This is a genomic window from Nonomuraea typhae, assembly GCF_009760925.1.
GTDB classification, from domain to species: Bacteria; Actinomycetota; Actinomycetes; order Streptosporangiales; family Streptosporangiaceae; genus Nonomuraea; species Nonomuraea typhae.
The window spans coordinates 622,428-678,405 of the sequence record NZ_VRLV01000001.1 but is presented as its reverse complement, the minus strand read 5'-3'; the positions used below and the strand labels follow the sequence as shown (position 1 = coordinate 678,405).

Genomic DNA, 55,978 nt, shown 5'->3' with positions numbered 1-55,978 from the left:
GTGCACCGCCGGGATCTCGGCCGGCACCTCCGGCAGCAGGTCGCGGGCCCGCGGGACGCGCCGCCGTACGGACTCGACCATGCCCGCCAGGGCCTCTCGCAGGACGGCCATCACGTCGCGGTGGTCGGTGACGAAGCCGAGCTCGGCGTCGAGGCTGGTGTACTGGGCGAGGTGGCGGGCGGTGTCGTGCGGCTCGGCGCGGAAGACGGGGCCGACCTCGTAGACCCGCTCGAAGACGCCGACCATCATCTGCTTGTAGAACTGCGGCGACTGGGCCAGGTAGGCGCGGCGGCCGAAGTAGTCGACGGCGAAGACGTCGGCGCCCGACTCGGTTGCCGACTCGACCAGTTTGGGCGTGTGGATCTCGGTGAACGCCAGCCGGTCGAGGGCCTCCCGGAATCCGGCGACGCTGGCGGCGGAGATCTCCTGCGCCAGCCGGAGCGCGGGGTGGCGCAGGGCGAGCGGGGCGTGGTCGAGCAGGGCCGGCAGGGACGCGCCGAGCTCGGGCCGGAACAGCTCGAACGGCGGCCGGGCGGCCTCGCCGAGCACGGTGATCTCCGGGTCGGTGAGTTCGGCGCCGCCGGGGGCCTGCGCGTTGGGGGTGACGGTCCCGGTGATCTCGACCACGCACTCCTCGCCCGGCAGGTCCGGAAAGGTCGTGACCACCTGGGCGAGGCCGGCGCGGTCGCGCACGACCAGGAAGGATACAGACTTCAGCTGCCGGCGGCGATGCACCCAACCGGCGATCGTGACTCGTTGCCCGGCGTGCCCGGAAAGCTCCGCCGACAGGATACGAGAGATCATCACAGCTCCTCGTGGAGGTTGCATGATCCCTTGGGAGTGCGGGGGAGAAGGGAGCTCCCGGTGCCACCGCACTTTCGCCGCCCTCCGCGGAGAGCGGCCTCGGCGACCCGATGACGGGGGTCAGGCCGGCGGGGCATTGCCTCCCCGCACTCGGGAGTGTCTTCGCCCGCAGGCGCGTGGCCGCCTTCCCAGCTACCGGCGGCTCTCTGGACCCGCGCGGGTCTCCGGGCTACTCGTCTCCGTCAACGTGTTGCCGGTCAACCTACCATCTCGGCCCGGGCACCCGCGGACGCCCGAGCCGAGCCGGCCTCACTTCTTGGGCGCGGCGCCGCCCTTGCGCTTCTCCCGGATCTTCATGGTCACCTCGATGGGCGAGCCCGCGAAGCCGAACTCCTCACGCAGCCGGCGCTCGATGAAGCGCCGGTAGGTTTCCTCCAGCCAGCCCGAAGTGAACAGCACGAACTTCGGCGGCTCCGTGGACGCCTGCGTGGCGAACAGGATCTTCGGCTGCTTGCCGCCCCGCACCGGCGGCGGCGTGGCCTGCACCAGCTCGGTGAGGAAGGCGTTGAGCCGCGCCGTCGGCACCCGGGTGGACCAGGAGTCCAGCGCCTTCTCCAGCGCCGGCACCAGCCGGTCGACGTGCCGGCCGGTCTTGGCGGAGATGTTGACCCGCAGCGCCCACGGCGTGCGCACGAGCTGCCGGTCGATCTCCCTCTCCAGGTAGTAGCGGCGGTCCTCGTCCACGAGGTCCCACTTGTTGAAGGCCACGACCATCGCCCGGCCGGACTCGATGACCAGGCCGATGATGCGCAGGTCCTGCTCGGTGAGGGGCTCGGAGGCGTCGATGAGCACGATCGCCACCTCGGCCTTCTCCAGCGCGGCGCGGGTGCGCATGGCGGCGTAGAAGTCGGCGCCCTGCAGCTCGCGGTCGCGGCGGCGGATGCCCGCGGTGTCGACGAAGCGCCACGGCTTCCCGCCCAGCTCGATCAGCTCGTCCACCGGGTCGCGCGTGGTGCCCGCCATCGGGTCGACCAGCACCCGCTCCTCGCCGGCGAGCTTGTTGAGCAGGGAGGACTTGCCGACGTTGGGCTTGCCGAGCAGCGCGACCCGGTGGGGGCCGCCCTCCTCGCCGAACTTCAGCTCGGGCGTCTCCGGCAGCGCGTCGAGCACCACGTCGAGCAGGTCGCCACTGGAGCGGCCGTGCAGCGCCGAGACCGGGTACGGCTCGCCGAGACCGAGCGACCACAACCCGGCGGCCTCCAGCTCCATTTGCTGGTTGTCGACCTTGTTGGCGGTCAGGATGACCGGCTTGCCGGACTGGCGCAGCACGGAGCCGACGATCTCGTCGGCGTCGGTGGCCCCGACGGTGGCGTCGACCACGAACACGATCACGTCGGCGAGCTCCACGGCCACCTGGGCCTGCTCGGCGATGCGCAGGTTCATGCCGGTGGCGTCGGGATCCCAGCCGCCGGTGTCCACGACGGTGAAGCGGCGCCCGCGCCAGTTGGCGTCGTAGGTGACGCGGTCGCGGGTGACGCCCGGCACGTCCTCGACGACCGCCTCGCGGCGGCCGATGATGCGGTTGACCAGCGTGGACTTGCCGACGTTCGGGCGGCCCACGATGGCCACGACGGGCAGCGGGCCGCTGTCGGCGTCGTGTTCGGTGATCTCCAGGTCGTCGAACTCAGCCTCGACCCAATCCCCCGTAGTCACGTTATTTCATCCTTCGTATGAGTACCGCGCCCGAAGGTTCAGGCGCGCTCTTTGACCACACCCAGCACCGCGTCGATGACCTCCTCCAAGGTCAACGGCGTGGTGTCGAGCTCGACGGCGCCATCCGCCATCGAGAGTGGATCCGTCTTCCGTGTCGAGTCCAGGGTGTCACGCCTGGCCATGGCGGCCTGCTGCGCCTCAACCGTGGTGCCCGACAACTCCGCGCTGCGCCGCAGCGCACGGGCCTCGGCGCTGGCGGTGAGGTAGATCTTGACCGCGGCCTGCGGCCAGACGACCGTGCCGATGTCGCGCCCCTCGACCACGATGCCGCCGGTGCCGATGATCTCACGCTGCAGGGCGACCAGCCGGACGCGGACCTCGGGCACCGCGGCCACCGCCGAGACGGCGCCGGTGACCTGGGCCTCGCGGATCGGGCCGCCCACATCGGTGCCGTCGACGTGGATCGCCGGCGCGTCAGGGTCGGTGCCGCTGACGATCACGGGCTCACCCGAGCGTGCCGCGACGGCCGCCGCGTCGGCGACGTCGACACCCTGCTCGAGCATCCACCAGGTCATCGCGCGGTACATCGCCCCGGTGTCCAGGTAACGCAGGCCCAGCGCACGGGCCACCCCGCGCGAGACGCTCGACTTGCCCGACCCCGAAGGGCCGTCCATCGCGACGACCAGACCGGTCACGGCCTCTCCCTTTTCCCGGCTTTACCTCAACCTGAAGAGGCTACCGCCTCCGTGCCGGTCGCCGATCCAGCTCTCGCCGAATCCCCGTGGCGCGGCCGTACCCGGTCATGGGGTTTCGGGGACCTGCCAGCCGCGCTCGTGCAGCGCCCCTGCCAGGACGGGCGCCGCGTCCGGCTGCACCGACAGCTCCGCCAGGCCCAGCGGCAGGCCGGGAGCGTGCTCCAGCCGGACGTCCTCGACGTTGACCCCGACCTCCTCGCAGACCTGGAACAACCGGGCCAGCTGGCCGGGACGGTCGCCGATGACCACCTGCACGACGCCGTACCGCGCCGCCGGGCCGCCGTGCTTGCCCGGAATGCGCCCGTGCCCGGCGACCCCGCGCTTGAGCAGCTGCGTCACCTCGGGCCCCGCGCTCTCGTCGCCGCCGGCCAGCGCGCGCAGCGCCGTCGCGGCCTCGGCCAGATCGCGGCTCACCGCCTCCAGCACCGCCGCCACCGGCACCGCGTTCCCCGACAGGATGCCCAGCCACAGGCCGGGATCGCCGCCCGCGACCCGGGTCACGTCCCGCACACCCTGACCGGCCAGGCCCAGCGCCACGTCCGGCGCTTCCGCCAGGCGTGCCGCCACCGCCGAGGCGGCCACGTGCGGCGCGTGGGACACCACCGCCACCGCCTGGTCGTGCTCCTCCGCGCTCACCTCGACCGGGTTCGCGCCACACAGCTCGATCAGCTCCAGCACCGCCGCCCGCGTCTCGGGCAGCGTCTCCTCCGTCGGGCAGAGCGCCCACGGCCGCCCCAGGAACAGATCCGCCCTGGCGGCGCCCGGCCCCGCCTTCTCCCGGCCCGCCATCGGATGCGAGGCCAGGTAGGAGCCCAGGTCACAGCCCAGCTCCGCCGCCCGGGCCAGCGGCTTGGCCTTCACGCTGGCCACGTCCGTGTAGAAGCGGGCCGTGTCCCGCTGCTGGAGGCCACGCAGCTCGGTCGCCACGTGCGCGGGCGGCACCGCCACCACCGCCAGGTCCACCGGGTCGCCCGAATGCCACTCCTGGCCGGCGCCCATCTCCCTGGCCAGCCGTACCGCACCGAGATCGCGGTCGGCCAGCAGCACCGTCACGCCGCGCTGCCGCAACGCCAGCCCGATCGACGTGCCGACCAGGCCGGTGCCGAGAACGAGAACAGTCCCGAGCTTCATTGCGCGATGTCCTGCCTGAGCGCGACCGCCCCGCGAAGGTAGACGTGGTTGATCTCGGCGCGCGGCCGATCCGTCTCCACGTGCGCCATCAGCCGCACCACCCGCGGCAGCGCGCCCGGCACGTCGATCTCCGTGGCGCAGATCAGCGGCACGTCGTCGAAGCCCAGCTTGCGCGCCGCCAGCGCGGGAAACTCCGCCGTCAGGTCCGGCGTCGCGGTGAACAACACGCTGATCACCTCGGCGGTCGTCAGCCGGTTGCGCTCCATGAGCGTGCTCACCAGCTCCGCCGTCGCCTCGATGATCGCGTCGCGGTCGTTGGCGTCAACCTGGATCGCCCCGCGGATCGCCCGGACCATGGTGCTCGTTCCCCTTACAGATGGCGGAGAGCCCGTACGTTCGGGTACGGGCTCTTTGTCGTGGGCTGCCAGGCTACAACTTGACGGCCGCGTACAGCTCGCCGACTTCCTTCAGCGACAGCGCCCTGATGGTGCCCGGCTTGGTCCGGCCCAGCTTGACCGGCCCGAACTCGATCCTCGCCAGATCGATGACCCGGTGCCCCGCCTCTTCGAGCATGCGCCGCACCACGTGCTTACGACCCTCGTGCAGCACCACCTCGACCAGCGCCTGCTGGCCGTGCTCCTGCACGATGGAGAAGCTGTCGGCCCGCGCGATGCCGTCCTCGAGCTCGACGCCCTCCCGCAGCCGCCGGCCCAGATCCCGCGGGATCGGCCCCGGCACCTTCGCCCAGTACTTCTTCTGCACCCCATAACTCGGGTGCGTCAGGCGGTTGGCCAGCTCACCGTCGTTGGTGAGCAGCAGCAGCCCCTCGGTCTCGGTGTCCAGCCGGCCCACGTGGAACAGCCGCGGCGCCAGCTCCTGCACGTAGTCCGCCAGGCACGGCCGCCCCTGCGGGTCCTCCATGGTGGACACGACGCCGATCGGCTTGTTCAGCGCGTAGTAGACCAGGTCGGGCGCGGTCGGAATCCGCTTCCCGTCGACGTGGATGACCTGCGTGGCCGGGTCCACCTTGGCGCCGAAGCGCCGCACCACCTGGCCGTTGACCGTGACCCGGCCGTCGCCGATCATCTCCTCGCACGCGCGCCGGCTCGCCACACCCGCCTGCGCCAGCACCTTCTGCAGCCGCACACCCCCGGGAACCTCGGTGGTGTCCCGCTCGTCGGTGTAGCCCGGCTCGTAGAAGTCGGCGTCCCTCAGGGGCTGACGGGCGGTCTTGAAGCGGTTCTCCGGCTTCTCCTCACGCCGCGGTCCCTGCGACCGGCTCGGGGCCCGTCCTCCGGTACGGCTGCCGCCGATCGTCTGGACCTCGTCCCGCTTGCCGTACCGCGCCCTGCTGCCGCCGGGGCGGGGGGTCGCGTCACGACGGCCACCACGCGCGGCCCGGAACCCGTCCCGCTGCCCCTCATCGCCGCCACGCTCATCGCGGCGGCCGTACCCGGCACGGTCATCGCGCCGCTCGAACCCGGAACGGTCGTTGTCGCGCCCGTAACCGGAGCGATCGTCACGGCTGTAGCCGGGGCGGTCATCACGGCTGTAGCCGGGGCGGTCATCACGGCTGTAGCCGGGGCGGCTGTCACGGTTGTAGCCCGGGCGGCTGTCGCGGTCGCCGCCGCGCCGGTCGTCACGGCGTTCGTAGGCACCGCGGTCCCGGCCGGAGCCGCCGCGGTCATCACGACGCCCGAAGCCGCCGCGCTGGTCCCCGCGGGCCGACCCAGAGCGGTCGTCGCGCCGGCCGTAACCACCGCGCTCCTCCCGGCGGCCGGAGCCGCCGCGGTCATCACGCCGCTCGAACCCGGAACGGTCATTGTCGCGGCCGTAACCGGAACGACCGTAACCGGAGGTGTCGTCACGACGGCCGTAGCCGCCACGGCCGTCGCGGCGCTCGGCGCCGGAGCGGTCGTCACGGCGGCCGTAGCCACCGCGGTCGTCACGGGCGTAGCCGGAACGGTCATCACGGCCGTAGCCGGAGCGGTCGTCACGACGCTCAGCGCCGCGCCGTTCACTGCCGCGTCGTTCACCACCGCGGTCCGAGCCGGCGCGGTCCGAGCCGGCGCGGTCCGAGCCGGGACGGTCCGAGCCGGGACGGTCGGAGCCGCCGCGGTCGGCTGGCTTGCCATAGCGGGCGCGGGAACCGCCCCGGTCGGCGCGCAGGGAATCACGGTCCCCGCCGCGCCGGTCGTCGGAGCGGAAGGCGGGACGCCCGCCGCGGCCCGCGTGGCCGCCCGAACGTCCTCGACCGCGTCCATCACCGGACGGGGTGCTTCGCCTGTTGATCACTTCGTTGTCTCCTCGAGGTTCTCCACGTCGTCCGGGAGGAAGGGCGCGAGCTCGGGAAGCTCGCCGATGTCCGTCAACCCCAGACGCTCCAGGAAGTATGAGCTTGTCCGGTAGAGCACTGCCTGGCTCTCCGGGTCGGTGCCGGCCTCCTCGACCAGCCCCCTGGCGACGAGTGTCCGCATGACACCGTCGCTGTTCACGCCGCGAACCGCGGCCACGCGGGCACGGCTCACCGGTTGCCGGTAAGCCACGACCGCGAGAGTCTCCAGGGCAGCCTGCGTCAACCGCGTCTGCTGCCCATCACGCACGAAGCGCTCCACGAGAGGCGCACACTCGGCCCGCGTATAGTAACGCCAGCCTCCGGCCACCTCTCTCAACTCAAACCCCCGCCCCTGCCCGGAATATTCCGCAGCCAGCTCCCGCAGAGCCCGCGCGACCTCCTGGGTGGGCACCTCCAGCACCTGCGCCAGCGTAATCTCCGCCACCGGCTCGTCCACCACCATGAGGATCGCCTCCAGCGAAGCCCGCAACCCCAGCCCCGCCTCCCCACTCCGGACGTCCCCGGCCGTCTCCCCCCAGGCTCCCGCGCCCCCCGCAGCCTCATCCTCGGTACCGCCGTCTCCGGCACCCTCACCGCGAGCAGCCGACCCCATGGCGTCCTCAGCCGCCACCCGGGTGGCACCGGCCTCCGCCTCAGCCCGCACGACCTCCCCGGCCGCCGCACGCGTGGCGCCGGGCTCCGCCGTACCCCCACCCGCCGCACCGGCGCTGGAAGGCGCCTCCTGCGGGCCCGCGTCCGAGCTCTTGGCCCGCTGCTCCGCATCGGACACGCCCGGCTCCGCCGCGCCATCGCCCGGCGCAAGACCCCGGACAGGCGATGCCGGAGCGTCCGCGTCGTGGATACCCGGGTCCGAGCCCTGGCCGTCGGGTGCCGAGCCTTGCGAGTCGGGGACGGCGGGCGACGGGGCCGGGTCGGTGGCGTGGTCGGGCCCGGGGGTGGGCCGGGGGTCGGAGGGCGGGGTGGTGGCGAGGGCTCCGGGGAGGGTCATCCAGGCGGGCAGGTCCGCGTCCGGGGAGCGGCGAGGGGCCGGTGGGGTGGGGTCCTGGCGTTCAGGCATCGGGTTTCTTCTCCGCGGGTTCTTCGTAGTCGTCGCCGACCGAGATGTCCCCGTCGTCGGCCCCGGTCCAGGTCACGTGCAGGTCACCCAGGGGTTCCACCTGGTCGAAGGTGACGGCCGACTCCCGGAACAGCTCCAGCACGGCCAGGAAGCGGGCGATGACCTCGAAGGTGCCCTCGCAGTCGGCGACCAGGGTGCGGAAGGTGGCCTTGCGCAGCCGGCGCAGGCGCAGGACGAGGATGTTGGCCTGTTCGCGGACGCTGGCCAGGGGCTGGTAGATGTGGCCGACGCTGACCGTGGGCGGGAGCCTCGGGGTGAAGGCCCTGGCCGCGATCTTGGCGAGCTGCTCGGGTCCGATGCCCAGGATGAGTTCGGGCAGCAGGTTGGCGAACTGGGCCTCCATCGGGACCGTGCGGGGAAAGCGGAGCGCCTCCTCGGCCATCTTCCCGGCGAAGATCTTCGCCACCTCTTTGTACGCCTTGTACTGCAGGAGGCGGGCGAACAGGAGGTCACGCGCCTCCAGCAGCGCGAGGTCCTCCTCGTCCTCGACCTCGCCCGAGGGCAGCAGGCGAGCGGCCTTGAGGTCCAGGAGTGTGGCGGCGACCAGGAGGAAGTGGCTGGTCTGGTCGAGGTCCCACTCGGGCCCGCGCGACGTGATGTAGGCGATGAACTCGTCGGTCACCTTGGACAGCGACACCTCGGTGATGTCCAGCTTGTGCTTGGAGATCAGGCCGAGCAGCAGGTCGAACGGCCCCTCGAAGACGTCCAGGTGGACTTGGAAGCCACCCTGCTCGGGAGCGGTCGATGTCACCTGGCCATTGTCGCAGGAGCCGGCCACCGCGACAGCACTTCGCGGGCGAGCTCTCGGTAGGCGGTGGCGCCGAGGGAGGAGGGGTCGAAGGTGGTGATCGGCTCACCGGCGACGGTGGCGTCGGGGAAGCGGACGGTGCGGTTGATCACCGTGTGGAAGACCTTGTCGCCGAACGCCTCGACGACGCGGGCCAGGACCTCGCGGCCGTGCAGGGTGCGGGCGTCGTACATGGTGGCGAGCAGGCCCTCGATCTCCAGCTCGTCGTTGAGGCGCTCCTGGACCTTGGCGATGGTGTCCATGAGCAGGGCGACGCCGCGCAGCGCGAAGAACTCGCACTCCAGCGGCACCATGACGCCGTGGGCGCAGGTCAGGGCGTTGACCGTGAGCAGGCCGAGCGACGGCTGGCAGTCGATGAGGCAGACGTCGTAGTACGGCAGGAGCGGCTTCAGGGTGCGGCCGAGGATCTGCTCGCGGGCCACCTCGGTGACGAGCTGGACTTCGGCGGCGGACAGGTCGATGTTGCTGGGCAGCAGGTCGAGACCTTCGACGCCGGTTTCCAGCAGGACGTCCTGGGCCGTCACGCTGCTGTCCATGAGCAGGTTGTAGACGGTGAGGTCGAGCTGGTGCGGGTTGATGCCGAGGCCGACGGACAGGGCGCCCTGGGGGTCGAAGTCGACGAGGAGGACCTTGAGGCCGTATTCGACGAGCGCGGCGCCGAGGTTGATGGTGGTGGTGGTCTTGCCGACCCCGCCCTTCTGGTTGACCATCGCGACCACCCGGGCGGGTCCGTGGACCTCGCGCGGCGGCGGCTCGGGGAACACCGGGCGGGGGCGCCGGGTGGGACCGAGATTCACGCCGCTGGTGGGCGTGGCCGTTTTCGTGTCTCCCCAGGGGTTGTCGGGGGTCCCCGGGGTCGAACCGTTGGTCTTCGAAGTCACCAGCTCGAACCTCCCTGACGATCCCGAACCGGACCGTCCGGACGGACACTATGGCGTCAGCACTAAAGGCGGCAAGGCGGCACGCCGTACGCGCAGGACGTCGCAAAGACTATAGATCACTGGCGAGCCCGTGGATGCGCGGCGGCGTACACCTCCCGGAGCTTGTCGACGGTCACCAGGGTGTACACCTGGGTGGTGGTCACCGAGGCGTGGCCGAGTAGCTCCTGGACCACCCTAACGTCGGCGCCCCCGTCTATGAGGTGGGTTGCGAAGGAATGCCGTAGGACGTGCGGGGATATCCGGGCGAGTCCGGCTCGTTCCGCGGCGGCCTGGAGCACCTCCCAGGCGCCCTGGCGGGTGAGGCGGCCGCCGCGGGCGTTGAGGAACACGGCCGGGGTGCCGCGCCCGTGGGCCATCAGACCGGGGCGGGCCCGGACCAGGTAGGCGTCGAGGGCTTCGCGGGCGTAGCGGCCCAGGGGCACCAGCCGCATGCGGCCGCCCTTGCCGCGCAGCCGTACCTGCTCGTCGTCGAGGTCGTCCACGGCCAGGCCGACGGCTTCCGAGATGCGCGCGCCCGTGCCGTACAGGACCTCGAGCAGCGCCCGGTTGCGCAGGGTCAGCGGCGCGCCGTCGGGGCCGGAGGCGGCGAGCAGGCGTTCGACCTCGTCCACGCCGATCGCCTTCGGCAGGCGGCGCAGCTGGCGCGGCGGGCGGACCTCGTGGGCGGGGTCGTGGCCGGTCACGCCTTCGCGCAGGGCGAAGCGGTGCAGGCCGCGCACGGCCGAGACCGCCCGCGCGGCCGAGCTGGCCACGAGGGCGGGGTGCTCGCCGTCGCCTTCGCGCAGGGCGGACAGGAACGCCAGGACGTCGGACTCGCCCACCTCGTCGAGCTCCAGGCGGCCCCGCGCCTGGAGGTGGTCGACGTACCGGCGCAGGTCACGCCGGTAGGACGCGAGCGTGTTGGCAGCCAGGCCCCGCTCCACCGCCAGATGGGCGAGGTAGCTGGAGAGCACCGCCTCCACGAAATGTCACTCCTCAGGTGCGTCGGCCGGCCGCAGGCAGGCGAACCCTTCGACAGATGCCGCGTACGCGGCGAGGATACCGGCCACGGCCGGGGAATTGTGGATCATTCCCATGAGTGCCTTCTCGACGGCGTCGGGGAGGGGCACCCATTCGACGGGCATGTCGCTCTCTTCGTGCTTGCGCTCGAAGTCGATCTCGGTACGGCGCAGCCCCCGGGCCAGGAACACCCGGATGCGCTCGTCGGTCATGCCGGGCGAGCTCATGAGATCGACGAGCGTGTGCCAGGTGTCGGCGGCGTAGCCGGCTTCCTCGGCCAGTTCGCGGGCGGCGGTGGTGACCAGCGGCTCGCCCTCGACGTCGCGGATGCCGGCGGGCAGCTCCCACAGCAGGTGCCGCACGGGGTGGCGGTACTGCCGCAGGAGCAGCACGCGGTCCTGGTCGTCGAGCGCGAGGACGGCCACCGAGCCGGGGTGGACGACGTAGTCGCGGTCGGCGACGTCGTCATCGGGCATGCGCACGGAGTCGGTGCGCACGCCGATGACCCGGCCCTGGAAGTGTTCCTTGGTGGCGAGGACGTCCCATTCCTCGGAGACGTCCCTCACTTGGCGACCTTGGCGGCGACGCGCGCGTCGGCGTAGGCCAGGGCGGCGCCGATGAGGCCCTTGAACATGGGGTTGGCCCGGGTGGGCCGGGACTTGAACTCGGGGTGGGCCTGGGTGCCGATGAAGAACGGGTGGGTCTCGACGGGCAGTTCGGTGTATTCGACGAGGCGGCCGTCGGGCGACAGGCCGGAGAAGACCATGCCGACCTTCTCGAGCTGTTCGCGGTAGGAGTTGTTGACCTCGTAGCGGTGGCGGTGGCGCTCGTCGGCCTTGGCCTTGCCGTACAGCTGCCTGGCGAGGGTGCCCTCGCCGAGTTTGGCGGTGTAGGAGCCGAGGCGCATGGTGCCGCCCATGTCGCGCTCGCCGGCGACGACGTCCTGCTGGTCGGCCATGGTGGAGATGACCGGGTGCTTGGTGTCGGGGTCGAACTCGGCGGAGTTGGCGTCGTCGACGCCGGCGAGGTGGCGGGCGGCCTCGATGACCATGCCCTGCATGCCGAGGCAGATGCCGAGCAGGGGGATCTTGTTCTCGCGGGCGTGCTTGATGGCGCCGATCTTGCCTTCGATGCCGCGCACGCCGAAGCCGCCGGGGACGAGCACGCCGTCGACGCCGTCGAGCTCGCGCCCGGCGCCCTCGTCGGTCTCGCAGTCGTCGGACTTGACCCAGCGGATGTTGACGCGGGCGTCGTTGGCGAAGCCGCCGGCGCGCAGGGCCTCGGTGACCGAGAGGTAGGCGTCGGGCAGGTCGATGTACTTGCCGACGAGCGCGATCGTCACCTCCTTGCCGGGGCGGTGAACCCGGCGCAGGAGCTGGTCCCACTCCTTCCAGTCGACGTCGCGGAACGGCAGGCCGAGGCGGCGCACGACGTAGGCGTCGAGGCCCTCGGAGTGGAGGACCTTGGGGATGTCGTAGATCGAGGCGGCGTCCACGGCGCTGACGACCGCGTCCTCGTCCACGTCGCACATGAGGCTGATCTTGCGCTTGATGGAGGTCTGGACGGGCCGGTCGGAGCGCAGGACGATCGCGTCCGGCTGGATGCCGATGCTGCGGAGCGCGGCCACGGAGTGCTGCGTCGGCTTGGTCTTCAGCTCGCCCGACGGGCCGATGTACGGCAGGAGCGAGACGTGCAGGAAGAAGACGTTGTCGCGGCCGACCTCGTGCCGGATCTGGCGCACGGACTCCAGGAACGGCAGCGACTCGATGTCGCCGACGGTGCCGCCGACCTCGGTGATGACCACGTCCACGTCGGGGCCGGCCATGCCGCGGATGCGGTCCTTGATCTCGTTGGTGATGTGGGGGATGACCTGGACGGTGTCGCCGAGGTACTCGCCGCGCCGCTCCTTGGCGATCACGTTGGAGTAGACCTGGCCGGTGGTGACGTTGGCCGAGCCGTGCAGGTCGGTGTCGAGGAAGCGCTCGTAGTGGCCGACGTCGAGGTCGGTCTCGGCGCCGTCGTCGGTCACGAAGACCTCGCCGTGCTGGAACGGGTTCATCGTGCCGGGGTCGACGTTGAGGTAGGGGTCGAGCTTCTGCATCGTGACCCGGAGCCCGCGCGCCTTGAGCAGACGGCCGAGGCTGGAAGCCGTGAGCCCCTTGCCTAGACTGGAGGCGACACCGCCGGTGACGAACAGATGCTTGGTTTGCGATGCGCTGCGCAAAGGGGCTCCCGTGGCTCGAGGTGTGGTCGAACGGTCCACGGGCTCTCAGGATATCAAAGAACGCCCCCGACATGCCCGAACGGCATGACCAAGCGGTAACTTTGGGCTCTATGTCACATGTACGGCGGGCGGCGGGCGCGCTGATTCACCGCGCTTACCTGGCTTTGCGCAGAGCCGGGGCGATCAGCCCGGACAGTCCGGCCGGTTACCGTTTCCGCTACCTGGGAGAAGGCGTCTCGATCGCGTTCCCGCCCGGAGCGATCTTCGGCGAGCGGTGGATCGAGATCGGCGACGGCACGCTCGTCGGCGAGCGGGTCTCGCTGTCGTGCGGCATGGGCCCGGGGCTGGATCTGGGCCCTGACTCGATCCTGCGGATCGGCGGCGGCTGCTCGATCGGGCGCGGCAGTCACATCGTGGCCCATCAGTCGATCGACATCGGGGATCACGTCTTCACCGGGCCGTATGTGTACATCACCGATCAGAACCATGTGTACGACGACCCGGAGGTGCCGATCGGGCGGCAGTGGCCGCGCAACGCGCCGGTGTCCATCGGCTCGGGCTCGTGGCTGGGCGCGGGGGCGATCGTCCTGCCGGGCACGCGGCTGGGCCGCCAGTGCGTGGTGGCGGGGGGTGCGGTGGTCCGGGGCGAGTTCCCCGATTACAGCGTGGTGGCGGGCGTGCCGGCCAAGCTGGTGCGCCGCTACGATCCGGCGCTCGGCTGGCACTCTCCCGACGTCAGCGCCCTGGACCTGCAGAAGCGGCAGGCGACGGCCTGAGGGCGGGCGCCGGGCCCGGGCGTTCGCGCCACCTGACGCCGTGCCGCCGGCCGTACAGGATGACGGCGAGGGCGGCGAGGACGGTGACGGCGGTGGCGACCAGGCCGGACTCGGCCAGGGGCCAGGGGCCGGCGAGCAGCGGGTCGCCGGTGGGGGCGGTCCTGGTCAGGGTGTCGTTGCCGGTCGGGCCGACGAGCAGGGGGCGGGCCCAGAGCCAGGCCGTCTGGTAGCCGATGGCGGCCCACAGCCCGCCGGTGCTCAGCCGCAGCCCGCACAGCAGGACGCCGGCGGCCACGGCCGTGAGCGCGGTGACGGCCATCGCGGCGCCGCCGGGGGCGACGGTGACCTGGACGGCGGCGAACAGCAGCCCGGACACCAGTGCGGCGGCCCAGGCGGGCAGGTGCTCGCCGTAGGCGGTGAAGATGTAGCCGCGGAAGGCCAGTTCCCCGGCGAAGGCGGCGGCGAGGGGCACGATCAGCTGCAGCGCGATCATCCATGGCCTGGACTGCGGCGCGGGCAGCACCTGGATCTGGCCCAGAGCCCACAGCAGGGCGAAGACCAGCCCGAACGTCACCGCGCCGAAGACGAGCCCGAGCGCGAGGGAGCCCAGCCGGGGCGGCGGCAGGCCGACGGCGGTCCACGGGCGGCGTTCCAGGCGGCGGAAGAGCCACGTGAGCACGAGCACGCCGGGGGCGGCGACGATCACCGGCCCGAGCGGGACGCCCATCACGCCCAGCGGCACGCGCTCGGCGAGCGCGAGGACGATCAGGAATCCCAGCAGGTACCCGAAGACCCGCAGATGGAGCGACACGACCTTCCCGGCCTGGTCCATGGAATGGTCATAACACAGCAAAGACCGCCTCGCCCCCTGGTGGCGCGGGGAGATAGGGGTCGTGGAGATCGATCTGCTGGTGCGCCTGGTCGCGGCAGGGGTGCTCGGGGCGGTCATCGGCATCGAGCGGCAGTGGCGGGCCCGGATGGCGGGCCTGCGCACGAACCTTCTCGTCGCGGTCGGGGCGGCGCTGTTCGTGCTGCTCAGCGCCTACGGGTTCGAGGGCGCCACGGCCGACCCGACGCGGGTGGCGGCGCAGATCGTCTCGGGCATCGGTTTCCTGGGCGCGGGCGTGATCCTCAGGGAGGGGTTCAACATCCGGGGGCTCAACACGGCGGCGACCCTGTGGTGCGCGGCGGCGGTGGGCTCGCTGGCGGGGGCGGGGATGTACCTCATGGCCGTCGCGGGGACGGTCTTCATCGTGATGGCGAACACGCTGATGCGGCCCCTGGGCCGGTTCCTGGATCGCAGGCGGGCGGCCCGCCGTACCCGCTACCGGTTCGAGGTGCGCTGCTGGGACGACGACCAGGCGCACGTGCGCAAGCTGGTGGTCAACGCGCTGACCCGGCCGGAGCTGCGGCTGCGCAGCCTGCAGGGGCAGGAGGCCGACCGGCGCGGGCAGGTGGTGGTGATCGCGATCGTGGACAGCCTGCGCCGCGACGAGAACCTCTTCGAGAGCGCGACCAGCCGGCTGAGCCTGGAGCCGTCGGTGACCTCGGTGTCGTGGACGGTCGAGGACGAGGATGACGACGACGAGGACGATTCCTAGACTCCTTTACCGAACAACGTTCTAGGGTTAGCGTCGCGGCATGCGCACCGACTTAACAGAGCGGCTCGGCGCCGAGTTCCCCCTGTTCGCCTTCAGCCACTGCCGTGACGTCGTGGCCGCGGTGACCAACGCGGGCGGGTTCGGCGTGCTGGGCGCCGTCGCCTACTCCCCCGGCGAGCTGGACGCCGAGCTGTCGTGGATCGACGAGCGGGTGGGCGGCCGGCCGTACGGGGTGGACGTGCTCGTCCCGGCGAACATCGAGGGCCCGCGCGTGAACGTCGCCGCGTTCGTCCCCGACCGGCAGCGCGACTTCGTCGCGCATCTGTTCACCAAGTACGGCCTGGCCGCCCCGGACGGCGGGAACCTGCGCGCGGCCGACGAGTTCGCCGGCCGGGTCACCGCCGCGGGCGCCACGGGCCTGATCGACGTGGCGCTCAAGCACCCGATCGGCCTGATCGCCAGCGCGCTCGGCCCGCCGCCGCCGGAGATGGCGGCCAGGGCACGGGCGGCCGGGGTGCCGGTGGCGGCGCTGGTGGGCACCGTGGAGCACGCGCGCAGGCAGGTGGCCGCGGGCGCGGACGTCATCGTGGCCCAGGGCACGGAGGCGGGCGGGCACACGGGCGAGATCTCCACGATGGTGCTGGTGCCGCAGGTCGTGGACGCCGTGGGCCCGATCCCGGTGCTGGCGGCGGGCGGCATCGCGGACGGCCGGCAGATGGCCGCCGCGATGGCGCTGGGCGCGCAGGGCGTGTGGTGCGGCTCGGTGTGGCTGACCACCGAGGAGGCCGAGACGGCGCCGGCGGTCAAGCGCAAGATGCTGGCCGCCTCCTCGCTGGACACCGTCCGCTCCCGCTCGCGCACCGGCAAGCCGGCCAGGCAGCTCAGGTCGGCCTGGACCGAGGAATGGGACAGCGCGCCGGAGAGCCCGGGACCGCTGGGGATGCCGCTGCAGATGCTGGTGGCCGAGGGGGCGATGGCCAGGATCGGCGCGGCGGCCGAGCGCGGCGAGCCGGGCGCGCTGGAGCTGGCCAACTACTTCGTGGGCCAGGTCGTGGGCCAGCTGAACCAGGTCCGCCCGGCCAGGGAGGTGGTGTACGCGATGGTGACGGAGTTCGCGGACGCGGTGGAGCGGCTGGCCAGAATGTCACAGTAGAGGCGTGGAGTACGTCGAGCTGGCCCGGGGCGGCGGGGTTCCGGCGCATGTCCAGATCGAGCGCTGGCTGCTGACGTCGATCGCCTCCGGGGAGATCGCGCCGGGCGACAGGCTGCCGGGCGAGCGGGCGCTGGCCTCCCGGCTGGGCGTGTCCCGGATGACGCTGCGGCAGGCGCTGGCGGCGCTGGAGAGCCGCGGCGTGCTGGTGCGCACGCCGGGGCGCGCGGGCGGGGCGTTCGTGGCCGAGCCGCGCGTGGAGTGCGACCTGACGGGGCTGGCCGGGTTCACCGAGCGAATGCGCCGGGCGCACCTGACGGCCGCGGCCCGGGTGCTGCGGGCGCGCACCGGCGCGGCCCCGCCGGAGGTGGCGGCGGCGCTGGAGCTGGCGCCGTCCGCGCCGGTGCACGAGATCGCCCGGGTGCGCTCGGCCGGGGGCGCGCCGGTCGCGCTGGAGTCGTCGTTCTTCCCCGCGCCGCTGCTGCCCGGCCTGCTGGAGGAGGATCTGGGCGGCTCGCTCTACGAGCTGCTGGAGCGTAGGTACGGCCTGGCGCCCCGGCAGTCCACCGAGCACCTGGACCCGGTCGTGGCCACCCCGGAGCAGGCGGCCGAGCTGGAGGTGGCGCCGGGCACGCCGCTGATGCGCATCGAGCGCACGGCGCGCACCGCGGCGGGCGTCCCGGTCGAGTACGCCAGGGACCTGTTCCGCCCCGACCGGGTCCGCCTCACGGTCCGCACCGGCTAGCCGACCGTCCCGGGGACGCGCTCGCCGAACAGCTCCACCTCCACCTTGGTGCCCGGCTCCGCGCTCAGGTAGGCGTAGGCCAGCGAGGCGCGCAGGGTGTAGCCGTACCCTCCGGAGGTGACCCGCCCGGCCACCTCGCCGTCCACGCGCACCGGCTCGTTGCCGAGCACGACGGCCCTGGGGTCGTCCAGCGTGATGAGCCGCAGCCGCCGCTCCGGCGCGGGATTCAGCGCGTCCCGGCCGAGGAAGTCCTTGTCCATCTTCACGCAGAAGCCCAGCCCGGCCTCGAACGGCGTGCTCTCCGGCCCGATGTCGGCGGCCCAGACCCGGTAGCCCTTCTCCAGCCGCATGCTGTCGATGGCCTTGTAGCCGCCGGCGACCAGCCCGTACGGCTCGCCCGCGGCCCACAGCGTCTCCCAGAGCGCCCTGCCGTACTCGCTGGGGCAGTACAACTCCCAGCCGAACTCCCCCACGAACGTCACCCGCAACGCCAGCACGGGCACGTCGCCCACGGTCAGCTCGCGGGCGGACATGAACGGCGCGTCCAGCGGGCCCGGGGAGACCGCCGCCAGGATCTCGCGCGCCCGGGGACCCCACAGCGCGAAGCAGGCGTACTGCCCGGTCACGTCGGCGAGGTGCGCCCGCGAGCCGCGCAGCCGCGCCTGCTTGCGCAGCCAGCCGAGGTCGTGGGAGCCGAAGGCGGTGCCGGTGACGACGAGGAAGTCGTCCTCGCCGCGCCGGGTGACGGTGAAGTCGCACTCGATGCCGCCGCGCCGGTTGAGCGCCTGGGTGTAGGTGACCTGGCCGGCCTCGCGGGCGACCCGGTTGGCGCAGACCCACTCCAGCAGCTCGGCGGCATCGGGGCCGGTCACCTCGATCTTGCTGAAGGACGTCTCGTCGAACAGGCCCGCGGCGGCCCGGGTGGCGCGGTGCTCGGCGCCGATCGCGGGGTGCCAGCCGCGTGCCGCCCAGCCGCGCGGGCGTTCGTCCTCGTCGTACGGCCCGGCCGCGTTGGCCGCGTAGTAGTTGACCCGTTCCCAGCCGGACTTCTCCCCGAAGACGGCGCCGTGGGCGGCGTGCCAGGCGTAGGCGGGCGAGGTGCGCAGGGGGCGTCCGGCCTGGCGTTCGTGGCCCGGGTAGCGGATGTCGTAGTAGGTCTCGTAGTTCTCCACGACGCGTTTGCGGGTGTAGGACGGCGAGCGGTACTGGCGGCCGAAGCGGCGGATGTCCATGTGCCACAGGTCCATGGACGGCTCGCCCTCGACGATCCATTCGGCCATGACCATGCCGATGCCGCCGGCGCCGGCGATGCCGTGGGCGCAGAAGCCGGCGGCCACGTAGAAGCCGCCGACCTCGGTCTCGCCGAGGCAGAATTCGTTGTCGGGGGTGAACGCCTCCGGCCCGTTGATCATCTTGCGGATGCCTAGGTCGGTCAGGGCGGGGACGCGGATCGCCGCATTGTCCGAAATTTCGGTGAATCGGTCCCAGTCCTCCGGGAGCAGGCGGCCGTTGAAGTCCGGCGGGACCGGGTCCGCCCAGGGGGCCGAGGTGCGCTCGTAGCCGCCCATCACCAGGCCCTGGACCTCCTGCCGGTAGTAGACCAGCAGGTCGGGGTCGCGCAGCGTGGGCAGGCCGGTGTGCTCGTGGAAGCCCTCGGTGACCACGTACTGGTGGGACATCGGGATGATCGGGATGCGCACCCCGGCCATGCGGCCGATCTCCGGGGCGAACATGCCACCGCAGTTCACCACGATCTCGCAGTCGATGTCGCCCTGGTCGGTGCGGACCCGCCGGACCCGGCCGCGTTCGACGTCGATGCCCAGGACCCGGGTGTGGGTGCGGATCCGGGCGCCGCCCTGCCTGGCCAGCCCGGCCAGCGCGTAGCAGAGCTGGGACGGGTCGATCTGGCCGTCGGTGGGCAGGTAGGCGGCGCCGACCACGCTCTCGGGGTTCATCAGCGGGAACAGCCGGGCCGCCTCGGCCACCGAGATCTCCTCCAGCGGCAGGCCGTACGTGCGGGCCCAGCCGATCTGGCGGCGGATCTCCTCCATGCGCTCGGGGGTGGAGGCGAGCTTGATGCCGCCGCATTCGGTCCAGACGTCGAGCTTGCGGTAGAGCTCGACGGAGTACTGGTTCATCCTGGTCAGCGTGGGGTCGGCGCGGAGCTGGCCGACCAGCCCCGCCGAGTGGAAGGTCGAGCCGCTGGTCAGCTCGTCGCGCTCCAGGACGAGGACGTCGCGTTCACCGAGTTCGGTCAGGTGGTAGGCGACGCTGGCGCCGCCGACGCCACCGCCGATGATCACGATCCGGGCCGAGTCGCTCATGGTCGCGACGCTAACCGCCCTTCCCTAAAAGGTCTAGACCGTTTACAACGGTGTCGCGGTGTAGCATCGCCGGTCAAGATTGACGAGGAGCGCCCATGGATGAGGTTCTCGATCGGATTCCCTTGCTGGCCGGGCTGCCGCGGACCGTGGAGGAGCTGCCCGGCGGGCTCACCAATCGCAACTACAAGGTGAGTGTGCCGGGCGCGGCGTACGTGGTCCGGGTGCCGGCCAGCGAAGGCGGGCTGCTGGGCATCGACCGGGACGCCGAGCACGCCAACTCGATCGCGGCCGAGCGGGCGGGGGTGGGGGCTCCGGTGCACGCCTACGTGCGGGAGCTCGGCGTGCTGGTGGTGGGCTACATTCCCGGGCGCACGTTCACCGAGGCAGACGTGCGGGACTCGGCCAACCTGCCGCGGGTGGCCGACGCCTGCCGGCGATTGCACGCGGGGCCGCGGTTCGTGCGGGATTTCGACATGTTCGAGATTCAGCGGGGGTATTTGGAGATCGTATTGTCCCGAAATTTCCGCCTACCGGCGAAATATCGGGACTTTGAGCCGCAGGTGGCGCTCATGCGGGAAGCGTTGAAGGTCCGGGATGAGGGAACCGTCCCGTGCAACAACGACCTCCTGCCCGGCAACTTCATCGACGACGGCGAGCGCCTCTGGCTCATCGACTACGAGTATTCCGGCAACAACGACGCCTGCTTTGAGCTGGGCAACATCTGGAGCGAGGCCGACCTGCCGCTGGAGCAGCTCGAGGAGCTGGTCACCGCCTACTACGGCCGCCGCCTGCGCAACCGCATCGCCCGCGCCCGCCTGCTGGGCCTGATGGCCAAGTACGGCTGGACCCTCTGGGCCTCCATCCAGGACGGCGCCGGCTCGGCCGTCGACTACGACTTCTGGTCCTGGGGCATGGAGAAGTACGAGCGCGCCGCGGCCGAGTTCACCAGCACCGCCCTGCCCGGCCTGCTCGACGAGGCCACGCGCGCCGACTGAGTTAGGTTGGGATCATGTTCGCCACGCTCACCGGCATCGGGCTGTCCACGGCGGCCGGGCTCAACGCCTACATCCCCCTGCTGGTCGTCGGCGTGCTCGCCAACCTCACCGACAAGGTGAAGCTGCCCGACGGCTACGCGTGGCTGTCGAACTGGGGCGTGCTGGCGGTGATCGCCGTACTGCTGCTGGCCGAGGTGGTGCTGGACAAGATCCCGGCGGTGGACAGCGTCAACGACATCATCCAGACGGCCGTGCGGCCCGCCTCGGGCGGCGTGGTGTTCAGCGCCACCTCGGCCGCCGCCGAGCTCGACCAGTCCACCTGGATGACCGAGAACCCGTGGCTGTCCTGGCTGCTCGGGATCGTCGTGGCGCTGGCCGTACACGCCCTGAAGTCCACGGCCCGCCCGGTGGTGAACGTCGGGACGGCCGGAGTGGGCGCGCCCGTGGTGAGCACGATGGAGGACGCCGGCTCGCTCGGCGTCAGCCTGGTGGCGATCTTCCTGCCGCTGCTGGTGATCCTCGTGCTGATCGCGGGGGCGCTGCTGGCGTGGTGGGTGGTCAGGAAGGTACGGCGGCGCCGCCGCGCGCCCTCATAGCCAGCCCAGCACCAGCTCGGTGAACTCCTCCGGGCGTTCCTCGTGCAGACGGTGACTGGCGCCCTCCCAGACCACGACCGCCGAGTCCGGGTGTTTGAGCAGGCCGGACTCCCACGCCGCCGGCGCCGGATCGTGCCACAGCGCCAGCACCGGGCAACGCCGGCGGGCCAGGTAGGCGTCGGAGGCCGGGCGCACCCCGATCGAGTCGGGCAGCACGAACATCGCCTCGAACGCCTGGGCCAGCACGTGCGGCGGCATGCCGGACAGCCTGCGCCGGTGCCAGCGGCGGATGACGGCGGGCGTGCGCCGGTTGGTGCACCAGCGGTCGAGCTCGACGGCCGCCTCGTGCGCACGTTCCGAGCGCAGCGCGGTGACCGTCTCCTGGAACATCCCGGCCAGCTCCGGGGCCATGCCGTACCCCGGGTCGACGGCGACCAGCCGCTCGACCAGCCCGGGACGCTCGACGGCGAGGATGGAGACGACCTGCCCGCCCATCGAGTGCCCGACGGCGGCGACCCGATCGACGCCGAGCTCGTCCAGCAGCGCGGCGAGGTCGGCGGCCATCCGCCGGGGCGTGTTGCCCTCCGGCGGGACCGAGGAGTAGCCGTGGCCGCGCAGGTCGGCGGCGATCACCCGGCGCCGGCGGGCCAGCGCGTCGAGGTGCCAGGACCACTGGTGGGAGTCGGCGCCCCAGCCGTGCACGAGCAGCAGCGGCGGCCCGTCGCCCGCGCCGTCGTCGGTGTAGAAGAGGCGGACGTCCCCGCCCACGTGCGCGTACGGCATGCGTTCCCGCTTCCTCTGTCCCGGCGCCCCGACCGCACTGAATCACACGCCCGCCTTCACAATCAAGAGCTTGCTTGGTCACCGGATGGAACTCACCGGCCCGTCCGCGACGTTCTTCAGAGCGACGATCACGCGGCGGAAGGCGGCTTGACCGAGTCCATGCCTGCCGATGTGGCGGACTATGCTCAGTGCTCGGGAGGTGCCTCCAATCGAAACGATCTTCACGATCCTGCTGATCGTCTTCCTGCTGTTCCTGGCGATCGGCGGGGTGGCGATCTACTTCATGGTCAAGCTGGGCAAGAAGGCGGCCAAGTCCGCCAAGAAGGCGACGACCCGGCTCACGGCCCACGTCAACGCGATGGGCAGCGGCGAGGCGGCCGAGGTCGAACGCCTCCGCCTCGACCTGCGCCGCGAGGTCTCCCTGACCCGCCAGGCACTCGACCAGGCCGCCGCCTCCGGCTGGGGACTCGGCGACCTCCCCCACCTGACGGCCGAGCTCGCCCAGCAGGCCGAGGTCCACGACCAGCAGCTCGGCCTCTACGCCCAGCAGCGGCGCATCTCCTCGGTCGTCGACCACGTCACGGCCGACCGCCTGCGCGAACACCAGGCCAAGCTGACCGCCATGTGCGCCCGCATCCGCGCCGACGTCATGCGCGCCCAGGTTCAGCACGCCTCGGGCGGCATCGACGACCTGTCCTCCCGCACCGACCTGGAGATCGAGGCCCGCCGCCCGGCCCCCTTCGCCGACCCGCTGGACGAGATCGACGAGCTCTACCGCAAAACCATGCAGAACCGCCAGGACCCCGCCTGACCTCCTGATCGGACCCACCCAGGCGGCCCCCGCGGAGGCCGCCTTCGTTTTTGGGCGTTGACGAAACTTCCTTACATGCTATTGATAGATCGAGTCGGAAAGTTTCACCGCAGCGCTGCACCGCCTCCCCACACACCCCCCAAGGAGGACGCGCATGGTGCGCAGCACGCCCACTGACCCCATCGACTTACTCGGCCCGGTCCAAGGCGAAGTCTCGTGGTTCTGCTGCGGGGCGGCCTGGGGCCCGTGCAGTTCCGCCGGACGTGGAGCCTGCGGCACCTGCAACTCGGGCAGCCTTCAGCACGCCTGGCCCAACACCTCCGACGCCTGCTGGGACATCACCCGCCCCGACCGCTGCGGCGACGCGCTGTCGCGGCGGACCTGCGGGTTCCGTCACAGGACCACCTCCCTGTGCGGCGGCGCCAGCGTCGTCACCACCATCGCCGACTGCGGCCCGCAGACCGACCTGTTCTGCGGCGAGCGCAGCTGCTGCGGCGCCACCTGCGCCAGCAACCGCCTGATCGACCTCACCCCGGCCGCCTACAGCAGGATCGCGAGCCTGTCCACGGGCCTGCGCCCGTGCGAGATCTCAACGGGCTGAGGGAGGCGACGAGATGACCACACGCAGGCAGATGCTCAGGTCCGCGCTCCTGGGCGGCGGCGCCACCGTCGTGGCCGCCACCGCGATGGGCTCGCTCGGCCCCGAGGCCGCCTTCGCGGCCGGACCGGCCCAGCCGGAACCCGGCGTGCCCGACCTGGACTTCGCCGAAGGCCGCATCCGGACCGTCAAGGGCAACACCCTGGTCGTCCTGGGCTCGAACCTGGTCTTCCACCAGATCAGGGTCGTCGACGGAACCAGCCTGTGGAAGCTCGGCCCCGTCGGGTTCGACGCGGCCAGGCCCGGCGACGGGCTCTACGCCCGCGGCGTGCGCATGCCCGACGGCATGCTCGCGGCCGAATCGGTCTGGCTGAACATCGTCAACATCAAGGGCCACGTCCGCAACATCACCAGTGAGAAGATCCACCTCGACCACAACGGCAAGGACGTGCTCTGCCACGTCGTGTCCGGCACGTCGGTGGCGGTGCACTCCGACGCGCCGCCCACGGCCGACCTGTCGCTCCTGCGCGTCGGGCAGCACGTGCAGATCCTGGGCGCCTGGCGGCCGGACACCAACGAAGTCGACATCGCCACCGTCTTCTCCCCGCACTAGGAGCGAGTGATGCAAGGGATCGCCGCGCTGCAGCCCTACCTGATCGCCGCCTTCCTCGTCTGGGCGGCTCTGCTGAAACTGCTCAGCCGCCGGATGCGGTCGCAGGCGGGCCGGACGGCGCTGGCCCGGCTGGCCGGCCCGGCGCGCGCGGTCCCTCTGCTCCGCCTGGTGGCGGTGGCCGAACTCGCGGTGGCGGGCGTCCTGCTCGCGCCGCCCGCGGTCCCGTGGGAGGGTACGGCGGCGGCCGCCCTGTCCACCGGATTCCTCGTCTATCTCACCTATGGGGCGCTGGCCGCGCCGGAGTCGTCGTGCGGGTGCCTGGGCGCCCACGGGCGGCCCGTGGAGTGGCGTTCCTTCGCCCGCGCCGGGCTGCTCACGGCCATGAGCGTGGTGGCCGTCGCGGCCGGGCCGTACATCTTCGAGCCGGTGAGCGCGGCGGTGGCCGCGGCGCAGGCGGTGGCGCTGCTCGGGCTCTCGCCGGAGCTGGACCGCCACTGGCTGCGGCCGCTCAGGCAGCTGCTGGTGCGGGTGCGCGCTCCGCTGGCCGTGCGCGAGGCCGGGCCGGTCCCGCTGGAGACGTCGTTGCGGCTGCTCTATCGCAGCCCGGCCTACTGCTCGGCCTCGGCGCTCCTGTCGTCGGACATCCAGGACTTCTGGGACGACGGCGGGCTGCGGTTCGCCAGTTTCGCGGCGCGGAGCCGTACCGCGGTCTTCTCCATCCCGTTGTCCGGCGGGGCGCCCGCGGACGTGCGCGTGGCCCTCGTCGAAGAGCCCGCGCGCACGTGAGCGGCCGCGGCTAACGGCCGCGGGCGGCGTGGCGGCGGACCTTGGTCCGGTTGCCGCAGCGGGCCATGGAGCACCAGCGCCGGTTGCCCGTCGGCGAGCCGTCCACGAAGCGCAGCGCGCAGCGGTCGGAGGCGCACACGCGGACCCGGCGGATCTCCGCGGACAGCAGCAGGCCGGCCGCGTCCAGGGCGACCAGGCCCAGCGCGGCGGGCACGGTGCCGGCCATCCCCGGAGGCGTCTCGGCGGCCAGTCTCCCGCCGGTGATCATGATCCGCACCGGCGGGCGCGGGGCCCGGGCCACGGCCGTGTTGAGCAGCGCCAGGTCGGTCTCGTCCGGCAGTGTGCCGTGCGCGGCGGCCTGGACGGCGCGGTCGAGGGCCTCCCGCAGCCGCCGCGCCTCCTCCAGCAGGCCGTCGCCGGACAGGTCATCGCCGGACAGGTCACCGTCCGGCAGGCCGTCCCCGGCTGCCGCGACCCGGCTCAGCAGGCCCGCGCCGTACAGCCATCGCGCCAGGTCCGCGCCGGACGTCAGCGTCTCGCGCGGCTCCTTCCAGCGATCGCGCAGCGTGTTGGCGAAGTCGAGGCAGACCCGTCCGCCGTCCCGGATCCAAGCATCCATGAGCTCACCTGCTACCGTTGCTAACCTTCAAAGGAGGTTAGCAGATGAGCATGGCGACGGTTGACGGGGTGCGGCTGCACTACACGATCCAGGGCGACGGGCCGCTCCTCGTCCTGCTCCACGGCTGGCCGCAGACCAGCCACTGCTGGCGGGCCGTGATCGGCGAGCTCGCCACCCGCCACACGGTCCTCACGCCCGACCTGCGCGGATACGGCCTCAGCGACAAGCCCGTCAGCGGGTACGGCAAGCGCCGCATGGCCGCCGACATGGCCGGGCTCGTCACGCAGCTGGGCTTCGAGTCCGCCGCGGTCGTCGGCCACGACCGCGGCGGCCGGGTCGCGCACCGGTGGGCACTGGACCGGCCCGCCCAGGTGTCCCGGCTGGCGGTGCTGGACATCCTGCCGACCCGGGAGATGTTCCGCCGGCTCGACGCCTCGGTGGCCGGCGGGTACTGGCACTGGCTCTTCCACATGCAGCCCGACCTGCCCGAGCGGCTGGTCGGCCACGACGTGCGCGGTTACCTGGAGTTCTTCTTCGAGCGCTGGACCTACGAGCGCGCCGGGCTGGAGCCGGAGGCGGTCGACGCCTACGTGCGCGCCTTCTCCCGGCCGGGGGCGCTGCGGGCCGGGTTCGACGACTACCGCGCCCAGGAGGAGGACCTCGCCCTCGACGAGGAGGACTACCTGGCCGGGCGCCGCCTGTCCATGCCGGTGCTGGCGCTCTGGGGTGCGGCCGGGCTGCCGGCCCGCCTGCCCATGCTCGACATCTGGCGCGACTACGCCCACGACGTGACCGGCGCCGAGATCCCCGGATGCGGCCACTTCATCGCCGAGGAACGCCCCGAGTCGCTGCTCGCCCTCCTGCGGGACTTCCTCGGGTGATGTCATGGAGGGGTGATGTCATGGAGGGGTGAACGTCAAGCATCCGGTCTTCGCCCGCTTCTACATCCGGCTCAGCCGCGCCATGGAGCACGGCGGCATGCGCGAGAACCGCCGCCTGCTCCTGGCGCCGCTGCGCGGCCGGGTCCTGGAGATCGGCGCGGGCAACGGGCTGAACTTCCGCCACTACCCGGCCGCCGTCACCCGGGTGCTGGCCGTCGAGCCCGAGCCCGCCCTGCGCGCGGCGGCGTTGCGGGCGGCCGGGCAGGCGCCGGTGCCCGTCGACGTCGTCGACGGGCTGGCCGAGGCGCTGCCCGCGGGCGACGGCACGTTCGACGCGGTCGTGAGCTGCCTGGTGTTGTGCTCGGTGCACGACCAGGCCGCAGTCCTGCGTGAGGCCCGCCGGGTGCTGGCGCCCGGCGGGCAGCTGCGCTTCCTCGAGCACGTGCGCGCCGAAACGCCCGGCATACGGCGGGCGCAGCGGGTCATCGACGCTACCCTGGGGCCGCGGCTGCTGGGCGGCTGCCACTGCGGCCGCGACACCGTGGCCGCGATCGAACGCGCCGGGCTGCGGGTAGGGCGCCTGGATCGCTTCCAGTTCCCCGGCGGGCGCACGCCGTGGTCCACCCACGTGCTGGGCTCCGCGACCATCGCCTAATCCAGGCGGGCCTCCGTCCTCAGCAGCTTCGCCAGCTCGTCCGGATCCGCCTGGGTCACCCCTTTGGCCGCGAACCAGGTGGCGACGTTGCGGGCGTCCCGGTTGAGGAACTCGGGCCCCGACGGATGGGAGATCACGTCCACGATCTGCGGCAGGTCGATGATCACCACCTGGCCGTCCCGGACCAGGATGTTGTAGGGCGACAGGTCGCCGTGGGCCAGGCCCTCGTGGGCCAGCCGTACCATCGCCTCGACGAGCTGCTCCCACAGGGCGGGCAGGTCCGCCGAGACGTTCGCCAGCCGCGGCGCCGCGTAGCCGTCCGGAGTGCCGATGAACTCCTCCAGCACCTCCGTCCCCACGATCTGCACCGGGTACGGCACCGGCAGCCCCAGCTCGAACAGCCGGCACAACGCCGCGAACTCCGCCGCCGCCCACTGCCCCGCGATCACCTCCTTGCCGAACGCCGTGCGCCCGGCCATGGCGCGCGACATGCGGCTGTCGCGCATCCGGCGGCCCTCCAGATAACCGGCGTCGCGGTGGAAGAGCCGGTGCTCGCCCGAGCGGTAGCGCTTGGCGGCCAGCAGGCACTGCCGGCCGGTGCCCGGGACGCCGCGCGAGATCAGGTGCACGTCGGCTTCCTTGCCGGTCTTGAGCACACCCAGCTCGGTGTCGACCGCGGCCAGCTCGGTGACCAGCCAGTCCGGGTGGGGCCTGGGCCCGCGCTCGGTCGGCGTGCTCTGATCCCAGGTGGACCAGCGGTCGCCAGCGGGCGGCCCGTCCAGGTCGTCGGCGCTCTCGAGGTTGTTGTTCAGCCACTCGAGGTCGTCGGCGTCGAGGGCGTTCTTGCGGTACTTCTTCGGCACGGTGGAAAACTCCAGTGAGAGGCCCACCGGCGCGCGATCAGGTCAGCGGCTGACCGGTGGGGAGGTACGAGGACGCGGAAAACGGCACGCGGAAGACAACTGCCATGGTCTCGACCTCCTCCCTCTCGAAGCTCCCGCCGAGTATGCCGACCGGATCATGGGCGCGCAACCGAATAAAAAAGCAGATGAGCTCCGGGCCCCCGGCCGCCTACGGTGTCGCCATGCGAAGGTGCCAGGAGTGCGGATGTGTCGAGTACGGCGGAGCCCCGTCGTGCGCCCGTTGCGCGAATCTCGTGGACGCCCTGGTCGAGGACGGCTACCGCGCCTTCCTGGCCGAGACCGGCCTGCCCGACGAGCCGGAACTGGCCGAGATGGTCGTCGCCGAGCTCAAGCCCTACGACTGGCGGGTGGTCGACGGCGCCTTCGACCGCCTGACCTGCGCCCAATGCGGCAACCGACGCGGCAGGGGCCCGACCGGCTGCCAGCCGTGCGACCTCGACGAAGGCTTTCGCTACGCGGCCCGGGAAACCGACCGCCCCGGCGTGCCGCCCATGAACGAGCACGCGGTCCGCGTGGGGGTGGCGGTCGTGCGCAACGCCCACCGGCACAGCCCCCGGGCGCTGCTGAGCTGGCGCCTCGGCCTGCCCGTCGTGCTGGACGGCCACATGTTCACCACGGACGAGGCCCAGAACCTGCGCGCCCGCATCAACAAGGGCGCCGGATACGACGAACTGGCCGCCGAGCTGTGGGAGTGGACTTCTACCACACGCCGATGAAGACCTCTGCGGCGCTGGTCGCGGTCAGCGCCCGCCGCGTCCACTCCTGTACGGTCGCCGTCCTGGTGCACGCCTCGATCGCCTCGTCCTGAACCCGATCGACCTTCAACCCCCGGTGCGCCAGGAGCCAGCGCAGCATCTCCCGCCTGCCGTGGCGGCGCCCCGCCTCCCAGAACGGCGTGGTGACCGCGTCGTCGATGAGCAGGTACGACTCGCCCATGACCAGGCTCTCCATACGGGCACGGTGCGCGGTCGGCAGGCTGGAGCAAAGGTAGGAGTAGTAGTGCGAGCCCCGCTCGTCCGTCAACAGCAGCAGCGCCTTGGCCACCGAGGCGTGCACGTCCGGGTCGGCGCTGGCGATCGCGCACAGGGTGGCCACCTCGGGCGAGTCCACTGCCCTTTCCAGCGAGTACCACCGCCCGAACTCCCGCGGGCCCACCACCACGGCATCCGCCTCCCGGTGACGGGCGGCCGCCTCCTCGTCGAAGCAGACCACCACCCTCATCCCGGGCGCCCTGCCCTCGATCGGCTCCCCGCTTCTGGCGAACACCAGATCGACCTGGACCCAGTCACCGGCCAGCGTCTGGAGGGCCACGGCCGGGGTGTCCGGCCTGTCGTGGCGGGCGCCGCGGTACCCGGTCGGCTGCCCGCCGTACGCCACCGACAGCAGCTCGAGAACCAGGCCGGGGTGTCGCCTGACCATCTCCAGCGGCATGGTGTACATGTGCCACTCCTTTCGCGGGGTGACAGGGAGATTACGCTGAGTCCCGCGGGGGTGGTGGGGTAATCGAGCTTTCCTCGGCGGGGAGAGCGGCCAGGCGCGGGCGGCGGGCACAGCCTGCGGCCTCCGGCCCGAGGCTGTGCCGCATTACGGGTGGAACCTAATTCAGGACCTGGGAACGGTCTCGGCGGAATGGGCGTAGGCGGTCCGGCCGCTGCAGTAGCCCTCGGAGCGCCACGGGGCGGGAACCTCCCAGCCGAAGACGACCCAGCGGCTGGTGCTCGCGTAATCGCGGCATTCGACCCGCACTTTGTACCGGCCGGTGTCGCATTGGGCCACGCCGGTGGAGAGCGCGCCGGCGGAGTCCCGCTCGACCCAGGCCCGGCAGCCGGTCGGCGGCGCAGCGGACGCGGCGCCGGCCGGCGCGGCGACGAGGGCGGAGAGAGCCAGTGCGGCCACGGATAACGCCAGGAAACGCATGTGATCCTCCTTCTCGCGGGGAATGATCACGATGCTAGGACGCCTATTGTGCAGCGTCCAGACGGCATATTCCTGAATGCCTGTCACGCTGAGTTCATAGAGCCAGGTGAAAGCGCTTACAGAACTCAGCGTTTTGAAGAGGTGAATGAACCGGCTGGGAGGTGCCGACCGGCGCTCAGCTCACCGCTGAGCGCCGGTCAGCGCGGTTCAGTCCCAGACGTCCTCGATGACCACGGGCCGGATGTCGGCGTCCGCGGGGAGCAACTCGGCCCCAGTCCACTCGCGGCCCGCCTTCCCGTCCGTCGGGTAGTGGACGCACACGGCCTCGAAGTCCTCCTTGACGTCGAACACGCCGAGGGCGCCGGCGGGCATGTGCAGGAACTCGCCCTGCCCCACGGTGATGACCTCATCGCCCACCCGGACGGTGAGGCTCCCCCGGGTCACGACACAAACCTCGTCATAGGCCCAGCGGAACTCGAAGCTGACCCCCTTCCGGAAGCGGATGAACGCCAGCCCCAGCCTCGAGCCCTCGTCCTCGTCGGCGATGTAACCCAGATACGCCTGGTGATCACCGACCTGCAGCCACGTGGGCGCATCCTGAACCCCGAACCTCTGAATGACCGACGGATCGAACGCCATGGCAATCACCTCTCCTGCTGCCGGATCTTGCTTGCGTGACCGTCAACCATCACGCCGCCGCATTCCATCCCGCCGAGAGTCAGCCATATGCGCGCCCCACTTTCCGCGCGGAATCGAGAAATGCACCCGCCGATATCAGCCGAGATGCCGGGCGAAGAACCGCAACGTGCTGTCCAGCTCGAACGCCGGCACCTCCCCATGCCGCCCCGGGTTGACGTGCAGGGTCTTCTCAGCGGAAGCCAGGGCCTCGAACAACGCCAGCCCCTGGGTCCGCGGCACCCGCTCGTCGTCCCACTGCAGCAGGAACTCCACCGGAACGGTGATCCGCGCGGCGTCCCCGGCAGCGGCCAGTGCCCCTCCGAGCCCCAGCACCGCCGCCCGAACCCGGGTTTCGGCCGCCACAAACGGAACCCCGAGCCCGCACCCCAGCGACACCCCCCAATACCCCACCGGCCCCGCACCGACGTGGTCGAGCCCCTGAAGCGCGTCCAGAACCTTCCGCCACTCCGGCACGGTCCGCCGAGCCACGAGCGCCTGAAACCCGGCGATCAGCGGCCCCAGTTCCTCCCCGGCCTCCACCCGAGCCTGGTTCTCCGCCACGATCCGGGCGTACTTCTCCTCCATCGGCCGATCACCGTGGTTGGGCACGTCCACCGACGCGACCGCATACCCCAGCTCGCCCACGAAGCGACGCGCGAGTGTCACGACATCAGGAGCCTTCTTGTGCTGCCCTCCGCCATGCCCGATGAGGACAAGCGGACGCTCTCCCACGGTGTCTCCGGGCGTCCAGAGCACGCCGGGAACCTCGTCAAGGGTGAAGAGCCGTTCGGTGACGCCGTCGAACGACGTCTCGGTGGTGAAGCGCATAGCGCATCAAGCCTTTCGGGATGCCTTCTGCGGGCACTCCCTAGGCCATGCGAAGGAGGGAGTCCCGACCTGTCCTAGCGTTGATCGGTCTCACCTCCTCAAGTCGAAACGGCCCCGAAGGTATCACAAAGGGCGGCACCCCGCGCTCATGGTCGTGCGCGATCATCTTCTCCCCGCTTCAGCATGTCGAGCGACATACGCGCATGGTTCTGTCAAACATGTGCGCTGGGAGTGCCTACAGGGTGGCGGACTGAACATCTGCGCGCACCCTCCCACCGGCCCTCATCACACCGTGGACCTGCCACGACTCCACCAGCAGCGGCCACCCACCGCCGGCTCCAGCAACACCGGCCACCCACCCCCTGCGCGACCCCACAAGGCCCGCCACACGGGGTGCGCGAGGGTTCTCCCTCGCCCGGGGTGTGGGACAGAGCCCCGCTGTCACGGCCCCGGGCGATGGCGAGGGACCACGCCCTTAGCCTGGCTTACTTGACCCCTGCCTCACGCATGTCGCGGAGTTCGCGTTTGAGTTCCTTGATTTCGTCGCGGAGCCGGGCGGCGACCTCGAACTGGAGGTCGGCGGCCGACTGGTGCATCTGCTCGGTCAGGGATTCGATGAGCGATTCCATCTGGGCTCGGGGCATGTCGCCGGCGATGGCCTTGGCGTGCTGGCCGGCGGCCTTGGCGGCGAAGCCGGGGACCGGGGCCTTGCCGCGGGACTGCTGGCGGCCGCTGCCCATCAGCTGCTCGGTGTCGGCGTCCTCGCGCTGCAAGGAGTCGAGGATGTCGGCGATCTTCTTGCGCAGCGGCTGCGGGTCGATGCCGTTGGCCTCGTTGTAGGCGATCTGCTTGGCCCGGCGGCGGTTGGTTTCGTCGATCGCCCGCTCCATCGACGGGGTGATCTTGTCGGCGTACATGTGGACCTGGCCGGAGACGTTTCGGGCGGCGCGGCCGATGGTCTGGATCAGCGAGGTCTCCGAGCGGAGGAAGCCTTCCTTGTCGGCGTCCAGGATCGCCACCAGGGAGACTTCGGGCAGGTCCAGGCCCTCTCGCAGGAGGTTGATGCCGACCAGGACGTCGAACTCGCCGGTGCGGAGTTCGCGCAGCAGTTCGATGCGGCGCAGGGTGTCGACCTCGCTGTGCAGGTAGCGGACGCGGATGCCCAGCTCCAGCAGGTAGTCGGTGAGGTCTTCCGACATCTTCTTGGTCAGCGTGGTGACCAGGACGCGCTCGTCGCGGTCGGCGCGGTCGCGGATCTCGTGGACCAGGTCGTCGATCTGGCCCTTGGTGGGCTTCACGACCACCTCGGGGTCGACCAGGCCGGTGGGCCGGATGACCTGCTCCACGACGTCGCCCTTGACGCGGCCCAGTTCATAGGAGCCGGGGGTGGCCGAGAGGTACACCGTCTGGCCGATGCGCTCCAGGAACTCCTCCCACTTCAGCGGGCGGTTGTCCAGGGCGGAGGGCAGGCGGAAGCCGTGGTCCACCAGGGTGCGCTTGCGGGAGGCGTCGCCTTCGTACATGGCGCCGATCTGCGGGACGGTCTGGTGGGACTCGTCCAGGACCAGGAGGAAGTCCTCGGGGAAGTAGTCGAGCAGGGTGTTGGGGGCGCTGCCCGCCTCGCGGCCGTCCATGTGGCGCGAGTAGTTCTCGATGCCGGAGCAGGTGCCGATCTGGCGCATCATCTCGATGTCGTAGGTGGTGCGCATGCGCAGCCGCTGGGCCTCCAGGAGCTTGCCCTGGCGCTCGAGCTCCTGCAGCCGCTCGGCGAGCTCGGCCTCGATGCCGGCCACCGCCTTGGCCATGCGCTCCTCGCCGGCGACGTAGTGGCTGGCGGGGAAGATGTAGAGCTCGTCGTCCTCGGTGATGACCTCGCCGGTGAGCGGGTGCATCGTGGCGAGCTTCTCGATCTCGTCGCCGAACATCTCGATGCGTACGGCCTGCTCCTCGTACTTCGGGATGATCTCGACGGTGTCACCCCTGACCCGGAACGTGCCCCGGGTGAAGGCCAGGTCGTTGCGGGTGTATTGCATGTCGACCAGGCGGCGCAGGAGCTGGTCGCGCTCGACCTCCATGCCCACCCTGAGCCGGGTCATGCGGTCGACGTACTCCTGCGGGGTGCCCAGGCCGTAGATGCACGAGACCGAGGCCACCACGACGGTGTCACGCCTGGTCAGCAGGGAGTTGGTGGCCGAGTGGCGCAGGCGCTCGACCTCGTCGTTGATCGAGGAGTCCTTCTCGATGTAGGTGTCGCTCTGCGGGACGTACGCCTCGGGCTGGTAGTAGTCGTAGTACGAGACGAAGTACTCGACGGCGTTGTTGGGCAGCATCTCGCGCAGTTCGTTGGCGAACTGGGCGGCCAGCGTCTTGTTGGGCTGCATGACCAGCGTGGGGCGCTGGAGGCGCTCGATGAGCCAGGCGATCGTGGCGGTCTTGCCGGTGCCGGTGGCGCCGAGCAGCACGTTGTCCTTCTCGCCGGCCGTGACGCGCCGCTCCAGCTCGGCGATGGCCGTGGGCTGGTCGCCTGAGGGAGTCATCTCGGTGATCACCTCGAAGGGCGCCACCTTGCGCTGCAAATCTGTGACCGGTCGCATGGTGACACTGTAGGCAACCGGACTGACATTTCATGCGGGGCGGTCCCCGATCCGGGGGAACGGCGTGATGGAGAAGACCACTTCGACCGGCACCTCGAAGTGGGCGGCTATGCGCAGGGCCAGGTGCAGGCTCGGGCTGTACTCCCCCCGCTCGAGGTAGCCGACCGTCTGGTAGTGGACGCCGAGCGCGTCCGCCAGTTGCCTGCGGGTGAGGCCGCGCTCGGCCCGCAGCAGGGCGATGCGGTTGTAGACGATCTCACTCATCGCCGCCATCTTCTCAGGTGGATCGTGCCCGGTTGATGCGCTGCCGGCGGCCCGGCTGCGGCCCCGTATACTAGATCTGCTACATAGATAGTATCTGTACTACATAGCGCAATAGATCTGTGACATCGCCTTGCAAGCGAACAGTAAGTCGTACCCGGTACGGTCAGGTGCGGCCTGAACGTGAAAAGAGAGGTGCGATGTCACGACCCAGAGAGGCCCTGATCCAGGCAGGCCAGGGCATAGCCCAGTCGGTGATGCAAGGCGGCGACCTCAGGCAGGCCGTGGGTCAGGCGGTGGAGCAGGCCGTCGATCAGGCCGGCCAGATCGCCGGCCAGGCCCCTGGGTTCACGCTCAACCCGCGTGACTTCGCGGCGGCGCGTGACGGCGGCGCCTCCGTGGGCACGGTCATCGAGGCCAGGAGCGCCTCGCTGAACGAGGCCGGGGAGATCGTCAACCGCAGCTTCAGCGAGAACGACATGCACGTCATCTCGCCGGTCGTGATCCCGAAGGGCACCACCGCCAAGGTCGTCGTGCCTCTCGGCATCCTCGTGGTGCTCGGCCTCATCGGCGCCCTCGGCGGCGTCATCCCCAGCACGGAGGTGTTCTTCGGCCCGCACTACTGGCTGGTCCTCGTGCTGGCGGCGGCGTTCCTGTGGTGGCGGCGCAGCGTCGTCATGGTGCCCGAGGGCTGCAAGGCGCTCATCACCAAGTTCGGCAAGCTCGTGCAGGTCGCCGATCCGGGCCGGGTCACGCTGATCAACCCGTGGAAGCGGGTCAGCTACATCGTCAACACCACGCGCGAGTACCCGTTCAACGCGCCCATCCGCGAGGCGCCGACGCAGCAGGGCGTCAAGGCCAGCGTGGACCTGTTCCTGCAGTTCAGGATCGAGAACCCGGCGGAGTTCATCTTCGTCCTCGGCTCGGTCAGCGGCTTCCAGTCCAAGCTGCAGAACTCCGTCTCCGAGGTCACCCGCAGCCTCATCTACGCCCAGCGGGCCGAGGACATCTACGACCTGGTCGGCGAGAGCACCCAGGGCATGCTGGAGAGCCTCAACCAGCAGTTCCTGCCGGCCGTGCGGCTGACCGACGTCAACATCACGCACGCCGAGCCCTCCAGCCAGGAGTACCGCATGGACCTGGCCGCCCCCGAGATGGTGCGGGTGGCCAAGGAGGCATACACCTACGAGTACGAACTCCAGCTGCGCAAGGAGCAGAACGAGGGTGACCTGGTCAAGGAACTGGCCGGGCTGCAGGAGACGCTGAGCGCCATCCAGGCCGAGATCGCCGCCTACCAGGCCCGCATGGACACCGCCCTGGAGCGGGCCAGCCACCAGGCCACGGCGCAGGCCAGGCAGCGCCTGGTCGAGGCGGAGTCCACGGCCAACGCCAACGCCGCCCTGCTGGAGGCGCAGGCGCTGGACATCAGGGCTCTGAGCGCGGCCGAGGCGCCGGAGATCCTCGACTACCGCTTCCAGAAGGACATGCTGGACAAGCTGGAGTCGGTGGCCAACCGGCTGCCGCTGGTGGTGCAGGTCGGCCAGGAGACCGACATCGACTTCCTGGCCCTGGCCCAGCAGCTGGTCGGCGGCAAGGAGGCGGCGTTGTTCTCGCCGGAGGACATGGCGGCCATCCGGGGCAGGCTGGACGCGATCGGGGCCCGCGTGGCCGGCCGGGAGGCGGAGATCGCGACGCTGCTCAAGAAAGTGGCGGAACCTGCCGACACAAGCGACATGCCGGATATTTCGCCCAGCGCCGGAGAAATCCCGCAGGATCGGGAGAAGACGGTCGAGCGGCCACTGCCCTCAGGCCGCCACGCCGTACCCGGACAACCACCGCAGGACACTCCCCCGCCTGCCGGGCAGACACCCGTCGCACCTCCGCCCACCGGCCAACCGTACGCCGCGCCCCCGCCCACCGGAACGCCGTACGCCGCGCCCCCGCCCGTCGCGCCCGGCCCAGCTGTACCTCCGGCCGGAGCACCCGGGCCCGGAGCGCCCAGCCCGGCCGTACCTCCGCCCGGAGCACCCGGCCCCGGAGCACCCGCCCCGGGAGCACCCGGCCCCGCCGTACCTCCGCATGCAGCCCCCCAGGAGGGTGAGCTCTGATGGCGCGCGAGTTCTCGAAGATCAAAGAGTCGCTGGCCTCCTGGTCCGACATCAGGCAGCTCCTGCGCGGCGGTGAGCAGGGCCAGCTCGTCCCCGTCGTGATCCCCAAGGACCGGCGCGGTTTCGCCTGGATGGCCCTGGTCTTCCTGGCCGTGTACGCGGCCGGCGTGGCGGTCTTCAGCGGCTGGGTCGTCGCCGCCCTGGCCGCCGTCGCGCTGCTGCTCTTCGCGGCCGTCTGGATGTGGCGCAAGGCCATCATCGAGATCGAGGAGGGCACCACCGGCGTACGCAGCCGCTGGGGCGCCATCACCGGCACGCTTCCCCCCGGCCGCCACTACCTGTGGCTGCCCTGGGACCGTGTGGACGCCGTCGTGGACACCTCCACCGAGATCCCCTACTCGGCGCCGATCGTGGCCTGCCCCACGGCCGAGAACGTGCCGCTGAAGGCGATCGAGTTCTTCCTGAAGTTCCGCATCGTCGACCCGGTCGCGTTCGTGCGCACGATCGGCGCGGGCAACTTCGACCTGGTGCTGGCCAGCGCCGTCCAGGACGCCATCCGCCAGCGCAGCCGCCGCGTGCACACCGAGCGCGCCTACGACCTGCGCGGTTCCGACGTGGGCGACATGCAGGACGCCCTCAGCCGCCAGCTCAGCCGCTACGGGGTGCGCATCATCGGCGCCAACATCCCCGACGTGCAGTTGCCCGACCAGTACCAGCAGCACCTGGCCACCCGGGAGAAGGTCGCCAAGGAGCTGTCGGCCTACGAGCGCGAGTGGGAGCTGACCCGCAAGCGCCGCATCGACACGCTGCTGATGGAGATCGAACGCTCCAAGAAGACCCGTGACGCCCGCGTCGTCGAGGTCAAGGCCGCCCACAACAAGGCGCGCAAGGACGTGGCCCGCATGCTGGAGGAGCAGGAGACCGAGGCCCAGCGGGTGCGCTGGGAGATCGAGGCCCGTGGCCGCGCCGAGCTCACCTCGGCCGAGAACGAGGCCAAGGCCCTGCGCCGCCTGGCGGACTCCTACCGCGACAACCGCGCCGTCCTGCAGTACGAACTGGCTCGCCGCCGCCTCGACGTGGGTGCCAGACTTGCCGAGAGTGCCCCTCAACCGCTGGTCGTGCGTACGGCCGGCGGCCAGAACGACCCGATGTCCACCCTCTTGCTCGCCCAGCTACTCCCCCGGCTCACCGGCTCCGACGGGAACGGGTCCAGCACAACCTCTTAGGAGAACCCCATGGTGTTCCGCAAGTTGAAGGCCGCCTTCGGCTCCGGCGTCGAGGTCGACACGGTGCTGAGCAACACCACCGTCCGCCCGGGCGAGATGCTGCGCGGCGACGTCCACTTCAAGAGCAGTTCCAACGAGTACAAGGTCGAGGGCATCTTCCTCGACCTGACCGCCGTGGTCGAGATCGAGAGCGGCGACAGCGAGTACAAGTCGACCTACAGCTTCCTGCGCCAGCAGGTCTCCGGCCCGTTCCAGCTCGCGGCCGGGGCGGCGCAGAGCCACCCGTTCGAGATCCCGATCCCGTGGGAGACGCCGATCAGCGCGATCGGCGGCCACCCGCTGCCCGGCATGCGGCTGGGCGTCCAGACGGAGCTGGCGCTGGCCGGGGCACTGGACAAGGGCGATCTGGACCCGCTGTTCGTCAGCCCGCTGCCCGCCCAGGAGCACCTGATCACGGCGCTGGACCGGCTGGGCTTCCAGTTCAAGAAGGCCGATCTGGAACGTGGCACTCTGTACGGCTCGACGATGCCGTTCTTCCAGGAGATCGAGTACTACGCGGGCGGCCAGTGGCGGCGGCACTTCAACGAGCTGGAGCTGACGTTCATCGCCGGGCCGTCCCAGATGGACGTGATCCTGGAGGCCGACAACCGGGGCGGGTTCCTCAGCTCGGGCGGTGACACCTACAACCGCTTCACCGTGCGTTACGGCGACCACCCCGGCGCCGCCGAGCAGGCGCTGCAGCAGGGCCTGGAGGCCATGGCCCGCCGCCGCGGCTGGTTCTAGGGGCCGAACGCCTCCGGCCGGATCGGGTACATCCGTTTGAGCCAGGCGGCGTATCGCCACCCGGAGGCCGCGCGGTAGTCGTGGCGCCGGTAGACCTGGAAGACGGCTTCCTTGAGCCGGCTGGCCTGCCAGCTGAGGTTGGCGGGCCAGCCGGTCATCGTGTAGCCGCGGTAGGCGAGCATCTTGAGCTTCATGCCCCGCGCGGCCTCGGCGGCGAACTTGGCCGAGACCGTGTGGTCGGTGTGGTCGCCGTGCCAGTCCTGCGGGTTCGGGTCGAGGGTGCGCAGCACGGTGGGCCGGTAGCGGTCGTAGAGGGCGCGCAGCGTGGCCACGACGTCTTCCCTGCGCACGCAGGGGTGGGGGCAGGGCCCGGTGAAGCGGCGCACGCAGGCGCCGCGCTCCCACATCCGCGCCAGAGCGTCGCGCCCGCCGTCGGCGCGCGGGTCGCCGCCGTCGGGCAGGCCGGCGAAGACCAGCCTGATCCTGGGGTTGGCGGCCAGGGTGTCGACGCGGACCGGGAGCCTGCCGAGCTGCAGGATCCGGGAGCGCCAGACGTCGCGGACCCCGGCGAGGTAGGCGTAGGCGGCCCGGATGCCCGCCTGGCGGTCGCCGACGTATTCGCGCGGGTCGCGCTCGTCCTCCCAGCCGGTGGGGCCCTCGCCCGCGGTCAGGTAGATCGTGGTGGTGACCCGGCCGCCGAGCACGGCGCCGAACAGGTCGGGGCTCATGAACAGCAGGTCGTCGTCGGCGTGCGCGACGACCTGGACGAACCGGTCGGCACGCTCGGCCGCCACCACTTGACGCATCGTCCACGGCAGCACCGGGCAAACCGTGAACACGGTCAGCATCAGCACGCACACGACGACCCCCGTCGTCTTCATCCCCTGAATTCCCCGTTTACTCAGAAATTTCCCCGGTTAACAGGGTATGGGGAGGTAAGTAGCAAACCTCCTCTTTGAGAGTGATCTCCGCCTCCTTCTCAGGTACGGGATCATGGTCTGGAAGTCGCATGACCCGCTCGTTACGATGACGTGGGGGCTTTTCACCGAGCGTTGCGAATGCGGGGCGAGAGCATGAAGCGGGTCGGCGATGCGCTGAAACGGATCGCCCCGTGGGCGGCCCAGAACGCCGACGTCGCCATCGCCCTGGGGCTGGCCATCGTCGTCGGCGTCCTGGGGATCATGCCCGACGAGATCTTCGGCAAGGGCGACGACGGCGCCCAGGTCCAGGAGCAGCTCGTCAGCGCCGCCACCCTGGTCATCCTCGCCCTGGTGGCCACCGCCCTGCTGCGCGACCGCGCCCGGCAGGCGCCCGTCGAGGCCACCATCACCTCCGGCGCCCTAGCCGACCTGCCGCGCAGGCTGGCCCGCCTCGAGCAGATCGAGACCCTGGTCACCGGCACCCGCCGCGCCCTCGACGAGCTCCAGCTCGTCCGGGTCCTGGCCAGCCAGCTGGAGATCAGCCAGGCGCACGCCGACGCGCGGGCCGGCACCACCCGGTGGAGTTTCAAGGGCGGCACCGGCACCTACCTGCGGGCGGTCACGCTGCCCGAGTGCATGGCGGCGGCCCGCAAGGACAAGCGCCACCTGACCATCCGCGTGGAGATCATCGATCCGGCCGACGCGGAGGTCTGCGAGGCGTACGCCCACTACCGCCGCTCGCTGTCGGACGCCCCGGACGCCACCGGCGAGACGTGGACCACCGACCGGGTCAGGAAGGAGTCCTACGCCACGATCCTGGCCGCCTTCTGGCACCGCCAGCGCTACGGGCTGCTCGACATCGGCGTGGGACTGTCGGCCACGATGACCACCTTCCGCTGGGACCTGTCCACCAGCCGGGTGATCATGACGATCGAGGACCCGAACCGCGCCATGACCGCGCTGGCCGGGACCTTCTACTACGAGAGCTGCGACACCGAGCTGCGCCTCAGCCTGGAGCAGGCGCGCCGGGTGCCGCTGGAGCACTACAAACGGGTGCCGCTGAGCGACGAGCCCACGGTCGAGGAGGTCCAGGAGCTGTTCCGGGGGATCGAGCTGCCGCTGCCCAAGGCGTACAACGACCGCGACGTCGTCGACATCGCCCGCAAGGCCTTGCGGGCCAAGGATCCCTATGAGCTACCGCAGCGCACATGAGGAACTGACCGCGGCCCGCGCCCGCACATGGGTGGACGCCGCTCTGCAGGGGAATGTCCGGGGTGTGCTCCACCCTCTGGGATTCGTCTGCCTGCCGCTGGAGCGCACGGGCGGCGACGGCGTCTGCCTGCACGTGTGGTCGCGCCGCCTGCCGGGGGCGCACAGCACGACCTCGCAGATCCACTGCCACAGCTGGGACCTCGTCAGCCACGTGCTGTACGGCCAGGTGCGCAACGTGCACGCCGTCGTCACCGACGCGAGCGCCGCCGAGGCCACGCACCGCGTGTTCGAGGTGGTCAGCGGCGCGGACGGCGACCGCATCACGCCGACGCCCCGCACCGTGCGGCACGCCCAGGGCCTGGTCGAGGTCTTCGGCCCCGGCGACACCTACACGCTGGCCGCCGACCGCTTCCACAGCAGCGTCGTGGCCGAGAACGGCGAGGCCGCCACGATCGCGCTGGGCAGGGGCAGCGAGGGCAGCCGCGACCTGTCGCTGGGCCCGCTCGGCGCCGCCGGGCACCACGTCTCCCGCCGCCCGCTCGAGGACGCCGAGCGGGCGCTGGCCGTACAGCTGGTCCTGTCTCACCTGGGGGGTCGGTGATGGATCTGGAGCGGGCGCGTGAACTGGCCGTGGACGCCGTGCGTGCGGCCGGGCGGCTGCTGCTGGACGGGGTGTCGGACGGGTTCGGCGTGCACGCCAAGGGCTCGGCCGGGGACGTGGTGACCGACCTCGACCTGGCCTCGGAGAAGGTGCTGGTCGAGCGCATCCTGACCGCCTATCCGGAGCACGCGGTGATCGCCGAGGAGTCCGGGCTGCTCGGCGCCGCGCAGGCGGAGTGGACGTGGCTGGTCGATCCGCTGGACGGCACCAACAACGTGGCGATCGGCCTGCCCGCGTACGTGATCGGGCTGGCGTTGTGCCGCTCCGGCCGTCCCGTGCTCGGGGTCGTGCACGATCCGGTCACCCGCCAGACCTGGTCGGCCCTGCGCGGCCGCGGGGCGATCTCCTCCTCGGGGGTACGGCTGGCGCCGCCGTCCCGCGCGATGCCCCACGGGCCCCTGCTGGCCTGGACCCAGGGGTACGCGGTCACCCGGGACGACGCCGCGGTCCTGTCCCTGAAGGCGAGGCTGGAGCTGAGGTCCCGGCGGATGCTGCAGCTCTGGGCGCCCCTGTTGTCGTGGGTCATGCTGGCCCGTGGCGACATCGACGGCATGGTGGGCTATCGGGCGGAGGCGGTGGACCTGCCGGCGGGCGCGCTGATCGCCCAGGAGGCCGGGATCGAGATCCGCGCGCTGGACGGCTCGCCGTTCGACGAGAGCGTCACCGGCACGGCCGAGGATCGCAGCTTCGTCGCCGCCCACCCCGCCACCCTGCCCGTCCTCCTGGAACTGGTCGGCTCGGGCCTCAGCCGGTGACGCTGGGCCGCCCGTTCTCCACGTGGCCCATGAGGCGGCGGCGGAACGCCGGGTCCTCCTCGCAGGTGATCTCCAGGTCGTACCAGCCGTGGGAGCCTTCCAGCGGCCACACCACCTGCCGGTACTGACCGGGCCGCAGCGGCACCGCCTGCTCCTTGTCCCCGTAGGCCAGCGCGCGCACCCGCAGCTTCACCCGGGCCCGGCCCAGGTTGGTGATCTCGACGCGCAGCTTCCGCGGATCGACGTCGATCACCGCCCGCGCCTCCACCCCGCCCGCGGGCCCCGACAGCGTCCCGGCGAACTCCCGGCGGAAGCCGTTGGGCCCGGTCAACGCCAGGTGGTAGCCGTCGCCGACCGGCACCCGCCGCGTGCTGACGCCGAGGACGTCGTAGTGCTGCGGCAGATCGAACTCCCCTTTGTACGGATAGAGCGCCATGTGCATGCTCTCCGCGCCGGTGTTGGCGAGCGTCAGCTCCAGCTCCTTGCCGAGCGCACGCACCCAGGCGTTCGGCTGGTACGGCAGCGCCCGGGCCGGCTTGACGCCCGGCTCCTGCTCCGGCATCGACTGGTTGGCCGGAGGCGCGGGCTTCCACCGGCCGGTGAAGGCCGGGACGGGCGCCGGGACGGCGGGGGCGGGCCGCTGGGCCGTACCGGAGAAGTCGAAGGCGGAGGTGAGGTCGCCGGCGACCGTGCGGCGCCAGGGGGTGATGTCGGGGAAGCGCACGCCCAGCCAGGTCTCCAGGAAGCGGCAGGTGGAGCTGTGGTCGAAGATCTGCGAGGCGACGTGGCCGCCGGCGGTCCAGGGGGAGACGATCGTCATGGGGACGCGGATGCCGAGGCCGATGGGCTTGCCGTCGTACCAGTCGGCGGTCTGGTCGAGCGGCGGCAGCGGCGGCGGGACGTGGTCGAAGAAGCCGTCGTTCTCGTCGTAGGTGATGAACAGGGCCGTGGACTGCCAGGTCTCGGGGTGGGAGGCGATGGCGTCGAGGATGTCGTAGGTGATGCGGGCGCTCTGCAGGGGCGAGGAGGCGCTGGGGTGCTCGGAGTCGGCGGCCGAGGGGACGATGTAGCTGACCTCGGGCAGGGTGCCGGCCTCGACGTCGGCGCGGAAGGCGGCGGCGAGCTGCTTGCCGGGCACGCGGCGCAGGCCGCGCTCGAACAGCTCGCGCTCCTGCGGGTCGAGCTTGGCGACGCCCTCGTCGAGGCGGGCCAGGAGCTGCTGACGGCGGGCCTCGGAGGCGCTTGCGACGGCGCCGTAGAAGGAGTCCATGCTCTTGAAGTCGCCCTGAAGGGCTTTTCGGGCGATGTGCCGGAACCTCTGGAAGAATTCGAGATTGTTATCCTGATAATTATCCCACTCGTGATAGACCTTCCAGCTACGCCCGGCGGCCTGGAGGATCTCGCCGGCGTTGGCCCAGGTGTAGCCCGCGTGGGTGTCCTCGGAGTAGGCGGCGTTGTCGATGGCGCGCTTGGTGGTGCCGGGCTCGTAGCCGGTGTGGCCGGAGACGTGGTAGTTGCGGTTCGGGCTGGTCGAGGAGAGCACGGAGCAGTGGTAGTTGTCGCAGATGGTGAAGGTGTCGGCCAGCTCGTACTGCAGGGGGATGTCGGCCCGGCGGTAGAAGGTCATGGTGGCGGGGCTCTTGGCCGGGATCCAGCCGTCGTGCCAGCCCTTGGCGGCGGCGCGCTGGCCGTCGCTCCACCCGTGGGCGAGCGCGTTGATCCACTGCAGGTCCTTGCCGACCAGGTCGGCCGCCTCGCGCACGGGGAAGGGCAGGACCCGGCCGGCGCCGTTGGGCTGCTCGTAGACGGGCTTGCCGTTCTTCAGCGTGACGGCGTTGCGGTCGGCGAAGCCTCGCACACCGCGCATGCTGCCGAAATAGTGGTCGAAGGAGCGGTTCTCCTGCATGAGGAAGACCACGTGCTTGATCGCCGACAGGCCGCCCTGCGGGACGGGCGTGGCCAGCGCCCGGTGCACGGACGGGGGAAGGAGCGAGCCGGCGGCGATGCCGGCGCCGAGCGCGAGAAAGCCGCGCCTGGAAGGTGCGAGGGACATGACGGACACCCTGTCAAAGGTAGGAAACTATCCCATTACCGGCACATGTCGATCATACGAATACTCCGCCCCACGACAGCGCCCACACCGAGGCCACCAGGGCGGTGGCGGCCAGGACCGCGCCGGTCATCAGGAAGCGGCTCATCGGCACCCGCACCTCGTGGCGGCGGCAGGACTCGAACCACAGCAGGGTCGCCAGCGAGGCCCACGGGGTGATGACCGGGCCCACGTTGGTGCCGACGAGCACGGCCAGCAGCTCGCCGCGCTCGGCCACCCCCTCCAGCGCCTGGTAGGCGGGCAGGTTGTTGATCACGTTGGACAGCCCGGCGCCGACGGCGGCGGTGCGGTAGGGGTTGCCGCCGTCGCCGATCATCCAGCTCATGACCGCGTCCAGGCCGTGCAGGCTGAGCGCGGGCACGACCAGGAACAGGCCGGTGACGAAGATGATCAGCTGCCAGGGGATCAGGCTCCAGGTCAGCCGCTTGCGGTCGCGCACGAAGAAGGCCACCACGACGATCAGCGCGGCGGAGGTGGCCGCCACGGCGACGTGCTGGTCGAGCAGGAGGGCGACGATGAACCACGCGCAGGCGCCCGCGGCCGCCCAGAACACCACCCGGTCGGCGATCGGCTCCAGGACGGGCGGGGTGTAGCGGGCCTCGCGCCGCCGCCCGCGCCGCCAGAAGAACACCCAGAGGAAGAGCATGGTCACCGCGATGGCGGCCACCTGCGGAGCCCACATGTATCCGGCGAACTCCCGGTTGGACATCTGCAGGGTGTTCATGGCCAGCAGGTTCGTCAGGTTGGAGACCGGCAGGAGGAGGCTGGCGGTGTTGGCCAGCCAGATGGTGGTCATGGCCAGGGGCACGGCGGCGATGCCGGTCCGCAGGGCGAGGGCCAGCATGACCGGCGTGAGCAAAACCGCAGTGGTATCGAGATTCAGAAATATCGTGACAAATGAGGCGAAGGCCGTACTCAGGAAGAAGAGTGCGACATAGCTACCGCGGCCCAGCACCGCCATCCTGGCCGCGATCGCGTCGAAGACCTGCGCCTCCTTCGTCAGCTCGGCCAGCACGATCACGGCGACCAGGAACACCAGCAGGGGCGCGATGTCGTCCAGCTTCTCGGTGGCCACGTTCAGCGGCAGCCATCCCGTCGCCACGAAGACCAGCCCGAGCGCCAGCAGCCCGACCCTGATCCCATCGAGCACGGACAGTCGCCTCCACACCCGACGATGATCGCACATGACCTCCAAATCGCCGATCCCGCTTGGGATACTGGGCAGATGGCGCGCGACGGAAGGCCCACCGACATCTTCGTCAGCTACTCCCCCGCCGACACGGCGTGGGCCACCTGGATCGCCTGGGAACTCGAGGCCGCCGGGTACCGGACGATGATCCAGGCCTGGGACTTCGTCCCCGGCACCAACTTCATCGACTTCATGGACCGCGGCGTCAGCGAGGCGCAGCTCGTCGTGGCCGTGCTCTCGAAGAACTACCTGGGCTCCCGCTACGGCCGCCTCGAATGGCAGGCCGCGCTGCGCGCCGACCCGGACAACCCCTCCAACAAGCTCGTCACCATCCGGCTGGAGGACGTGCCGCTGGAAGGGCTGCTGTCCACGATCACCTGGGTGGACCTGCTCGGCGTCACCGACCCCGGCCAGGCCAGGGCCATGCTGCTGAACCGGGTGCGCGAGGCCATGGCCGGGCGGGCCAAGCCGGACCGGGCGCCCGCCTTCCCCGACGGCACCGCCGTACCCGCGCCCGCCCCGACGCTGCCAGAACCCGCCGAGCGCTCCCGCGCCCGCCGCGCGCCCGTCGCCCCGCCGGGCTTCCCGCCCCGCACGCGCGCGGAGCGCTCGCGCGAGTCGGTCGCCGTCCTGCACGTCGGCGGGCCCCGCTTCGGCCGCGCGCTGCCGGAGCCCGGCGAGCCGTTCACGCCCGAGGACATGCAGGCCAGGATCTGGGCCGACCTGACCGGCATGTACGACCGGGGCATGCCGCGGCCCGACCTCATGGTCGTCAGCGGCAACCTCACCGAGTCCGGCAGCCTGGGCCAGTTCGGCCAGGCCACCCGCTTCCTCACCGACCTGCGCCACCTCATCGGCCTCGAACCCCACCGGCTCGTCGTCGTGCCCGGCCCGCGCGACGTCACCAAGGCCGCGGCCAGCGCCTACTTCCTCACCTGCGAGGCCGACGACATCGCCCCGCAGCCGCCCTACTGGCCCAAGTGGCGCCACTTCGCCGGCCTGTTCACCGAGGTCTTCCAGGGCCTGGACGACCGGGTCTTCGACGGCGGGCAGCCGTGGTCGCTGTTCGAGATCCCCGACCTCAAGGTCGTCATCGCCGGCCTCAACTCCACCATGGCCATGAGCCACCTGGAACGCGACGCCTACGCGCTGCTGGGAGAAGGACAGGCCGCCTGGTTCGCCGAGCGGCTGCGCCCCTACGAGGAACGCGGCTGGCTGCGCCTGGGCGCCATCGGCCACCCGCCGGACGAGCTCAGCGACGCCGCCACCTTCACCCGCCTGCTCGCCCACCGCGTCAACCTGCTGCTGCACGGCCCGGAACCCCGCCCAGGACGCCACCGGGTGCTGGAGGTCACCCGCGACGGCCTGCGCACCTGGCTGCCGGACGGCCCCGCCGTACCCGAGCTCGAAGCACGCGAGTGGCGCGCCGCCGCGGCCACCTTCGCCGGCGAGCACCCCGTCCCGTCACCGGAGCCGGCCGCCGAGCCCGAACCCGTCGCGGCCGAGCCCAGCCCCCTCGACCTGCTGCTCGACCGCATCACCGAAGTCTGCGAGGCGCGGCACGAGCGGGCCAGGATCCGCCGTTTCCCCGACCACCTCATCGTCACCCACCCCGACGACGGCTTCGTGCGCATGCTCGTGGTGGGCGCGCACGCCGGCACCCCGGCCGCCGAGGACGCCGAGAAGTTCGTCCGGCAGGCGCACGCGACCGGTTTCCCCGTCGAGCTCGTCTACCAGGGCCCGCCGCCGGAGCGTTCCCTGCGCGAGCACGTCACCCGGCGGGGCGTGCGGCTGCGCAGCTTCACCGAGTTCCAGGGCCTGCTCGACCTGTCCGGATACGTGGCCGAGCAGACCGCCCGGCTCGCCGGCGACCGGCGCTACCCGCCCGGCCTGTACGTGCCGCAGCGCTACCGGGAGCTCGACCGGCCCGGCCAGGTCAAGCAGGGGCTGACCGACGAGCTCATGCGGCTGCTCGGCGACGACCACGGCCGGTTCCTGCTGCTGCTCGGCGACTTCGGCCACGGCAAGACGTTCGCGCTGCGCGAGCTGGCCCGGCGCATCCCCCTGGAGCTGCCCCACCTGACGCCGATCTTCATCGAGCTGCGCGCCCTGGACAAGGCGCACTCGGTGGACGCGCTCGTCGCCGCGCACCTGGCCAACCACCGCGAGGAGGTCATCGACCTCAAGGCGTTCCGGTACCTGCTCGGGCAGGGCCGGATCGTGCTGCTGTTCGACGGCTTCGACGAGCTGGTGACCCGGCTGACCTACGACCGGGCCGCCGACCACCTGACCACGTTGCTGGCCGCGGCCGTGGACAAGGCGAAGATCGTGGTGGCCAGCCGTACCCAGCACTTCAAGTCGCAGAGCCAGGTGCTGACCACGCTCGGCGAGCGCGTCGGGGTGCTGCCGCAGCGCCGGGTCTTCTCCGTCGAGAACTTCACCCACGACCAGATCCGCGGCTACCTGTCCAACCGCTTCTCCGACGGCGACGAGGCCGAGGCCCGCATGGCGGTCATGGAGGGCATCAAGGACCTGCTCGACCTCGCGCAGAACCCGCGCATGCTCAGCTTCATCGCCGACCTCGACGCCGACCGGCTGCGCGCGGTGGCCACCACCCGGCACACGATCAGCCCGGCGCTGCTGTACGAGGAGATCCTCAGCTCGTGGCTGCGCTTCGAGGAGCAGCGCACCCGGGTGCCCGGCTCGCCCGGCACGCTCAGCGTGGCGGAGCTGTGGCGCGCGGTCACCGCGCTGGCGCTGCGGCTGTGGGACACCGGGGAGGCGTTCCTCGGGCTGGCCGAGCTGACCGAGATCGCCGAGACCCTCACCGACCTGGCCGACGGGCAGCTCACCGGGCCCGAGACCGCGCACGCCATGGGCACCGGCAGCCTGATGGTGCGTACCGAGGAGGGCATGTTCGGGTTCATCCACGCCTCGGTCATGGAGTGGCTGATCGCCCGGCACATCGCCGCCGGGCACTGGGAGGCGCTGTCGCGGCGGCCGCTGTCGGCGCTGACCGTGGAGTTCCTGTGCGACCTGGCCGACTCCCCCGCGCTGCGCGCCTGGCTGGCCGAGCCGCCCGGTGACGACGTCGCGACCGCGAACGCCGTCAAGATCAGCACCAGGCTGCGCACGCCCGCGCAGGCCGACCTGCGCGGCGCCGACCTGCGCGGCGAGGACCTCTCCGGGCGTGACCTGACCGGGGTGGACCTCACCGGCGCCGACCTGACCGGCGCCACCCTCGCCGGCACGAACCTGTCCCAGGCCCGGCTGCGCGAGGCCAAGCTGGCCGGGGCCAAGCTCGACGGCGCCCGGCTGACCGGCGCCGACCTCGGCGGCGCGGACCTGTCCGGCGCCCGCCTGGCGCGCACCGACCTCAGCGACATCAGCGCCCCGGGCGCCCGCTGGCACCGCGCGTCCCTGATCAACGTGACCGGCACGCTGCCGCCCCTGTCGGAGCTGCGCGGCGCCGCCGTCGTGCCCGGCCACCCGGTCGAGGTCCAGCTCGCCCCGGCCGGGATCGGCGTGCCGTACGGCTTCCACTTCCAGACCACCCGCCTGCCCGAACCGGTCGCCTACGCCCCCGACGGCACCATCCTGGCCATCGGCAACCAGGACGGCGGCGTGCTGCTGTGCGTGGACGGCCAGCCGGTGCGCACGCTGCAGGAGCACACCGGCCGCGTCTACGCCGTCACCTTCGCCGGCGACCTGCTGGCCACCGGCGCGAGCGACGGCCGGCTGCTGCTGTGGGACGGCCTCACCGGCGAGCTGCGCCACCGCTTCACCGTCCACCCCGACGGCGTCTGGCCGGTACGGCTGGCCCCCGACGCCTCCCTGGTCGCCGGAGGCGACGCCGAGGGCGTCATCCGCGTGTGGGAGACCGGCGGCTCCGGGCGGCTCGTCCACACCATGAGCGGGCACCGGGCGCCCATCTACTCGGCGGCGTTCACCGGCGGCATGCTCGTCACGGGCGACGCCGCCGGAGTCGTGCGGGTCTGGGATCTTTCCACCGGCCGCCTGCACACCACGCTCGAGGGCCACCGCGGCTCCGTCTACCGCGCGGTGCCCGGCGGCCCCCTGCTGGCCACCGGCGACGAGGCCGGCGACGTGCGCGTCTGGAACACCGCCGCCTGGGAGCTGGAGCACACGCTGACCGGGCACGCCGCCAGCGTGTACTCCGTCGCCTTCTCCCCCGACGGCGCGTGGCTGGCCACCGGCGACACCGCGGGCGTCGTGCGCCTGTGGGACCCGCGCACCGGCCGGGCCCACGGCATCCACACCACTCACGCCGCCGCCGTCTACCAGGTGGCCTTCTCCCCCGACGGGCGGATCCTGGCCACCGGCGACGCCAACGGCGCCGTCCGCCTCCAGGAGATCGGCGGCCGGCGCCGGATCGAACTCAGCGAGCACCGCAGCTCCGTGTGGCCCTTCGCCTTCCGCCCCGACGGCGAGCAACTGGCCACCAGCAGCAACGACGGCACCGTGCGGCTGTGGGAGCCGGCCACCGGCCGCTGCACCCGCGTGCTGCGCGGCCACGGCCGGCGCATCTCCTCCGCCCGCTTCAGCGCCGACGGCTCCATGCTCGCCACCAGCGGCAACGACGGCGTCGTGCGCATCTGGGAGCCTCGCACCGGGCGGCGGCTGCGCGAGTTCACCGGCACCGCCGACCGGCTCATCTCCGCCGTCTTCTCCCCTTCGGGACCCGTGCTGGCCACCTCCAGCAACGACGGCGGCGTGCACTTCTGGAACGCCGCCACCGGCGACTACGAGCGCGAGCTCAACGCCGAGACCGACCACGTGTGGGCCGAGGCGTTCAGCCCCGACGGCACGCTGCTGGCGACGGCCAACGACGACGACAGCGTCCGCGTCTGGTACCGCCCGACCGCCCGCCTGCTCAGCAACCTCGCCGACCACCGCGGCCGGGTACGCTCCATCGCCTTCAGCCCCGACGGCCGCTATGTCGCCACCGGCTGCGACGACCGGCTCGTGCGCATCTGGCACGTCGAGTCCGGCGGCCGCGTGGCCACCCTCGAAGGCCACGCCGACCGCGTCTACTCCGTCGTCTTCTCCCCCAGCGGCCGCCTGCTGGCCAGCGGCGGCAACGACGGCAGGGCCATGCTGTGGGAGCTGCGCCCCGGCAAGCCGTGGCAACCGCGCCTGCAGCACACGTTCACGACGTCGGGGCGGCTGTGGAGCGTCGCGTTCTCCAGCGACGGCGCGCTGCTGGCCACCGGGGGCGACGACCCCGCGGTACGCGTGTGGGAGACGGCCTCCGGGAGTCTCCTGCGCACCCTGTCCGGCCACGCCCGCCGGGTCTGGTCGGTCTCCTTCAGCCCTGCCGAGGATCTGCTGGCCAGCGCCGGGGACGACGGCGTGGTCATCCTGTGGGCCGGAGCCGCGCGGAAGGCGACCCTGCTCGCGCTGCCCGAGGGGTGGGCGGCGCTGGCGCCGGACGGGCGGTACAAGATGGAAGGGGCGGTCGGGGGGCAGTTCTGGCACGTGGTGGGGATGTCGCGCTTCGAGCTCGGGGAGCTGGACGTGCACCTGCCCGGGGTCCGGCAGATCCCGCTGGAGGCCGACATCTAGCCGCCCGGCACCCGCCACCTGGCGGGTGCTGCCCTTCACCTGGCGCTGGTACGGCGGGCCCGCCGTACCGCACGATGGCCGCATGAGCACACCCATCCCGTTCGACCCGGAGCTCGACGCCGCCCTCCAGGCCGTCAGGGAGCAGCTTCCCGCCTCCTTCACGCCCGACATGATCCCCGTGATCCGCCGGGCCAGGGAGAACCTTCCCCAGCCCAGCTACGAGGAGCTCAGCCAGGGTGGCGCCCTCGTCCTGCGCGACCACACCGCGCCCGGCCCCGAAGGCGCCCCGGACATCACGCTGCTCGTCGCCCGCCCCGCGGCCGCCGAAGGCCCGGTCCCGGCCCTCTACTTCATCCACGGCGGCGGCATGATCCTCGGCGACCGCCGCGACGCCCTGCCCGACCTGGCCGGCCTCCTGCTGGAGCTCGGCATGGCCCTGGTCTCCGTCGAATACCGCCTCGCCCCCGAGCACCCGCACCCCGCGCCGGTCGAGGACTGCTACGCCGGGCTGGCCTGGACCGTCAAGAACGCCGCCGACCTCGGCATCGACCCCGGCCGCGTCATCGTCGCCGGCGCCAGCGCCGGAGGCGGACTGGCCGCCGCCACTGCCCTGCTCGCCCGGGACCGCGGCGGGCCCGCCCTCCTCGCCCAGCTCCTCATCTGCCCCATGCTGGACGACCGCAACGACACGCCCTCCGCCCACCAGATGGCCGGACTCGGCATCTGGGACCGGACGGCCAACGCGACCGGGTGGCAGGCGCTGCTCGGCGAGGCCGCCGGCGGGCCCGGCGTCTCCCCCTACGCCTCGCCCGCACGGGCCACCGACCTGTCCGGATTGCCGCCGGCCTTCATCGACGTGGGCTCCGCCGAGACATTCCGGGACGAGGACGTCGCCTACGCCACCCGGATCTGGCAGGCGGGCGGGCAGGCCGAGCTGCACGTGTGGCCCGGCGGGTTCCACGGATTCGACATCTTCGCGCCGGAGGCCGCGATCTCCCGGGATTCCCGGGCGGCCCGGATCCACTGGCTGCGGCGCGTGCTCGGGGCGTGAGCCATGATGGCGGCATGAGGGAACTCGCCGGGCGCCTGTCCTCCCTTGACCCGGACACCAGGGCCGCCATCCACGTCATCGCCTCCTTCGACCGGCTGGTCGAGGAACGCGCCGGGCTCGAAGCCATCGTGCGCGGCGCCGCCGTATTGGCCGGGTGCCCGGTGCGGCTCGTGGATCCCGAACGCCATGTCGACGTCCGGGTCCTGCCCGACGGACGCCGGACCCGGGACGACGGGCGCCCCGAGGGCGCGCCGGACGGCGGGGACGACACGGGCCTGCCCGGTGAGAACGGCCGGCGCGGCAGTGCGGGCGGGCGGCGCGGCGGCGGAGAAGGCGCATACGGCACCGGCGGCATCGGGCACGCCCCCGACCCCGGATGGCCCGTGACCGGCCTGCCCGGCGGGTCGGCGCGCATCTGGCTGGAGCGGCCGGGACCGGCGGGCCCCGTCCACGCGATGGTGCTGGAACGTGCCGCCATGGCCGCCAGGGACGTGCTCGACCGTACGAGGGGACGCGCGCCGGCCCGCGACGACCCCGCCCTGGTCGAGGTGATCCTCGATCCCACCGCCCCCGAGCAGGCCCGGCTGCGCGCGGCCCGAGCCCTCGGCATCGACGTCGCCGGCCGGGCGCGAGCCGTCGCCCTGGCCGGCGGCGACGCCAGAATCATCCCCGCCGAGATCGGCATCCCTGGCGCCCTCACCAGCGTCTCCGGCACCCTCGGTGCCTTCGACGCCGCCCTTTCCGACACGCCTACCACCCCCACCGCCCGCGTTCGCGCGACCCAGCCTCCACTGCCCCCGGGCGGCACCGGCAATCACGCGGTGCGCAGAACCGGCATCGGCCCCGCCGTACCCGTGCGCGATCTCCCGGATTCCTGGCAATCGGCGCAGGTCGCCCTGCGTCTGGCCGCCGACGGGACGGAGCAGGACCCCGGCCCGGGGGTGGTCGTCCACGACACCCTGGGCGGCCTGGCCGCCCTGGCCGCCGCCGTCCAGCCGGGCAGCGAGCCCATCCCGGACGTGCACGCCCTCGAGCACGCGGCCGCGGCGGCGCCCTGGATGCTCGCGACCCTGCACGCCATCGCCTACAGCCCCAGCCTGCGCGCCGCGGCGCTCGCCGTGACGGTCCACCACTCCACCCTGCAGGACCGCCTGGCCCAGGCCGAACACCTGCTCGGCTGGGCCGTCCGCGAACCGGAGGGCCGGCTGCGCCTGCAACTGGCGCTCACCCTGCGCCGGCTGCACCGCCACCCGGTGAACGGCTAACCGCGCCCCGCGCGCCGCCGCAGCTCCTGCCAGGTGTCCTCCACCCGCGCGGCCAGCTCCTCCAGCGACCCGTCGTTGGGCACCACGATGTCGGCCACGGCCAGGCGGTCCTCGCGCGTGGCCTGGGCGGCGATGCGGGCCCTGGCGTCGGCCTCCGGCATGCCGCGGTGCTCGGCCAGGCGGCGGATGCGCAGGTCGTCGGCCGCGTCCACCACGATGACCACGTCGTACATCGGCGCCAGTTTGTTCTCGGCCAGCAGCGGGACGTCGTAGACCACGATGGCGTCGTCGGCGGCGCGATGCTGGAGCGCGGCCACGCGTTCGCCGACCAGCGGGTGGACGATGGCGTTCAGCGTGGCGAGCCGGTCGGGGTCGGCGAAGACGATGGCGCCGAGCTTCTCGCGGTTCAGCGTGCCGTCGGGGTGCAGGATCTCCTGACCGAAGGCGGCCACCACGCGGGCCAGGCCCGGGGTGCCGGGTTCGACCACCTCGCGAGCGATCTTGTCGGCGTCGATCACCACGGCGCCTTTGGCGGCCAGCCGCCTGGACACTTCACTTTTACCGGATCCGATCCCGCCGGTGAGCCCTGCCTTCAGCACCTGATCAGCGTACCGAGGCTTCGCGGCGCAGGTAGATCAGGGTGAGGTGGTCGTCCATGCGGTCGCGGTGGGTCTCCCGGTAGCCGAGCCTGCGGTAGAGGCGCAGGTTGCCTTCGGACAGGTGCCCGGTGAACAGGTCGAAGGCAGTCGCCTCGGGCAACGCGTCATGGAGCGCGCGGAGCAGGGCCGTGCCGATGCCCTCGCCCTGCCGATCGGGAGCCACGACGAGGCGGCCGACCAGGCACGTCGTCCCCGACAGCTGGCCGCGCACCGAGCCGACGATCCTCGTCCCGTCACGATGTTTCAGGACGACGCCGGTCTCGATGACCTTGCGGATCTGTTCGGCGGACTCAACCAGCGGGGCGATGAACGGATCGCCGTAGAGCTGCGCCTCGCTGACGTAGGCCGCGCGTTGCAGCGTGAGGATCTCTCCGGCGTCGGCGGCCACGGCCCGCTCTATCAGCACCCGCTCACCTTACTGAGCCCGCTCCCGGCCTGTCTCGCGGAGAGGTTCGTCCGCCATCGCGTAGGCGCCCCGGCGCAGCCGGTCGATCAGCCCCCGCGTCCACTGCGCCCCGGTGTCGGCGGTGTGCACCCACATCCCCAGCACCTCGCCCACCGCGCCCCACGCCTCGGCGTCGGTCCCGGGCGTCCACTGCGCGGTCACCGCCGACCGCCACTCCTCCAGCCCGCGCACCCGCCGCTCCAGCAGTTCGATCGCCTCGCCCCTGGACAGGTCGTCGATCAGGCCCACCCCGGCGCTGATCATGTCGAGCCGCTGATCGGGCCGGACCAGGGCGTCGCGCAGCAGGGTGAAGTACGCCTCCTCCCCCGGTGGGGTGATCTCGTACTCGGTGCGCGGCGGCCCTCCCGCGGTGCTCGGCTCGGTGTCATGGCTGACCAGAAGCCCCTGGGCGGCCATCTGCTTGAGACCGTGGTAGATCGAGCCCGGCTTCATCCCCGCCCACTCATGGGCGCCCCAGGACTCCAGGTCGGAGCGCACCTGGTATCCATGGGCCCGGCCGCGGCGCCGTACCGCGCCCAAGATCAGCAGGCGTGTCGCCGACATCATCCCCTCCCCTCAGGACAGCCTACGCGCGGCACGAACGCAGGAAGGCCGCCATGACCAGCACGTACTCGTCCGGCCTGGCGGCCAGCGGCGTGTGCCCGCCGTCACGGAAACGGTGCAGGGCCGCCTCCGGATACATCGCGCGCAGCAGGCGGCGGGCCTCGGCGTCCATGCCCAGGTCGTCGGCGGACTCGATGAGCATGAGGCGCCCGGCCCACCCGTCCAGGTCGCCCGGGGTGTACGACTGGCGGCAGAAGTCGAGGGCCAGCTCGGCCATGGCGATCTGGTGGGCCTTGGTGTCGCGTTCGGCGATCTCGCCGAGGTAGCCGGTCCAGAAGGGGCCGGCGGCGGAGGCGGTCGCGGCCTGCCGGCGGATGAGGGCGAGGAGTTCGGGTTCCGGCATGGCGCGCATGCGCTCCAGGCGCGCCATGCGGGCGGGCAGGTCCCGGCCCCAGCCCTGGGGCGTGGTGGTGTTCGCGAGCACCGCGTTGCGGATCCGCCCGGGTACGGCCCGCAGCAACGCCTGCAGGAGGAAGCCGCCCAGCGAGGTGCCCCAGGCGGCGTGGACGACCGGCACGCCCTCGGCGTCCAGGACGGTCTGCACGCCGGAGACGACCTCGGCCAGCGTGCCCGCCGCCGGGTAGGTCGGGGCGATCACGCGGTACTCGCCGGAGAAGGCGGTGATGAGGCAGAACAGCGTCTCGGCGTCACGCAGGCCGCCTGGCAGGAGCAGCAGGGTCTCCGGGGCGGCGCCGGCGGTGTGGTAGGTCCATCCGCCGGCCTCCGACGGACGGTGGGTGGCGCGATAGGACGCCAGCCGGTCGGCCTGGGTCTCGCCGGGCCCGAGCAGCTTCATGTCAGACCTCCCGCATCCGTAACGATCTTATGCAGAGAATGTCGCATGCATACCACGCAAGTGTCCCGGCTGATCCGAGCGCCCCGGCCGGTGATCTATCAGGCGCTCCTGGACCCGGAGGCGATCGCGGCCTGGCGGGTGCCGGACGGGATGAGCAGCCGCGTGCACACGTTCGAGGCGGTGGAAGGCGGTGCCTTCCGGATCTCTCTGACGTACGACTCCTCCGGCGAACCCGGCAAGTCGGGCGAGCACCTCGACACCTACCACGGCCGATTCGTGAGCCTGGTGCCGGACGAGGCGGTGGTGGAGGAGTCCGAGTTCGAGACCGAGGACGCGGCGATGGCCGGCCGGATGACCATGACGACCACGCTCACCGACACCGGGGCCGGCACCCTGGTCACGATCCTGCACGAGGGCATCCCGGACGCCGTCTCCCCCGCCGACAACGAGACCGGCACCCGGATGGCCCTGGACAAGCTGGCCGCGCTCGTGGAGGAGGTCACGGGACTGTCACCCACGTGAGTGACGGGAGCGTCATAGCGTGGCCATGGCGATGCTCGGTGCCAGAGACGGCGACGCCGTTCAAGGATCCATCCGGCCGGAAGA

53 protein-coding genes (1 of these 53 running past the window's edge) are annotated in these 55,978 nt (G+C 71.7%); 23 read left to right on the top strand and 30 right to left on the bottom strand.

Going from position 1 to position 55,978, the window contains the following annotated elements; all coding sequences use genetic code 11:
- From aspS to pyrG, 12 genes are all read right to left on the bottom strand, one after another.
- Positions 1-804 carry the 5' portion of an aspartate--tRNA(Asn) ligase gene (aspS, locus tag FVE25_RS03130; RefSeq protein WP_157244826.1) on the bottom strand. Its footprint begins 432 nt before the window's first position, so the window shows 804 of its 1,236 coding nt (coding positions 1-804); it begins with the start codon at positions 802-804; its stop codon lies off the left edge, out of view.
- A gap of 309 nt (positions 805-1,113) precedes the next feature.
- Entirely contained in the window at positions 1,114-2,478 is a 1,365-nt protein-coding gene (der, locus tag FVE25_RS03125) for a ribosome biogenesis GTPase Der (RefSeq protein ID WP_246266704.1), read from the bottom strand.
- A gap of 77 nt (positions 2,479-2,555) precedes the next feature.
- A complete protein-coding gene (gene cmk / locus FVE25_RS03120; RefSeq protein WP_157245482.1) occupies positions 2,556-3,191 on the bottom strand; it encodes a (d)CMP kinase in 636 nt (211 codons plus the stop codon).
- A 126-nt stretch (positions 3,192-3,317) separates the two neighbouring features.
- Entirely contained in the window at positions 3,318-4,403 is a 1,086-nt protein-coding gene (locus FVE25_RS03115) for a prephenate dehydrogenase (RefSeq protein WP_157244824.1), read from the bottom strand.
- Positions 4,400-4,759 (bottom strand): chorismate mutase, encoded by a 360-nt coding sequence (gene aroH / locus FVE25_RS03110; RefSeq protein WP_157244823.1) that lies wholly within the window; start codon positions 4,757-4,759, stop codon positions 4,400-4,402. Before aroH ends, FVE25_RS03115 begins: the two co-directional genes overlap by 4 nt.
- A 73-nt stretch (positions 4,760-4,832) precedes the next feature.
- Positions 4,833-6,698, bottom strand: coding sequence for a pseudouridine synthase (locus FVE25_RS03105; RefSeq protein ID WP_246266569.1), 1,866 nt, complete (start codon positions 6,696-6,698; stop codon positions 4,833-4,835).
- Positions 6,695-7,351, bottom strand: a complete 657-nt coding sequence (gene scpB / locus FVE25_RS03100; RefSeq protein ID WP_157245480.1) for an SMC-Scp complex subunit ScpB — start codon at positions 7,349-7,351, stop codon at positions 6,695-6,697. The genes FVE25_RS03105 and scpB overlap by 4 nt, the downstream gene beginning before the upstream one ends.
- Before the next feature lie 457 nt (positions 7,352-7,808).
- On the bottom strand, positions 7,809-8,627 hold the full coding sequence (locus FVE25_RS03095; RefSeq protein ID WP_157244822.1) for a segregation and condensation protein A: 819 nt from the start codon (positions 8,625-8,627) through the stop codon (positions 7,809-7,811).
- Positions 8,624-9,565, bottom strand: a complete 942-nt coding sequence (locus FVE25_RS03090) for a ParA family protein (RefSeq protein WP_157244821.1) — start codon at positions 9,563-9,565, stop codon at positions 8,624-8,626. Before FVE25_RS03090 ends, FVE25_RS03095 begins: the two co-directional genes overlap by 4 nt.
- A 116-nt stretch (positions 9,566-9,681) precedes the next feature.
- On the bottom strand, positions 9,682-10,587 hold the full coding sequence (locus tag FVE25_RS03085; RefSeq protein ID WP_157244820.1) for a site-specific tyrosine recombinase XerD: 906 nt from the start codon (positions 10,585-10,587) through the stop codon (positions 9,682-9,684).
- Positions 10,588-10,593: 6 nt separating this feature from the next.
- Positions 10,594-11,190 carry an NUDIX domain-containing protein gene (locus FVE25_RS03080; RefSeq protein WP_181019427.1) on the bottom strand — a complete coding sequence of 199 codons (597 nt, stop codon included), beginning with the start codon at positions 11,188-11,190 and terminating at the stop codon, positions 10,594-10,596.
- The gene (gene pyrG / locus FVE25_RS03075; protein ID WP_157244819.1) at positions 11,187-12,848 is read right to left on the bottom strand and encodes a CTP synthase; all 1,662 of its coding nucleotides are present in this window, start codon (positions 12,846-12,848) and stop codon (positions 11,187-11,189) included. Before pyrG ends, FVE25_RS03080 begins: the two co-directional genes overlap by 4 nt.
- Before the next feature lie 110 nt (positions 12,849-12,958).
- On the opposite strand from pyrG, the gene FVE25_RS03070 reads away from it, so the two are divergent.
- A complete protein-coding gene (locus FVE25_RS03070) occupies positions 12,959-13,624 on the top strand; it encodes an acyltransferase (protein ID WP_157244818.1) in 666 nt (221 codons plus the stop codon).
- Here the strand turns inward: FVE25_RS03070 and FVE25_RS56160 are convergent.
- The gene (locus FVE25_RS56160; RefSeq protein WP_157244817.1) at positions 13,584-14,456 is read right to left on the bottom strand and encodes a CPBP family intramembrane glutamic endopeptidase; all 873 of its coding nucleotides are present in this window, start codon (positions 14,454-14,456) and stop codon (positions 13,584-13,586) included. The genes FVE25_RS03070 and FVE25_RS56160 overlap by 41 nt on opposite strands.
- 61 nt (positions 14,457-14,517) lie before the next feature.
- Between FVE25_RS56160 and FVE25_RS03060 the strand changes: the two genes are divergently transcribed.
- From FVE25_RS03060 to FVE25_RS03050, 3 genes are read left to right on the top strand one after another with little or no spacing between them, the layout of a single operon-like run.
- On the top strand, positions 14,518-15,225 hold the full coding sequence (locus FVE25_RS03060) for an MgtC/SapB family protein (RefSeq protein ID WP_157244816.1): 708 nt from the start codon (positions 14,518-14,520) through the stop codon (positions 15,223-15,225).
- A gap of 40 nt (positions 15,226-15,265) precedes the next feature.
- On the top strand, positions 15,266-16,378 hold the full coding sequence (locus FVE25_RS03055; protein ID WP_157244815.1) for an NAD(P)H-dependent flavin oxidoreductase: 1,113 nt from the start codon (positions 15,266-15,268) through the stop codon (positions 16,376-16,378).
- Positions 16,379-16,382: 4 nt separating this feature from the next.
- Entirely contained in the window at positions 16,383-17,120 is a 738-nt protein-coding gene (locus tag FVE25_RS03050; protein ID WP_157244814.1) for a GntR family transcriptional regulator, read from the top strand.
- On the opposite strand, the gene FVE25_RS03045 is transcribed toward FVE25_RS03050, so the two are convergent.
- Positions 17,117-19,444, bottom strand: coding sequence for a GcvT family protein (locus tag FVE25_RS03045; RefSeq protein WP_157244813.1), 2,328 nt, complete (start codon positions 19,442-19,444; stop codon positions 17,117-17,119). The two genes, FVE25_RS03050 and FVE25_RS03045, sit on opposite strands and share 4 nt — an antisense overlap.
- Before the next feature lie 95 nt (positions 19,445-19,539).
- Between FVE25_RS03045 and FVE25_RS03040 the strand changes: the two genes are divergently transcribed.
- Complete coding sequence (locus tag FVE25_RS03040; RefSeq protein WP_157244812.1) at positions 19,540-20,439, top strand: choline kinase family protein; 900 nt, start codon at positions 19,540-19,542, stop codon at positions 20,437-20,439.
- A 14-nt stretch (positions 20,440-20,453) separates the two neighbouring features.
- Entirely contained in the window at positions 20,454-21,035 is a 582-nt protein-coding gene (locus FVE25_RS03035; RefSeq protein ID WP_157244811.1) for a DUF4126 domain-containing protein, read from the top strand.
- Here the strand turns inward: FVE25_RS03035 and FVE25_RS03030 are convergent.
- Complete coding sequence (locus FVE25_RS03030; protein ID WP_157244810.1) at positions 21,030-21,818, bottom strand: alpha/beta fold hydrolase; 789 nt, start codon at positions 21,816-21,818, stop codon at positions 21,030-21,032. The genes FVE25_RS03035 and FVE25_RS03030 overlap by 6 nt on opposite strands.
- Before the next feature lie 199 nt (positions 21,819-22,017).
- On the opposite strand from FVE25_RS03030, the gene FVE25_RS03025 reads away from it, so the two are divergent.
- From FVE25_RS03025 to FVE25_RS03010, 4 genes are all read left to right on the top strand, one after another.
- A complete protein-coding gene (locus FVE25_RS03025) occupies positions 22,018-22,629 on the top strand; it encodes a hypothetical protein (protein ID WP_157244809.1) in 612 nt (203 codons plus the stop codon).
- A gap of 154 nt (positions 22,630-22,783) precedes the next feature.
- Positions 22,784-23,230 (top strand): RlpA-like double-psi beta-barrel domain-containing protein, encoded by a 447-nt coding sequence (locus tag FVE25_RS03020; protein ID WP_157244808.1) that lies wholly within the window; start codon positions 22,784-22,786, stop codon positions 23,228-23,230.
- A 13-nt stretch (positions 23,231-23,243) separates the two neighbouring features.
- A complete protein-coding gene (locus FVE25_RS03015; RefSeq protein ID WP_157244807.1) occupies positions 23,244-23,840 on the top strand; it encodes a cell wall protein in 597 nt (198 codons plus the stop codon).
- A 9-nt stretch (positions 23,841-23,849) separates the two neighbouring features.
- Positions 23,850-24,626 (top strand): MauE/DoxX family redox-associated membrane protein, encoded by a 777-nt coding sequence (locus tag FVE25_RS03010; protein ID WP_157244806.1) that lies wholly within the window; start codon positions 23,850-23,852, stop codon positions 24,624-24,626.
- 10 nt (positions 24,627-24,636) lie between these two features.
- Here the strand turns inward: FVE25_RS03010 and FVE25_RS03005 are convergent, their stop codons facing one another.
- A complete protein-coding gene (locus tag FVE25_RS03005; protein WP_157244805.1) occupies positions 24,637-25,245 on the bottom strand; it encodes a CGNR zinc finger domain-containing protein in 609 nt (202 codons plus the stop codon).
- A 50-nt stretch (positions 25,246-25,295) separates the two neighbouring features.
- Here FVE25_RS03005 and FVE25_RS03000 point away from each other — a divergent pair, with 50 nt between their 5' ends.
- Together FVE25_RS03000 and FVE25_RS02995 are read left to right on the top strand one after the other, a co-directional pair.
- Positions 25,296-26,126 (top strand): alpha/beta fold hydrolase, encoded by an 831-nt coding sequence (locus FVE25_RS03000; protein WP_246266566.1) that lies wholly within the window; start codon positions 25,296-25,298, stop codon positions 26,124-26,126.
- Between the two features lie 28 nt (positions 26,127-26,154).
- Positions 26,155-26,781, top strand: coding sequence for a class I SAM-dependent methyltransferase (locus tag FVE25_RS02995; protein WP_157244803.1), 627 nt, complete (start codon positions 26,155-26,157; stop codon positions 26,779-26,781).
- Here FVE25_RS02995 and FVE25_RS02990 read toward each other — a convergent pair.
- Complete coding sequence (locus FVE25_RS02990) at positions 26,778-27,644, bottom strand: serine protein kinase RIO (RefSeq protein ID WP_246266564.1); 867 nt, start codon at positions 27,642-27,644, stop codon at positions 26,778-26,780. The genes FVE25_RS02995 and FVE25_RS02990 overlap by 4 nt on opposite strands.
- Before the next feature lie 221 nt (positions 27,645-27,865).
- On the opposite strand from FVE25_RS02990, the gene FVE25_RS02985 reads away from it, so the two are divergent.
- Positions 27,866-28,420, top strand: coding sequence for a hypothetical protein (locus FVE25_RS02985; protein ID WP_246266563.1), 555 nt, complete (start codon positions 27,866-27,868; stop codon positions 28,418-28,420).
- Here FVE25_RS02985 and FVE25_RS02980 read toward each other — a convergent pair.
- The 6 genes from FVE25_RS02980 to FVE25_RS02955 all read right to left on the bottom strand — a co-directional run bounded on the left by FVE25_RS02980 (position 28,404) and on the right by FVE25_RS02955 (position 33,985).
- Complete coding sequence (locus FVE25_RS02980; RefSeq protein WP_157244801.1) at positions 28,404-29,144, bottom strand: hypothetical protein; 741 nt, start codon at positions 29,142-29,144, stop codon at positions 28,404-28,406. The genes FVE25_RS02985 and FVE25_RS02980 overlap by 17 nt on opposite strands.
- Before the next feature lie 162 nt (positions 29,145-29,306).
- Positions 29,307-29,621, bottom strand: a complete 315-nt coding sequence (locus FVE25_RS02975; RefSeq protein ID WP_157244800.1) for a hypothetical protein — start codon at positions 29,619-29,621, stop codon at positions 29,307-29,309.
- Between the two features lie 207 nt (positions 29,622-29,828).
- On the bottom strand, positions 29,829-30,260 hold the full coding sequence (locus tag FVE25_RS02970) for a cupin domain-containing protein (RefSeq protein ID WP_157244799.1): 432 nt from the start codon (positions 30,258-30,260) through the stop codon (positions 29,829-29,831).
- Between the two features lie 135 nt (positions 30,261-30,395).
- Positions 30,396-31,127: an alpha/beta hydrolase family protein gene (locus tag FVE25_RS02965; protein ID WP_157244798.1), complete on the bottom strand. Its 732-nt coding sequence runs from the start codon at positions 31,125-31,127 to the stop codon at positions 30,396-30,398.
- Between the two features lie 485 nt (positions 31,128-31,612).
- On the bottom strand, positions 31,613-33,721 hold the full coding sequence (gene uvrB, locus FVE25_RS02960; RefSeq protein ID WP_157244797.1) for an excinuclease ABC subunit UvrB: 2,109 nt from the start codon (positions 33,719-33,721) through the stop codon (positions 31,613-31,615).
- Between the two features lie 30 nt (positions 33,722-33,751).
- Complete coding sequence (locus tag FVE25_RS02955; RefSeq protein ID WP_157244796.1) at positions 33,752-33,985, bottom strand: helix-turn-helix transcriptional regulator; 234 nt, start codon at positions 33,983-33,985, stop codon at positions 33,752-33,754.
- Between the two features lie 197 nt (positions 33,986-34,182).
- On the opposite strand from FVE25_RS02955, the gene FVE25_RS02950 reads away from it, so the two are divergent.
- From FVE25_RS02950 to FVE25_RS02940, 3 genes are read left to right on the top strand one after another with little or no spacing between them, the layout of a single operon-like run.
- Entirely contained in the window at positions 34,183-36,090 is a 1,908-nt protein-coding gene (locus tag FVE25_RS02950; RefSeq protein WP_157244795.1) for an SPFH domain-containing protein, read from the top strand.
- Positions 36,090-37,316: an SPFH domain-containing protein gene (locus tag FVE25_RS02945; RefSeq protein ID WP_157244794.1), complete on the top strand. Its 1,227-nt coding sequence runs from the start codon at positions 36,090-36,092 to the stop codon at positions 37,314-37,316. The genes FVE25_RS02950 and FVE25_RS02945 overlap by 1 nt, the downstream gene beginning before the upstream one ends.
- A 9-nt stretch (positions 37,317-37,325) precedes the next feature.
- Positions 37,326-38,099: a sporulation protein gene (locus FVE25_RS02940; protein ID WP_157244793.1), complete on the top strand. Its 774-nt coding sequence runs from the start codon at positions 37,326-37,328 to the stop codon at positions 38,097-38,099.
- Here FVE25_RS02940 and FVE25_RS02935 read toward each other — a convergent pair.
- On the bottom strand, positions 38,096-38,980 hold the full coding sequence (locus FVE25_RS02935; RefSeq protein WP_157244792.1) for a PIG-L family deacetylase: 885 nt from the start codon (positions 38,978-38,980) through the stop codon (positions 38,096-38,098). The genes FVE25_RS02940 and FVE25_RS02935 overlap by 4 nt on opposite strands.
- A gap of 192 nt (positions 38,981-39,172) precedes the next feature.
- Between FVE25_RS02935 and FVE25_RS02930 the strand changes: the two genes are divergently transcribed.
- Genes FVE25_RS02930 through FVE25_RS02920 form a run of 3 tightly spaced genes read left to right on the top strand, consistent with a single transcriptional unit; the run spans position 39,173 to position 41,647 of the window.
- Positions 39,173-40,231: a hypothetical protein gene (locus FVE25_RS02930; RefSeq protein ID WP_246266561.1), complete on the top strand. Its 1,059-nt coding sequence runs from the start codon at positions 39,173-39,175 to the stop codon at positions 40,229-40,231.
- Positions 40,209-40,832, top strand: coding sequence for a hypothetical protein (locus tag FVE25_RS02925; RefSeq protein ID WP_157244791.1), 624 nt, complete (start codon positions 40,209-40,211; stop codon positions 40,830-40,832). The genes FVE25_RS02930 and FVE25_RS02925 overlap by 23 nt, the downstream gene beginning before the upstream one ends.
- On the top strand, positions 40,832-41,647 hold the full coding sequence (locus FVE25_RS02920; protein WP_157244790.1) for an inositol monophosphatase family protein: 816 nt from the start codon (positions 40,832-40,834) through the stop codon (positions 41,645-41,647). Before FVE25_RS02925 ends, FVE25_RS02920 begins: the two co-directional genes overlap by 1 nt.
- On the opposite strand, the gene FVE25_RS02915 is transcribed toward FVE25_RS02920, so the two are convergent.
- Positions 41,637-43,700, bottom strand: a complete 2,064-nt coding sequence (locus tag FVE25_RS02915; protein ID WP_157244789.1) for a phosphocholine-specific phospholipase C — start codon at positions 43,698-43,700, stop codon at positions 41,637-41,639. The genes FVE25_RS02920 and FVE25_RS02915 overlap by 11 nt on opposite strands.
- Before the next feature lie 52 nt (positions 43,701-43,752).
- Entirely contained in the window at positions 43,753-44,907 is a 1,155-nt protein-coding gene (locus FVE25_RS02910) for an ArsB/NhaD family transporter (protein ID WP_246266560.1), read from the bottom strand.
- Between the two features lie 75 nt (positions 44,908-44,982).
- Between FVE25_RS02910 and FVE25_RS02905 the strand changes: the two genes are divergently transcribed.
- The 3 genes from FVE25_RS02905 (at position 44,983) to FVE25_RS54935 (ending at position 52,848) form a co-directional block, all read left to right on the top strand.
- Positions 44,983-50,532: a WD40 domain-containing protein gene (locus FVE25_RS02905; RefSeq protein ID WP_157244787.1), complete on the top strand. Its 5,550-nt coding sequence runs from the start codon at positions 44,983-44,985 to the stop codon at positions 50,530-50,532.
- 82 nt (positions 50,533-50,614) lie between these two features.
- Positions 50,615-51,583 (top strand): alpha/beta hydrolase, encoded by a 969-nt coding sequence (locus FVE25_RS02900; protein ID WP_157244786.1) that lies wholly within the window; start codon positions 50,615-50,617, stop codon positions 51,581-51,583.
- Between the two features lie 14 nt (positions 51,584-51,597).
- Positions 51,598-52,848 (top strand): helix-turn-helix domain-containing protein, encoded by a 1,251-nt coding sequence (locus FVE25_RS54935; protein WP_246266558.1) that lies wholly within the window; start codon positions 51,598-51,600, stop codon positions 52,846-52,848.
- On the opposite strand, the gene coaE is transcribed toward FVE25_RS54935, so the two are convergent.
- The 4 genes from coaE to FVE25_RS02870 are packed head-to-tail and all read right to left on the bottom strand — an operon-like array spanning position 52,845 to position 55,372.
- Positions 52,845-53,447 (bottom strand): dephospho-CoA kinase, encoded by a 603-nt coding sequence (gene coaE / locus FVE25_RS02885; protein ID WP_157244785.1) that lies wholly within the window; start codon positions 53,445-53,447, stop codon positions 52,845-52,847. The genes FVE25_RS54935 and coaE overlap by 4 nt on opposite strands.
- A 4-nt stretch (positions 53,448-53,451) precedes the next feature.
- On the bottom strand, positions 53,452-53,910 hold the full coding sequence (locus FVE25_RS02880) for a GNAT family N-acetyltransferase (protein WP_157245475.1): 459 nt from the start codon (positions 53,908-53,910) through the stop codon (positions 53,452-53,454).
- A 12-nt stretch (positions 53,911-53,922) separates the two neighbouring features.
- Positions 53,923-54,516 (bottom strand): PadR family transcriptional regulator, encoded by a 594-nt coding sequence (locus tag FVE25_RS02875; RefSeq protein WP_157244784.1) that lies wholly within the window; start codon positions 54,514-54,516, stop codon positions 53,923-53,925.
- A 22-nt stretch (positions 54,517-54,538) separates the two neighbouring features.
- The gene (locus FVE25_RS02870) at positions 54,539-55,372 is read right to left on the bottom strand and encodes an alpha/beta fold hydrolase (protein ID WP_157244783.1); all 834 of its coding nucleotides are present in this window, start codon (positions 55,370-55,372) and stop codon (positions 54,539-54,541) included.
- 45 nt (positions 55,373-55,417) lie between these two features.
- Here FVE25_RS02870 and FVE25_RS02865 point away from each other — a divergent pair, with 45 nt between their 5' ends.
- Positions 55,418-55,894 carry an SRPBCC domain-containing protein gene (locus FVE25_RS02865; protein ID WP_157244782.1) on the top strand — a complete coding sequence of 159 codons (477 nt, stop codon included), beginning with the start codon at positions 55,418-55,420 and terminating at the stop codon, positions 55,892-55,894.
- Positions 55,895-55,978: the final 84 nt, after the last annotated feature.

Bases quoted from the DNA above. Each gene is read 5' to 3' on its own strand.
- FVE25_RS03000 (WP_246266566.1), top strand. From the start codon at position 25,296: ATGGCGACGGTTGACGGGGTGCGGCTGCACTACACGATCCAGGGCGAC.
- FVE25_RS03055 (WP_157244815.1), top strand. From the start codon at position 15,266: ATGCGCACCGACTTAACAGAGCGGCTCGGCGCCGAGTTCCCCCTGTTC.
- FVE25_RS02920 (WP_157244790.1), top strand. From the start codon at position 40,832: ATGGATCTGGAGCGGGCGCGTGAACTGGCCGTGGACGCCGTGCGTGCG.
- FVE25_RS02980 (WP_157244801.1), bottom strand. From the start codon at position 29,144: ATGTACACCATGCCGCTGGAGATGGTCAGGCGACACCCCGGCCTGGTT.
- FVE25_RS54935 (WP_246266558.1), top strand. From the start codon at position 51,598: ATGAGGGAACTCGCCGGGCGCCTGTCCTCCCTTGACCCGGACACCAGG.
- FVE25_RS02950 (WP_157244795.1), top strand. From the start codon at position 34,183: ATGTCACGACCCAGAGAGGCCCTGATCCAGGCAGGCCAGGGCATAGCC.
- FVE25_RS03030 (WP_157244810.1), bottom strand. From the start codon at position 21,818: ATGCCGTACGCGCACGTGGGCGGGGACGTCCGCCTCTTCTACACCGAC.
- uvrB (WP_157244797.1), bottom strand. From the start codon at position 33,721: ATGCGACCGGTCACAGATTTGCAGCGCAAGGTGGCGCCCTTCGAGGTG.
- FVE25_RS03015 (WP_157244807.1), top strand. From the start codon at position 23,244: ATGACCACACGCAGGCAGATGCTCAGGTCCGCGCTCCTGGGCGGCGGC.
- FVE25_RS02940 (WP_157244793.1), top strand. From the start codon at position 37,326: ATGGTGTTCCGCAAGTTGAAGGCCGCCTTCGGCTCCGGCGTCGAGGTC.
- FVE25_RS03035 (WP_157244811.1), top strand. From the start codon at position 20,454: ATGTTCGCCACGCTCACCGGCATCGGGCTGTCCACGGCGGCCGGGCTC.
- FVE25_RS02965 (WP_157244798.1), bottom strand. From the start codon at position 31,127: ATGCGCTTCACCACCGAGACGTCGTTCGACGGCGTCACCGAACGGCTC.
- FVE25_RS02870 (WP_157244783.1), bottom strand. From the start codon at position 55,372: ATGAAGCTGCTCGGGCCCGGCGAGACCCAGGCCGACCGGCTGGCGTCC.
- aroH (WP_157244823.1), bottom strand. From the start codon at position 4,759: ATGGTCCGGGCGATCCGCGGGGCGATCCAGGTTGACGCCAACGACCGC.
- FVE25_RS02930 (WP_246266561.1), top strand. From the start codon at position 39,173: ATGAAGCGGGTCGGCGATGCGCTGAAACGGATCGCCCCGTGGGCGGCC.
- FVE25_RS02955 (WP_157244796.1), bottom strand. From the start codon at position 33,985: ATGAGTGAGATCGTCTACAACCGCATCGCCCTGCTGCGGGCCGAGCGC.
- FVE25_RS02900 (WP_157244786.1), top strand. From the start codon at position 50,615: ATGAGCACACCCATCCCGTTCGACCCGGAGCTCGACGCCGCCCTCCAG.
- FVE25_RS02970 (WP_157244799.1), bottom strand. From the start codon at position 30,260: ATGGCGTTCGATCCGTCGGTCATTCAGAGGTTCGGGGTTCAGGATGCG.
- FVE25_RS56160 (WP_157244817.1), bottom strand. From the start codon at position 14,456: ATGGACCAGGCCGGGAAGGTCGTGTCGCTCCATCTGCGGGTCTTCGGG.
- FVE25_RS02925 (WP_157244791.1), top strand. From the start codon at position 40,209: ATGAGCTACCGCAGCGCACATGAGGAACTGACCGCGGCCCGCGCCCGC.
- FVE25_RS02935 (WP_157244792.1), bottom strand. From the start codon at position 38,980: ATGAAGACGACGGGGGTCGTCGTGTGCGTGCTGATGCTGACCGTGTTC.
- FVE25_RS03045 (WP_157244813.1), bottom strand. From the start codon at position 19,444: ATGAGCGACTCGGCCCGGATCGTGATCATCGGCGGTGGCGTCGGCGGC.
- FVE25_RS03070 (WP_157244818.1), top strand. From the start codon at position 12,959: ATGTCACATGTACGGCGGGCGGCGGGCGCGCTGATTCACCGCGCTTAC.
- FVE25_RS02915 (WP_157244789.1), bottom strand. From the start codon at position 43,700: ATGTCCCTCGCACCTTCCAGGCGCGGCTTTCTCGCGCTCGGCGCCGGC.
- FVE25_RS02985 (WP_246266563.1), top strand. From the start codon at position 27,866: ATGCGAAGGTGCCAGGAGTGCGGATGTGTCGAGTACGGCGGAGCCCCG.
- FVE25_RS03005 (WP_157244805.1), bottom strand. From the start codon at position 25,245: ATGGATGCTTGGATCCGGGACGGCGGACGGGTCTGCCTCGACTTCGCC.
- FVE25_RS03115 (WP_157244824.1), bottom strand. From the start codon at position 4,403: ATGAAGCTCGGGACTGTTCTCGTTCTCGGCACCGGCCTGGTCGGCACG.
- FVE25_RS02945 (WP_157244794.1), top strand. From the start codon at position 36,090: ATGGCGCGCGAGTTCTCGAAGATCAAAGAGTCGCTGGCCTCCTGGTCC.
- FVE25_RS02905 (WP_157244787.1), top strand. From the start codon at position 44,983: ATGGCGCGCGACGGAAGGCCCACCGACATCTTCGTCAGCTACTCCCCC.
- FVE25_RS02865 (WP_157244782.1), top strand. From the start codon at position 55,418: ATGCATACCACGCAAGTGTCCCGGCTGATCCGAGCGCCCCGGCCGGTG.
- FVE25_RS03020 (WP_157244808.1), top strand. From the start codon at position 22,784: ATGGTGCGCAGCACGCCCACTGACCCCATCGACTTACTCGGCCCGGTC.
- FVE25_RS02875 (WP_157244784.1), bottom strand. From the start codon at position 54,516: ATGTCGGCGACACGCCTGCTGATCTTGGGCGCGGTACGGCGCCGCGGC.
- cmk (WP_157245482.1), bottom strand. From the start codon at position 3,191: ATGGACGGCCCTTCGGGGTCGGGCAAGTCGAGCGTCTCGCGCGGGGTG.
- FVE25_RS03010 (WP_157244806.1), top strand. From the start codon at position 23,850: ATGCAAGGGATCGCCGCGCTGCAGCCCTACCTGATCGCCGCCTTCCTC.
- scpB (WP_157245480.1), bottom strand. From the start codon at position 7,351: ATGGGGTCGGCTGCTCGCGGTGAGGGTGCCGGAGACGGCGGTACCGAG.
- FVE25_RS03040 (WP_157244812.1), top strand. From the start codon at position 19,540: ATGGATGAGGTTCTCGATCGGATTCCCTTGCTGGCCGGGCTGCCGCGG.
- FVE25_RS02975 (WP_157244800.1), bottom strand. From the start codon at position 29,621: ATGCGTTTCCTGGCGTTATCCGTGGCCGCACTGGCTCTCTCCGCCCTC.